At 64.8% G+C, this 50,947-nt stretch carries 49 protein-coding genes and 2 pseudogenes; 26 read left to right on the top strand and 25 right to left on the bottom strand.

The genetic code is table 11. The features are described 5' to 3' along the window. Positions 1 to 270: 270 nt before the first annotated feature. Positions 271 to 1,275, bottom strand: a complete 1,005-nt coding sequence (locus AC07XB_RS14655; protein ID WP_492828179.1) for a tripartite tricarboxylate transporter substrate binding protein — start codon at positions 1,273 to 1,275, stop codon at positions 271 to 273. Between the two features lie 226 nt (positions 1,276 to 1,501). On the opposite strand from AC07XB_RS14655, the gene AC07XB_RS14650 reads away from it, so the two are divergent. The 5 genes from AC07XB_RS14650 to metC are packed head-to-tail and all read left to right on the top strand — an operon-like array spanning position 1,502 to position 5,973. Then, positions 1,502 to 2,350, top strand: a complete 849-nt coding sequence (locus tag AC07XB_RS14650) for a transporter substrate-binding domain-containing protein (RefSeq protein ID WP_492373176.1) — start codon at positions 1,502 to 1,504, stop codon at positions 2,348 to 2,350. After that, a complete protein-coding gene (locus AC07XB_RS14645) occupies positions 2,350 to 3,096 on the top strand; it encodes an amino acid ABC transporter permease (RefSeq protein WP_492373175.1) in 747 nt (248 codons plus the stop codon). The genes AC07XB_RS14650 and AC07XB_RS14645 overlap by 1 nt, the downstream gene beginning before the upstream one ends. After that, entirely contained in the window at positions 3,083 to 3,886 is an 804-nt protein-coding gene (locus AC07XB_RS14640; protein WP_492810747.1) for an amino acid ABC transporter permease, read from the top strand. Before AC07XB_RS14645 ends, AC07XB_RS14640 begins: the two co-directional genes overlap by 14 nt. Then, positions 3,873 to 4,730 carry an amino acid ABC transporter ATP-binding protein gene (locus AC07XB_RS14635; protein WP_416052955.1) on the top strand — a complete coding sequence of 286 codons (858 nt, stop codon included), beginning with the start codon at positions 3,873 to 3,875 and terminating at the stop codon, positions 4,728 to 4,730. The genes AC07XB_RS14640 and AC07XB_RS14635 overlap by 14 nt, the downstream gene beginning before the upstream one ends. A gap of 34 nt (positions 4,731 to 4,764) precedes the next feature. Then, positions 4,765 to 5,973 (top strand): cystathionine beta-lyase, encoded by a 1,209-nt coding sequence (gene metC / locus AC07XB_RS14630; protein ID WP_492828182.1) that lies wholly within the window; start codon positions 4,765 to 4,767, stop codon positions 5,971 to 5,973. 205 nt (positions 5,974 to 6,178) lie between these two features. Here the strand turns inward: metC and AC07XB_RS14625 are convergent, their stop codons facing one another. Continuing rightward, positions 6,179 to 7,597: an NCS2 family permease gene (locus AC07XB_RS14625; RefSeq protein ID WP_492810742.1), complete on the bottom strand. Its 1,419-nt coding sequence runs from the start codon at positions 7,595 to 7,597 to the stop codon at positions 6,179 to 6,181. A 524-nt stretch (positions 7,598 to 8,121) separates the two neighbouring features. On the opposite strand from AC07XB_RS14625, the gene AC07XB_RS14620 reads away from it, so the two are divergent. Then, positions 8,122 to 8,835: a hypothetical protein gene (locus AC07XB_RS14620; RefSeq protein ID WP_492828184.1), complete on the top strand. Its 714-nt coding sequence runs from the start codon at positions 8,122 to 8,124 to the stop codon at positions 8,833 to 8,835. On the opposite strand, the gene AC07XB_RS14615 is transcribed toward AC07XB_RS14620, so the two are convergent. The 4 genes from AC07XB_RS14615 to AC07XB_RS14600 all read right to left on the bottom strand — a co-directional run bounded on the left by AC07XB_RS14615 (position 8,826) and on the right by AC07XB_RS14600 (position 13,089). Further along, positions 8,826 to 9,923 (bottom strand): tetratricopeptide repeat protein, encoded by a 1,098-nt coding sequence (locus tag AC07XB_RS14615; protein WP_492828186.1) that lies wholly within the window; start codon positions 9,921 to 9,923, stop codon positions 8,826 to 8,828. The genes AC07XB_RS14620 and AC07XB_RS14615 overlap by 10 nt on opposite strands. 110 nt (positions 9,924 to 10,033) lie before the next feature. After that, the gene (locus AC07XB_RS14610) at positions 10,034 to 11,209 is read right to left on the bottom strand and encodes a CaiB/BaiF CoA transferase family protein (protein WP_492828188.1); all 1,176 of its coding nucleotides are present in this window, start codon (positions 11,207 to 11,209) and stop codon (positions 10,034 to 10,036) included. Positions 11,210 to 11,271: 62 nt separating this feature from the next. Further along, on the bottom strand, positions 11,272 to 12,249 hold the full coding sequence (locus AC07XB_RS14605) for a Bug family tripartite tricarboxylate transporter substrate binding protein (protein WP_492828190.1): 978 nt from the start codon (positions 12,247 to 12,249) through the stop codon (positions 11,272 to 11,274). Positions 12,250 to 12,324: 75 nt separating this feature from the next. Beyond that, positions 12,325 to 13,089, bottom strand: coding sequence for an enoyl-CoA hydratase/isomerase family protein (locus AC07XB_RS14600; RefSeq protein ID WP_492373169.1), 765 nt, complete (start codon positions 13,087 to 13,089; stop codon positions 12,325 to 12,327). Positions 13,090 to 13,162: 73 nt separating this feature from the next. On the opposite strand from AC07XB_RS14600, the gene AC07XB_RS14595 reads away from it, so the two are divergent. The 4 genes from AC07XB_RS14595 (at position 13,163) to AC07XB_RS14580 (ending at position 16,041) form a co-directional block, all read left to right on the top strand. Beyond that, complete coding sequence (locus tag AC07XB_RS14595; protein ID WP_492373168.1) at positions 13,163 to 13,846, top strand: GntR family transcriptional regulator; 684 nt, start codon at positions 13,163 to 13,165, stop codon at positions 13,844 to 13,846. A 151-nt stretch (positions 13,847 to 13,997) separates the two neighbouring features. Continuing rightward, complete coding sequence (locus AC07XB_RS14590) at positions 13,998 to 14,618, top strand: flavin reductase family protein (RefSeq protein ID WP_492373167.1); 621 nt, start codon at positions 13,998 to 14,000, stop codon at positions 14,616 to 14,618. A 188-nt stretch (positions 14,619 to 14,806) separates the two neighbouring features. After that, positions 14,807 to 15,286, top strand: a complete 480-nt coding sequence (locus tag AC07XB_RS14585) for a nuclear transport factor 2 family protein (RefSeq protein ID WP_174425015.1) — start codon at positions 14,807 to 14,809, stop codon at positions 15,284 to 15,286. A 194-nt stretch (positions 15,287 to 15,480) separates the two neighbouring features. Then, positions 15,481 to 16,041 (top strand): TetR/AcrR family transcriptional regulator, encoded by a 561-nt coding sequence (locus AC07XB_RS14580; RefSeq protein ID WP_492373166.1) that lies wholly within the window; start codon positions 15,481 to 15,483, stop codon positions 16,039 to 16,041. Between the two features lie 33 nt (positions 16,042 to 16,074). Here the strand turns inward: AC07XB_RS14580 and AC07XB_RS14575 are convergent, their stop codons facing one another. From AC07XB_RS14575 to AC07XB_RS14555, 5 genes are all read right to left on the bottom strand, one after another. Beyond that, positions 16,075 to 16,644: a hypothetical protein gene (locus AC07XB_RS14575; protein WP_492373183.1), complete on the bottom strand. Its 570-nt coding sequence runs from the start codon at positions 16,642 to 16,644 to the stop codon at positions 16,075 to 16,077. Between the two features lie 206 nt (positions 16,645 to 16,850). Next, positions 16,851 to 17,168 (bottom strand): DUF4148 domain-containing protein, encoded by a 318-nt coding sequence (locus tag AC07XB_RS14570; protein WP_492828191.1) that lies wholly within the window; start codon positions 17,166 to 17,168, stop codon positions 16,851 to 16,853. Between the two features lie 185 nt (positions 17,169 to 17,353). After that, positions 17,354 to 18,832, bottom strand: coding sequence for an efflux transporter outer membrane subunit (locus AC07XB_RS14565; protein ID WP_492828192.1), 1,479 nt, complete (start codon positions 18,830 to 18,832; stop codon positions 17,354 to 17,356). Positions 18,833 to 18,839: 7 nt separating this feature from the next. Continuing rightward, a complete protein-coding gene (locus AC07XB_RS14560) occupies positions 18,840 to 20,102 on the bottom strand; it encodes an efflux RND transporter periplasmic adaptor subunit (RefSeq protein ID WP_492828194.1) in 1,263 nt (420 codons plus the stop codon). Next, on the bottom strand, positions 20,099 to 23,344 hold the full coding sequence (locus AC07XB_RS14555) for an efflux RND transporter permease subunit (protein ID WP_492373162.1): 3,246 nt from the start codon (positions 23,342 to 23,344) through the stop codon (positions 20,099 to 20,101). Before AC07XB_RS14555 ends, AC07XB_RS14560 begins: the two co-directional genes overlap by 4 nt. Positions 23,345 to 23,561: 217 nt before the next feature. On the opposite strand from AC07XB_RS14555, the gene AC07XB_RS14550 reads away from it, so the two are divergent. Beyond that, positions 23,562 to 24,236 (top strand): heavy metal response regulator transcription factor, encoded by a 675-nt coding sequence (locus AC07XB_RS14550; protein WP_150991420.1) that lies wholly within the window; start codon positions 23,562 to 23,564, stop codon positions 24,234 to 24,236. Continuing rightward, complete coding sequence (locus AC07XB_RS14545) at positions 24,236 to 25,660, top strand: heavy metal sensor histidine kinase (RefSeq protein ID WP_492373161.1); 1,425 nt, start codon at positions 24,236 to 24,238, stop codon at positions 25,658 to 25,660. The genes AC07XB_RS14550 and AC07XB_RS14545 overlap by 1 nt, the downstream gene beginning before the upstream one ends. Before the next feature lie 16 nt (positions 25,661 to 25,676). On the opposite strand, the gene AC07XB_RS14540 is transcribed toward AC07XB_RS14545, so the two are convergent. The 8 genes from AC07XB_RS14540 to AC07XB_RS14505 all read right to left on the bottom strand — a co-directional run bounded on the left by AC07XB_RS14540 (position 25,677) and on the right by AC07XB_RS14505 (position 31,591). Beyond that, complete coding sequence (locus AC07XB_RS14540) at positions 25,677 to 26,318, bottom strand: LysE family translocator (protein ID WP_492810717.1); 642 nt, start codon at positions 26,316 to 26,318, stop codon at positions 25,677 to 25,679. A 112-nt stretch (positions 26,319 to 26,430) separates the two neighbouring features. Further along, the gene (locus AC07XB_RS14535) at positions 26,431 to 27,549 is read right to left on the bottom strand and encodes an NAD(P)H-dependent flavin oxidoreductase (RefSeq protein WP_492810715.1); all 1,119 of its coding nucleotides are present in this window, start codon (positions 27,547 to 27,549) and stop codon (positions 26,431 to 26,433) included. 94 nt (positions 27,550 to 27,643) lie between these two features. Beyond that, entirely contained in the window at positions 27,644 to 28,825 is a 1,182-nt protein-coding gene (locus AC07XB_RS14530) for a YbfB/YjiJ family MFS transporter (protein WP_492828196.1), read from the bottom strand. Further along, a complete protein-coding gene (locus AC07XB_RS14525; protein WP_492373157.1) occupies positions 28,818 to 29,702 on the bottom strand; it encodes a LysR substrate-binding domain-containing protein in 885 nt (294 codons plus the stop codon). Before AC07XB_RS14525 ends, AC07XB_RS14530 begins: the two co-directional genes overlap by 8 nt. A 169-nt stretch (positions 29,703 to 29,871) precedes the next feature. Then, a complete protein-coding gene (locus AC07XB_RS14520) occupies positions 29,872 to 30,201 on the bottom strand; it encodes a CppA family protein (RefSeq protein WP_174425005.1) in 330 nt (109 codons plus the stop codon). Positions 30,202 to 30,313: 112 nt separating this feature from the next. Then, entirely contained in the window at positions 30,314 to 30,568 is a 255-nt protein-coding gene (locus AC07XB_RS14515) for a hypothetical protein (RefSeq protein ID WP_492373156.1), read from the bottom strand. A 184-nt stretch (positions 30,569 to 30,752) separates the two neighbouring features. Further along, positions 30,753 to 30,980 carry a helix-turn-helix domain-containing protein gene (locus tag AC07XB_RS14510; RefSeq protein WP_150991403.1) on the bottom strand — a complete coding sequence of 76 codons (228 nt, stop codon included), beginning with the start codon at positions 30,978 to 30,980 and terminating at the stop codon, positions 30,753 to 30,755. 32 nt (positions 30,981 to 31,012) lie between these two features. Continuing rightward, positions 31,013 to 31,591, bottom strand: coding sequence for a hypothetical protein (locus AC07XB_RS14505; protein ID WP_492373155.1), 579 nt, complete (start codon positions 31,589 to 31,591; stop codon positions 31,013 to 31,015). 149 nt (positions 31,592 to 31,740) lie between these two features. Between AC07XB_RS14505 and AC07XB_RS14500 the strand changes: the two genes are divergently transcribed. Both AC07XB_RS14500 and AC07XB_RS14495 read left to right on the top strand, forming a co-directional pair. Then, positions 31,741 to 32,295 carry a porin family protein gene (locus tag AC07XB_RS14500; protein ID WP_492828199.1) on the top strand — a complete coding sequence of 185 codons (555 nt, stop codon included), beginning with the start codon at positions 31,741 to 31,743 and terminating at the stop codon, positions 32,293 to 32,295. A gap of 67 nt (positions 32,296 to 32,362) precedes the next feature. Next, the gene (locus AC07XB_RS14495) at positions 32,363 to 32,740 is read left to right on the top strand and encodes a DUF4156 domain-containing protein (RefSeq protein ID WP_492373153.1); all 378 of its coding nucleotides are present in this window, start codon (positions 32,363 to 32,365) and stop codon (positions 32,738 to 32,740) included. A gap of 15 nt (positions 32,741 to 32,755) precedes the next feature. On the opposite strand, the gene ppk1 is transcribed toward AC07XB_RS14495, so the two are convergent. Beyond that, entirely contained in the window at positions 32,756 to 34,918 is a 2,163-nt protein-coding gene (gene ppk1, locus AC07XB_RS14490) for a polyphosphate kinase 1 (RefSeq protein WP_492810706.1), read from the bottom strand. A 288-nt stretch (positions 34,919 to 35,206) separates the two neighbouring features. Between ppk1 and AC07XB_RS14485 the strand changes: the two genes are divergently transcribed. Both AC07XB_RS14485 and AC07XB_RS14480 read left to right on the top strand, forming a co-directional pair. After that, complete coding sequence (locus AC07XB_RS14485; RefSeq protein WP_492373151.1) at positions 35,207 to 35,848, top strand: DsbA family oxidoreductase; 642 nt, start codon at positions 35,207 to 35,209, stop codon at positions 35,846 to 35,848. 221 nt (positions 35,849 to 36,069) lie between these two features. After that, positions 36,070 to 36,255: a hypothetical protein gene (locus tag AC07XB_RS14480; protein ID WP_492810766.1), complete on the top strand. Its 186-nt coding sequence runs from the start codon at positions 36,070 to 36,072 to the stop codon at positions 36,253 to 36,255. 192 nt (positions 36,256 to 36,447) lie between these two features. Here the strand turns inward: AC07XB_RS14480 and AC07XB_RS14475 are convergent, their stop codons facing one another. Then, positions 36,448 to 37,488, bottom strand: coding sequence for an AraC family transcriptional regulator (locus AC07XB_RS14475; protein ID WP_492828309.1), 1,041 nt, complete (start codon positions 37,486 to 37,488; stop codon positions 36,448 to 36,450). A gap of 365 nt (positions 37,489 to 37,853) precedes the next feature. On the opposite strand from AC07XB_RS14475, the pseudogene AC07XB_RS14470 reads away from it, so the two are divergent. From AC07XB_RS14470 to AC07XB_RS14430, 9 genes and pseudogenes are all read left to right on the top strand, one after another. After that, a pseudogene (locus AC07XB_RS14470) lies at positions 37,854 to 37,952 on the top strand (quinone oxidoreductase); the annotation flags it as partial. A 12-nt stretch (positions 37,953 to 37,964) separates the two neighbouring features. After that, complete coding sequence (locus tag AC07XB_RS14465) at positions 37,965 to 38,807, top strand: TauD/TfdA dioxygenase family protein (RefSeq protein WP_492828201.1); 843 nt, start codon at positions 37,965 to 37,967, stop codon at positions 38,805 to 38,807. Positions 38,808 to 38,860: 53 nt separating this feature from the next. Then, complete coding sequence (locus AC07XB_RS14460) at positions 38,861 to 39,919, top strand: beta-keto acid cleavage family enzyme (protein ID WP_492828203.1); 1,059 nt, start codon at positions 38,861 to 38,863, stop codon at positions 39,917 to 39,919. A gap of 255 nt (positions 39,920 to 40,174) precedes the next feature. After that, complete coding sequence (locus tag AC07XB_RS14455; protein ID WP_492828311.1) at positions 40,175 to 41,167, top strand: Bug family tripartite tricarboxylate transporter substrate binding protein; 993 nt, start codon at positions 40,175 to 40,177, stop codon at positions 41,165 to 41,167. A 37-nt stretch (positions 41,168 to 41,204) separates the two neighbouring features. Continuing rightward, entirely contained in the window at positions 41,205 to 41,906 is a 702-nt protein-coding gene (locus AC07XB_RS14450; RefSeq protein WP_492810702.1) for a DsbA family oxidoreductase, read from the top strand. Next, complete coding sequence (locus AC07XB_RS14445; RefSeq protein WP_492828205.1) at positions 41,899 to 42,228, top strand: Rieske (2Fe-2S) protein; 330 nt, start codon at positions 41,899 to 41,901, stop codon at positions 42,226 to 42,228. Before AC07XB_RS14450 ends, AC07XB_RS14445 begins: the two co-directional genes overlap by 8 nt. A gap of 45 nt (positions 42,229 to 42,273) precedes the next feature. Then, the gene (locus AC07XB_RS14440; protein ID WP_492828207.1) at positions 42,274 to 43,074 is read left to right on the top strand and encodes an SDR family NAD(P)-dependent oxidoreductase; all 801 of its coding nucleotides are present in this window, start codon (positions 42,274 to 42,276) and stop codon (positions 43,072 to 43,074) included. Positions 43,075 to 43,416: 342 nt separating this feature from the next. Beyond that, positions 43,417 to 44,475 carry a beta-keto acid cleavage family enzyme gene (locus AC07XB_RS14435; RefSeq protein WP_492373145.1) on the top strand — a complete coding sequence of 353 codons (1,059 nt, stop codon included), beginning with the start codon at positions 43,417 to 43,419 and terminating at the stop codon, positions 44,473 to 44,475. A 145-nt stretch (positions 44,476 to 44,620) separates the two neighbouring features. After that, a complete protein-coding gene (locus tag AC07XB_RS14430) occupies positions 44,621 to 45,601 on the top strand; it encodes a quinone oxidoreductase family protein (protein ID WP_006156180.1) in 981 nt (326 codons plus the stop codon). A gap of 29 nt (positions 45,602 to 45,630) precedes the next feature. On the opposite strand, the gene AC07XB_RS14425 is transcribed toward AC07XB_RS14430, so the two are convergent. The 3 genes and pseudogenes from AC07XB_RS14425 to glaH form a co-directional block, all read right to left on the bottom strand. Continuing rightward, complete coding sequence (locus tag AC07XB_RS14425) at positions 45,631 to 45,900, bottom strand: hypothetical protein (RefSeq protein WP_492828209.1); 270 nt, start codon at positions 45,898 to 45,900, stop codon at positions 45,631 to 45,633. Positions 45,901 to 46,112: 212 nt separating this feature from the next. Continuing rightward, positions 46,113 to 47,294 (bottom strand): annotated as a pseudogene (locus AC07XB_RS14420) (alpha-hydroxy acid oxidase); the annotation flags it as partial. A gap of 117 nt (positions 47,295 to 47,411) precedes the next feature. Then, a complete protein-coding gene (glaH, locus tag AC07XB_RS14415) occupies positions 47,412 to 48,341 on the bottom strand; it encodes a glutarate dioxygenase GlaH (RefSeq protein ID WP_493688072.1) in 930 nt (309 codons plus the stop codon). A 51-nt stretch (positions 48,342 to 48,392) separates the two neighbouring features. On the opposite strand from glaH, the gene AC07XB_RS14410 reads away from it, so the two are divergent. Next, positions 48,393 to 49,349, top strand: coding sequence for a LysR family transcriptional regulator (locus tag AC07XB_RS14410; RefSeq protein ID WP_492373143.1), 957 nt, complete (start codon positions 48,393 to 48,395; stop codon positions 49,347 to 49,349). A 14-nt stretch (positions 49,350 to 49,363) separates the two neighbouring features. On the opposite strand, the gene AC07XB_RS14405 is transcribed toward AC07XB_RS14410, so the two are convergent. After that, positions 49,364 to 50,653 (bottom strand): MFS transporter, encoded by a 1,290-nt coding sequence (locus AC07XB_RS14405; protein ID WP_492828313.1) that lies wholly within the window; start codon positions 50,651 to 50,653, stop codon positions 49,364 to 49,366. Positions 50,654 to 50,947: the final 294 nt, after the last annotated feature.

Raw genomic sequence — 50,947 nt, 5'->3', positions numbered from 1 at the left:
GAGGGACCCATGTCTGAGTATCGCCTTAAGGCGATGCGAGTTTGGGTCCCGGCCGCTCTTTTCGTCGAAGCCCGAGGAGGTAGTCGCCCCATCCGGCGCGCCTTCTTTGCCTACTTTCTTGGCAAGACAAGAAAGTAGGTCTGTCGCCGCCCCGCAGGGGTGGTGAAACTGCAGTTGCCTTTGCCGTTGACTTACCTCAACGACACAACGACACAACGACACAACGACACAACGACACAACGACACAACGACACAACGACACAACGACACTTACCGCAACGACATCCCCGAAGCCAAAATCACCGAAGCATACCTAGGCAAATCCCGAGCCAACGTAGCATCCAGCTTCTGCGCCGAAGACCCCACCACAACATACCCCGCATCCTCCAGCTGTCCCCGCGTAGCCGGCACATCAAGCACAGCCGCAACATCGCGGCTAATGCGATCCACCACATCAGCAGGCGTAGCCGCAGGCGCAAGCAGCCCCTGCCAGCTTTCCACCGCGAAACCCGCAGCACCTGCCTCCGCCATGGTCGGCACCTGTGGCAGCGCCTTCGAGCGATAGGGCGTGGTCACCGCCAGCGCAGTCAGCCGGCCGGAGCGCACGTAATCGGTCACCGCCGCGAGCGTGATCAGTGTTGCGTCGATATGCCCGCCAAGCAGGTCCACCGTGGCGGGCGCGCCCCCGGCGTAGGGAATGTAGTTGACCTTGATGCCGGTCTGGCGCGATAGCATTTCATGGGCCACGTGGGCAATGCCGCCATTGCCCGGCAGGCCAAGCGTGACCTCGCCGGGCTTCTTGCGTGCCAGCGCGATGTAGTCCTGCAGGTTGCGCACGCCAAGATCCGGCCTGGCGACCAGGATCTGCGGATTCACCACCGCCTTGCTGACACCGCGAAACGCGCGGCTCGCATCGTACGGCAGCGTCTTGAACAGCGAGGCGTTCAGCGTCACGCCTTCGCCACCCAGCAGCAAGGTGTAGCCGTCTGGCTTGGCCCGCGCCACCTGCGCGGCACCCAGGGTGCCGCTGGCGCCCACCACGTTTTCCACCACCACGGGCTGGCCCCATTTCTCGCTGAGCTTGAGCGCCAGCGTACGCGCGAGCTTGTCGGCGCTGCCGCCGGGCGCCACCGGCACCACGATGCGCACGGGACGCGCGGGGAAGGCCTGCGGGGCCTGCGTGGCATAGCTGTGAAAGGGTACGCCAGCGATGGCCGCCGCCGCAGCGGCGACGGGCAGGCAGAGAAGGGAGCGGAACAGGGTGCGACGTTGCATGACGGTAATGCCTGAGGCGAATCGAGCGCAAAGCTTAGAAAGCGTGGCCCCTGCGGCCAACGAATCTTTCCGCGCATGGATATGCGGCCGCGCTGTGCTGCCACGGGAAACGGAATGCGCATAACGATTGGCTCTTTTATTCGTTCCGTGCCCGGCGGCGCTTGCGTACAGTTTGTCGGCTGCATTGCACTAACCACGACTTAGCCAACAAGAACTCGAACACACCATGACCCGCACTCTTTCGCTGCGCTCCCCGCGTCCTCTCGCCTTCGCTGCCGCCTTGCTGGCCGGCACTTTCTTTGCCGGCGCCGCGCAGGCCGACGCCACGCTCGACAAGATCCGCCAGCGCGGCAAGATCGTGGTCGGCATCATGCTGTCCGGCAGCGCTTTCGGCTCGATCGATCCCGCCACGCAAAAGCCCGTCGGCTTCAATGCGGACCTCGCGCAGGACTTGGCCAGGCAGCTCAATGTGGAGCTGGAAACGGTGCAGGTGCAGCCGTCCAATCGCGTGCAGTTCCTGCAGCAGGGCAAAGTCGACGTGCTGATCGCGGCGATGGAATACAACGCCGAGCGCGGTGAGCAGCTGGGCCACGTGCCTACGCCTTACTACCGTGTGGGCGGTGCGGTGATCGTGCCCAAGCAAAGCGATATCCGCCGCTGGGAAGACTTGAAGGGCAAGACGGTGTGCATCTCGCAGGGCAGCAGCTATACGCGCCCGGTGCAGGTGGAATACGGCGCCATCCCGAAGGGCTTCAAGGGCTCGGCGGAATCGCTGCTGGCGCTGCGCGGTGACAACTGCGCCGGCGCCGTGCACGACAACACGCTGCTGCAGCCTCTGGTGCGGGGCAACCCGGAATGGCAGAACTACCGCATCGTGCTGCCTGAACTTAATCCCGCGCCGACCGTGATCTGGACCCGCAAGGGCGAGCAGGACACCATTTCTGCGGTGGACCGCATCGTGCAGAACTGGCATCGCAGCGGCTGGCTGGTTGCCACCGAAAAGAAGGCCGGCATTCTGCCGCCGTCGCCGGCGCTGACCGAGCTGCATGACAAGTTCAAGGGCGGCCGTTCCTGATGGAAGCAGCGATTGCCTGGTGGATCGATGCGGCGCACCGCATCGGCCTGAACTACGCGTTCCTCGCCGATGCCTATGACCGCGCCTCCTTCGTGCATGGCGCCTGGGTAACCATCCAGCTGGTACTTTGCACCCTTGCCGGCAGCCTGGTCGCCGGAGTGGGAATGGCGGCGGCGCTGACCTCGCGCAACGCGCTGCTGGCCGGTGCCACGCGCGCGTTTGTGGAAATCACCCGCAACACGCCAACCCTGGTACAGCTCTACTGCGCCTTCCTGGTTCTCAACATGCTGATCACCCATGCCTTGCAGGACGCGCAGCGGACCAATCCGCTTACGCCGTTCCTGTGGGTGGTGGTGGTGCTGTCGCTGCACAAGGGCGTGTTTCATGCCGAAGCCTTGCGCGCTGGCATCGAGGCGGTGCCCAAGGTCACGCTGGAGGCGGCGGCGTCGCTCGGCTTTGATCGCCGTACTTTGCTCTGGCGCGTGCAGTTGCCGCTGGCGGTGCGCTTTGCCCTGCCTGCCCTGGTCAACAATTCCGTGGAGCTGGTCAAGGCCACGGCGGTGGCGTCCGCGATTGCGGTGGGCGATATCACCTACGCCTCCATCATGATCTGGACCCAGCGCGACAACGTGCTGGAACTGATGGTGCTGTTGCTGTTGTTCTTCGGCCTGCTGACCTGGGTGGTCAGCCAGGCGGGCAACTGGCTGGAACTTCGACTAAGGATGCCCGGCTATGGCGAGCGCTGATTCCACTTTTCTCTCCGCGCCCGCAACGTCGCGCGCCGGTCGTTATGCGGGGCTGCTGTGGCTCCTGCCGCTGGTGGCGGTGGCGCTCGCGGCGACCCGCCATCCGGACCTGGCCCGCGCGCTGGCCAGCGCCTGGCAATGGTCGCCGGCGCTGGTGCGCGGCTTCCTGGTCAATATCGGCGTGAGCCTGCTGGCGATCTTGCTGGGCACAGCCGGCGGGCTGCTGGTCGGCGCCTTGCGCTTGTCGCCGGTGGCGCTGCTGTCGCGCCCGGCGCATCTATACGTGCAGGTGTTCCGCAATGCGCCCTGGCTGGTGCTGATCTACTTCTCCACCTACGTCTTCCCGTTCGAGGTGAATATCGGCAGCCATATCGTGCCGTTCCCCGACTGGTTCAAGGTGGTGGTGGGGCTGGCGCTGCCGGCCAGCGCCAATGTGGCCGAGGTGCTGCGCGGCGCGGTGCAGTCGATCCCGCTCACGCAGTGGGAGGCGGCCAGCTCAATGGCGTTCTCGCGCTGGCAGATCCTGCGGCTGATCATCGTTGCGCAATGCGTGCGCCGCATGCTGCCGCCGTGGATGAACCTGTACGCCACGCTCACCATGGGCACCGCGCTGGCCTCGCTGGTGGGCGTGCACGATCTGCTCGATACCGCGCAGATCGCCAGCAATACCGTCAACCAGACCGCCTTTACCGTGCTGATCTATTTCACCGTGCTGGCGATGTTCTTTGCCTGGTGCTACCCGATTTCGCGCTTCACCCGTTTCCTGGAACAAAAATATGCTGTTGCCTGAACATAACGGCGGACCCGTGTTGTCCGTGGTCCCCGAGGCTGCCGCGCCGCTGGTTGCGCTCAAGGACGTGCACCTTGCCTTTGGCGGCAACCCGGTGCTCAAGGGCATCGACCTGGAAGTGCGGCGCGGGCAGGCGGTGTCCATCATCGGCCCGTCCGGCTCGGGCAAGTCCACCATCCTGCGGTGCCTTACCGGCCTGCTGGAGCCGCAGCAGGGCACGGTGACGGTCGGCGGCGTTGCAGTGCGCGAGCTGCGCAGCGAGGCCGAGCGCATTGCGCTGCGCAAGCGTGTGGGCTTTGTCTTCCAGCAGTACAACCTGTTTCCGCACCTGACCGTGCTGCAGAACCTCACCATCGCGCCGTTGCGCGTGCTGGGGCGCGGCCGCGCCCAGGCGGAGGCCACGGCCATCGCGTTGCTGCGCAAGGTGCGCCTGGCCGACAAGGCCGGCGCGTATCCGGGCGAACTCTCCGGCGGCCAGCAGCAGCGCGTCGCGATTGCCCGCGCGCTGGCCATGGAGCCCGAGCTGATCCTGTTCGACGAGGTGACCTCCGCGCTGGACCCGGAGACGGTGGGCGAGGTGCTGACCGTGATCGGCGACCTGGTCGAGGAGGGGCTGACCTGCCTGCTGGTGACACATGAGATGCGCTTTGCCGAAGAAATCAGCGACGAGGTCTACTTCACCGAAGGCGGGCGCATTGTCGAGCATGGCCCGGCCAGCCGCATTTTCAGCGCGCCGCGCAGCGAGCGCACGCGCGCCTTTCTCAACCGCTCGCTCGGCGCGGCCCCGCGTGCGCAGGCCGATCCCTTCGTCTTCTCCTTCGACAAGCTGCGCTTCGCTGTCTGAGCGCGGCGCAAGCCACCATCCCAATCCAGGAACCATGAGCCATCATCGCGATACCCAACTGATCCACGCCGGCACGCCGCCCTTTGTCCAGGGCCACGGCCCGGTCAATGTGCCGGTGGTGCGCACCAGCACCGTGCGCTTCGAGAACTCGGACGCCTATGACGATATCCGGGCCCGCCATGCGCGCGGCGAGCGTGTCAGCTCCTATGGCCGGCAGGGCATGGATACGCACCGCGCGCTGGAAGGTGCGATTGCCGCGCTCGAAGGCGGCAACCGCACCTTCCTGGCGCCCTCGGGGCTGGCTGCGATCTCGCTGACGTTCCTCGCGCTGCTGTCGCCGGGTGACCATGCGCTGGTGGTGGACAGCGTCTACGCGCCGGTACGCAGGCTGGAGCAAACGCTGCTGCGCCGCCTGGGCATCGAGGTCAGCTACTTCTCTCCCAGCCAGGACGATCTGGACGCGCTGATCCGCCCCAACACGCGGCTGCTCTACCTGGAGTCGCCCAGCTCTCTGCTCTACGAGGTGCTGGACCTGCCGCGCCTTGCGCAGATCGCGCACCGCCATGGCGTGGTGGTGGCCACCGACAATACGTGGGCTTCCGGCCATGTGCTGCAGCCGCTGGCGCTCGGCGTGGATGTATCGATCCTGGCATCGACCAAGTACATCAGCGGCCATTCCGACCTGATGCAGGGCGCGGTGGTGGTCAAGGACGAGGGGCTGGCGCGCCGCATTGCCGATGCCTACGATGGCTTCGGCCTGGCCATCAGCGCGGACGATGCCTACCTGGCGCTGCGCGGCATCCGCACGCTGGCCGTGCGGCTGGCCCAGCACCAGCGCAATGCCTTGGCGGTGGCACAGTTCCTGCAAGCGCATGAGGCGGTAGGGCGGGTGTTCTATCCGGCCTTGCCCTCGGACCCCGGACACGCGCTGTGGCTGCGGGATTTCTCGGGCGCCAACGGGCTGGTCTCGTTCGCGCTGCCCACCGCCGATGTGGCGGCGGCGCGCAAGCTGGTGGATTCGCTGAGCCTGTTCGGGCTGGGGGCTTCGTGGGGCGGCTATGAAAGCCTGGTGCAGGTGGCAGCGCCGGAGCGCCTGGCGGAACACTCGTACTGGCGTGGCGCCGAGCCGGTGATCCGCCTGCATATCGGCCTGGAAGCGCCGGAGGATCTGATCGCCGACCTGGCGCAGGGACTGGCAGCGACGGTGCAGGCATCCGTGCCGCAACGGCGCGCGGCGGCCTGAGTCTGCGCGATTTGCGGCCATTCGCGAGAGGGCGAGGCCGCTAAAAAAAGAAGCGGGACGGGAATTCGCCCGCTTCGCAAAAAAGCCAGTGTCATCGTTGCGCTGGCTTTCAGTACCCGCTTGCGTGGCAACACCGCATGGCCCGTCGGACCGCGCGGTGTCGCCTCTCGATACCGGCCGCTGGCAGTGCCACGGCCGTCAAGGCTCAGATCGCCCAGCCGCCGCCGTAGAAAACGGCCAGCGCCAGCGCGATGCCCACGGTGCCCACATTCAGCTTGCGGTATTCACCGGCCACGATGCGGCCGATCACCAAGGTGCAGAAGCCCAGCATGATGCCCGTGACGATATTGCAGGTCAGCACGATAAAGACCGCGCAGACCAGGCCGGCCATGGCGTCGACCATATCGTCCATATGCAGCTTGCTGACGCTGCTGAGCATCAGCAGGCCCACATACATCAGGGCAGGTGCCGTCGCGTACGAAGGCACCAGCCCGGCCAGCGGCGAGAAGAAGATCACTGCCAGGAAGAGCAGGCCGACTACCACCGCGGCCAGGCCGGTCTTTGCGCCAGCGGCCACGCCAACGCTCGATTCGATGTAGGCCGCAGCGGGCGCGCCACCGAAGAAGGCCGAGAAGATCGAGCTGAGCGAGTCCGTGGTCAGGGCACGGCCGCCGTTGGGGATCTGGCCCTTCGCATCGAGCTGGCCGGCCTGGCCCGCGACGGCGCGGATGGTGCCGGTGGCGTCGAACACGGCCGTCATCACCAGTGCCAGCACGCTAGGCAGCACCGTCAGCGACAGCGCGCCCTTGATGTCCATCGCACCGATCAAGGAGGCATGGCCCGGCGCGCTCAGCGCGGGTAGCGCGAACACGCCAGTGAACTTGACGGCGGGATCAAAGGCCAGGCCCAGCGCGGAGATGGCGACGATCACCAGCAAGATGCCGCCCGGCACGCGGCGCCGTTCCAGCCCGAAGATGGCGGCCAGGCCGAGGATCGACATGACGACCGGGAAGGCGGTGATCTTGCCCAGTGTGACCGGCAGGCCCGCGCCAGGGTTCTTGATCACCAGCCCCACGTCGTTGGATGCGATCAGCAGCAGGAACAAGCCAATGCCGATGCCCGTGCCGTGCGCCACGCCGGCCGGCAGGTTGCGCAGGATCCAGGAGCGCACGCCGGTCACGGAAATGGCGGTGAAGACCACGCCCATCAGGAAGATCGCGCCAAGCGCAACGGCTGGGGAGAGCCCCTGCCCAAGCACCAGCCCGAAGGCGGTGAAAGCGGTCAGCGAGATCGCGCAGCCGATGGCGATGGGCAGCTTGGCCCACACGCCCATCAACAAGGAGCCGAACGCCGCGGTCAGGCAGGTTGCGACGAACACGGCGCTGCCATCGAAGCCGGCCTTGCCGAGCATGCCCGGCACGACGAACACGGAGTAGACCATGGCCATGAAGGTGGTGGCGCCGGCCAATGCCTCGCGGCGCCCGGTGCTGCCGCGCTCGCTGATCTGGAAGTAGCGGTCGAGGAAGCCCTTGGCTTCCATGGATGCGATGGCGTCGATGGCCTTGGCCTCGATCGCGTCGGTGCCGGGGGCGGTGGCACGGCCGGGGAACGGCTGTTCAAGCATGGCGGAGTGTCTCCTTTGTGGTGCGCTGGGGCGGCGGCTACGTCGCTCATACCCAGGCTGTCTCGCTTTTTCGTTGTCGTTGCCGAGGCCGTCATGCGGGCCGCTGCGCACAAGGTCTGTGTCGCATTCGGCACTGCATGCAGCCCGGTACGCCGCTGTCGGCCGCTTGCTCGCCACTCCGTGCTGGCGCTGCCGGTCCGACATGGCGCAAGACTAAGGGAGGGGCAGCATTCGTTCATAACGGCCGGAACATGGCTGACATTGGGAATTGAATATGAGTGGCCGGTTGCGCTGGCGGCTGGCGGGGCGTTCGGAAAAGCGCGGATTGTGGCTGGACGCGGGCAGGAAGGCAACTACCAATGCGGCGATTGTGCGAATGCCGCCCAAATTGTCATGACTGCCGGGACATTGGGTAAGGGGTGGGGTGGCGGGCGCGGCAACTAGACGTACTCGTCTCTTCGCCCCTACACTGCATGGCCGCTCCGGCACATCGAGCGCCTCCACCTAGCCAAGCCATGCACGCCATGCAAGTGACCTTCCGTTGCGATCCGCTGCTGCAGGACAACCTCCCGCGCCCGCAGCCTGCCCAGCAGGCGCTGCCGGACTGGGTGCGGGCGATGCGTCCCAAGGCGTTCTCGCCCCTGCACGGCAGGGACATCCGCACCATCAAGCAATGCCCGCCGTTCATCGATGCCATGACCCATGGCTTTGTGATTCTGCTGCCATGCGACGTGCGCGTGGAGCGGGGCGTGTTCTCGTGGGATTGGGACTTGCCTGAGCCGGGCATCGACGGCCATCCGCGCGCGCCGCTGAGCTTTCACGTGCCGGAGCAACTGGGCGGCACGCCACTGCACTCGGATGCCGTCGCCCTGAAATTCAACAGTTTCTGGATCATCGAGCTGCCGCCCGGGTGGTCGCTGCTGGCGATGCATCCGGCCAACCGCTGGGATCTGCCGTTCCGCACGCTGAGCGGCCTGGTCGATGCGGACCGCTTCCACGACGTGGGCATCAATTTCCCGGCGCTCTGGACCGACGCGGAGTTCGACGGCGTCCTGCCCAAAGGCACGCCTGTCGCGCAGTGCTGCCCAGTGCCGCGCGCGGAGCTTGAGCTGTCTTTCGGCACGATCGACGCCGAGGGCGCCGGGCGCTACGAGAAGCTGGCGGCGGAGGTGCTGACCACGCCCGGCGTGTACCGCAAGCGCTTTCGCGCGCCGCGCGAGCGGGGCGGTCAGTCCTGAGTGCTGCCCGGGCTGCCGAGGCTGGCCAGCAAGGCACGCAAGGCGCCGAGGTCGGCCCATAGACGGCCTTGCGGTCCCGAGCACAGCGCCTGCGCAATGCGGCCGAAGGTCTCCGGCGCAACGAGGTAGGCGTGGGCATAGGCGGCCAGGGCCGCATCCGGCTGGCCGTCTGCCTGCAGCACGATGCCAAGGTTGACCGCCGCCGGCGCAGCGTCCGGCTGGCAGGCCAGGGCGCTGCGCAAGGCGGCCTGCGCGCCGCGCAGGTCACGCCGGTCTTGCCGCACCAGCCCAAGCTGGATCCAGCCGTCGTAGTCATGCGGATGCGCGCCGACGAGGGCTTCCAGCGTGGCTTGCGCGGCGCTCAGGTCGCCGAGTTCTTGCTGCGCGATGGCCAGGTTCAGGCGCGCCTCCCGGCTGCGCGGCTCCAGCGCGACGGCACTGGCAAAGGCGCTGGCGGCCTCGGCCTTGCGCCCGAGCGCATGCAGCACTTTGCCCCGCTGGAACTGCGCGCGCGCGATATTGCCGTCCAGCGCCAGGGCGCGGTCCAGCGCCGCCAGCGCGGCTTGCAGCTCGCCGCCTCTGCGCATCGCTTCCGCCAGTTCGATCCACGCCGGCGCAAAACCCGGTGCCCGCTGGATCAGCAGGCCCAGTTCCGCCACGGCGTCCGCCGCTCCGCTCTGCAACTTGGCGACGCAGGCGAGATAGCTCGGCTCCAGGGCATTGCCGCTGAGTGCGCAGGCGCGCAGCAGGGGCGGCAGCGCCTCTGCCGGCGCGCCATCGGCCAGCGCCGCCCGGCCGGCGATCAGCAGCGAGGGCAGGTGATCCGGCCGCAGCGAGAGTCCCTGCGCGATATGGCGCCGCGCCAGCGTGGCATCGCCACGCTGCAGGGCAATCTGCGCGCTCAACTGGCACACGGCGGGATGCGCCGGATAGCGGCCGATGAGCGCGGCCGCATAGCTGGCGGCGGCATCGATGTTGCCCTGGTTCAGATACGTGATGGCCGCCGTCAGCCCGGCCTCCAGCTCAATGGCCAACTCAACTGCCAGCGCGGCTTCGGGCGCGCTCGGGTCCGTACTCGGCTTGGTCATGGCAAGCGGCGTGGTTGCGGTGGCGCAAGCTTAACCGGTCTGGCCGGCACGCGGCGTGCTTATGCCTGCTTCATTCGCCGCTATCCAGCGCTATCCAACGCCATCCAACGTCAGTCAATGTTGGCATGCTGGCCAAACTCCTCCAGCAGGCTTGCGCGATGCTCGTCCAGCCTGGGCGAGCGCCGGAAGCGGCTCGCGCCTGCCTGGCTGCCGATCTTGATCGGGTTGCCGGCCAGGGTGATCGGGCGGTCCTCGCCGATGCTGGCTTGCAGCAGCATGCCGCGCGCTTGCACATGTGGGTCCTGCACGATGTCGGCCACGCTTTGCAGCGGGCCGTGCGGCACGCCGGCGCCTTCCAGCGCGGCCGACCAGGTGGCGCTGTCCGCATCAGCCAGGCGCGCTTCCATGCAAGTCTTGAGTTCGGCGTGGTGCTGGTTGCGCGCCACCACGGTGGCAAAGCGCGGGTCGGCAGCTAGCTCCGGCAGGCCGAGCGCGGCGCAGAGTTTCTGGAACAGGGTGTCGTTGCCCGCTGCAATCACGATGAAGCCGTCAGCGGTCTTGAACATGTCGAACGGGGTGATGGAGGGATGGCGCGTGCCCAGCGGCGCGGGCACGGCGCCGGTGGCGGAGTGGCGCGCGATGGCGTTTTCCAGCAGCGCGACCTGGCAATCGAGCATGCCGATATCGACGCGTTCGCCAAGCCCTGTGCGGCTGCGCTTGAGCAGCGCGGACTGAATGCCAATGGCGGCATACAGTCCCGCGCCAAGGTCGCCGATGGACACGCCGACCCGCACCGGGTCGCCGCCGGTCTGGCCGGTCACACTCATCAGGCCGCCCATTGCCTGCACCACCATGTCGTAGGCGGGCCGGTCGCGGTAGGGGCCGGTCTGGCCGAAGCCCGAGATCGAGGCATAGACCAGGCGAGGGTTGGCGGCGTGCAAGGCTTCCCATGTAAAGCCGAGCTTTTCCATGACGCCGGCGCGGAAGTTTTCCACCAGCACATCGGCGCCGGCGATCATCGCCGCCAGGACTTCACGGTCGCGCGGGGATTTCAGGTCGAGCGCGATGGATTCCTTATTGCGGTTGACCGAGGCGAAGTACGCCGACTCGCCATCCACGAACGGGCCTACATGCCGGGAGTCGTCACCGCCTGCGGGGTTCTCAATCTTGATCACGCGCGCGCCGAGGTCGGCCAGCATCATGGTGCAGTAGGGACCAGCCAGCACACGGGTCAGGTCCACCACGGTAAAGCCCGCGAGCGGGAGGTTTGCGGCATTGCGAATCATGGAAATCCTTTTGGGCCGGGAGGCCCGGGGTACATCGAACGAGTGCGGGAATGGCGTGCGGCTCAGTCGATCCTGGCGCCGCTGCTCAAAGTCAGGTCTGCCACGGTCTTGCCTTCGCGCTGCGCGAACTGCCGGAACTCCGCGGGCGATGCGGACGGCGAGACTTCCTCGCCGCGGCTGGCCAGCCTGGCCCGCAATTCCGGTTTGGCCAGTGCCTTGGTGGAAGCGGCGAAGAGTTTCTCGATCACGGCGGGCGGTGTTTGCGCCGGGGCAAACAGGCCGTACCAGTTGGTCACGTCGTAGCCTTTGATGCCGGCTTCGGCAATGGTTGGATAGTTCGGCAGCACGGAAGAGCGCTTGGCGGAGGTGACGGCTATGCCGACCACCTTGCCGGTATCGATCATGGCCTGCACGGAAGCCGGCGTGGCAAAGGTGAACTGCGCATCGCCGGCGGCCACCGCCTGCGCGGACGGCGCGCCGCCCTTGTAGGGCACGTGGGTAAGCTGGACGTCGGCCAGCTTGGTGAACTGCACGCCGGCCAGGTGCGTGATCACGCCGTTGCCGGAGGACGAGTAATTGAGCGCGCCGGGGTGCTGGCGGGCTTTCGCCAGCAGGTTGGCCACGCTGGTGATGCCGGATTCCTTGTTGGCCGCCAGCAGCAGCGGCGAGACGGTCAGCCGCGTGATGGGCGCAAAGTCCGTGGGCTCGTAGTGGATGTTCTTGTAGAGCACCTTGTCGCCGCCCATCAGACTGGCCGAGGCGATATACAGGGTGTAGCCATCGGCCGGCGCCTTGGCCACGGTCTCGGCGGCAATGGTGGTGCCCGCGCCAGGCTTGTTGTCGACGATAACCGGCTGCCCGAGTTCCTTGGAGAGCGCGTCGCCATACAGCCGCGCCACGTTGTCGGCGCCGCCGCCAGCGGGAAAGCCGATCACCACGCGGATCGGCTTGATTGGGAAAGCGTCCGCCGCCAGCGCGGGGCCGGCCAGAGCGGATGTGGACGCTAGCAGGAACAGCAGGGTTGGGTGCCGCTTGATCATCGTTGTCTCCGGGTTTTGTTTTTTGCTTTCTGTGTTCTGTGTTCTGTGTTCTGTGTTCTGCTTTCCGCGGCGCGCCTACCTGCCGGTGAATACCGCGGCGCGTTTCTCGCGCCAGGCGGCCGCGCCCTCGCACAAATCCGCCGACGCCCCGGCCCGCGCGATCTCGCGTTCCAGCGCGGCCGTGTCCAGCGCGCCGCGCGCGATCTGGTTCAGTGCCTGCTTCATGCCCAGCAGGGCAATGGGCGCCATGCCGGCGAGCGTGGCGCTGAGCGCGTCGACGCGATGCGCCAGGGTGTCGGCCGCGACGATCTCGGTCAGGAAGCCCACCTTGAGCATTTCATCCGCATCGAGCCGGTCAGCCGTCAGGAAGAGGCGCTTGGCGGTGTCCACGCCCAGCCGGCTGACATAGCGCTCCAGCCCGCCCCGGTAGAAATGCAGGCCGAGCCTGGCCGCTGGCATGAACATGTCGCAGTGGGGCACGCCCACGCGGAAGTCGCAGGCCAGGCACAGATCCGTGGCGCCGCCATAGACGCCGCCGTTGACCGCGGCGATGGTGACCGGGCGAGCGGCTTCGATCAGGTCGATCATCTCGCCGAAGGCCGGCGCCCCCGCCTCGTCGGCATTGGCCAGCGCGCCGATGTCGTAGCCGCTGCAGAAATACTTGCCGGTACCGGTGAAGCGCAGAACCAAAACACTCTCCATCGCATTGATGGAGTTGATATGCTCGCGAAGTACCAGCAAATCACGCGGACTAAGCCGATTCGCCACTTCGGGACGTTCAAAGGTGATGGTTGCAACGCTTCCGTCGATGCTGAGCCGGGGTTCGCCGTGTATTTGCATATAAGATTGATGTTTAGATATATTGAGGTCGATTCTAGATATGCCAAAGGAAGCATCAAATCGAGGTTTACCCGTGCAGTCACTCCAGGACCGGATCCGGGAGGCGATTGAGGAAGAGATTCACGCCGGCAAGCTCAAGCCCGGATCGCAGCTGGACGAGCGCGCGCTGGCCGAGCAATTCGACAGTTCGCGCACGCCAGTGCGGGAGGCATTGCTGATGCTGGCGGCGCAAGGCCTGGTGACGATCGTGCCGCGCGCGGGGATCTTCGTGCACAAGCCAACCGTGGCCGAACTGGTGGCAATGTTCGAGACGCTGGCTGAGATGGAGGGCGTGGTGGCCCGGCTGGCAACGCAGCGCATCAGCGAGGCGGGCAGGGCGGCGCTGTCGTCGGCGTTCGAGCATGGCCGGGCCTTTGTGGAGGCGGCCGATACGCCGGGCTATGTGGATGCCAACCGTGATTTCCACGACGTGCTGTATCAGGCTACAGCCAACCCTTATCTGGCTGAGCAGATTCGCATGCTGCGGCGGCGGCTGGCGATCTACTGGCGCCATCGCGGACTCATCAACCCCGCTCGCGTGCCGAGTTCCTTCCAGGAGCATGGCGTGATCGTGGCGGCGGTACTGGCGGGCGATGCGGACGCAGCGGCTGACGCGATGCGCGCGCATCTTTCGGCGGGTGGCAAGGCCGTCGCCGATCTGGTGTTGCTGGCGCAGGACGCTTATGACGAGCCGGCCGCCACCGCGGGAGGGCGCTGAGCCAACCGCGCCGCGCCGAACGCGCTGGCGCGGCAACTGGTAGCATCGCAGACGGCTTGTCTGGCACCTGCGGGCGCCCGGCAACATCTGGTCAAGGAGGCGGCGGCGCTGCCTCCGCTTCTCAACGCTGTTTTCCCGAGTCTCCCGCTTCGTGTCCGCCGAACCCTATTTCTACGAGCCCGCCAACGGGCATGGCCTGCCGCATGATCCCTTCAACGCCATCGTCGGGCCGCGCCCGATCGGCTGGATTTCGTCGCGCGGTGGCGATGGGATCATCAACCTCGCGCCCTATAGCTTCTTCAACGCCTTCAACTACACGCCGCCCATCGTGGGTTTTTCCAGCATTGGCTACAAGGACAGCGTGCGCAATATCGAGCAGACCCGCGAGTTCTGCTGGAACCTGGCCACGCGGCCGCTGGCCGACGCCATGAACGCGAGCTGCGCGGCCGTGCCGCCGGAGGTCGACGAGTTCGAGCTGGCAGGGCTCACGCCGGTAGCGTCGCGCCTGGTCGCGGTGCCGCGGGTGGCGCAAAGCCCGGTCTCGTTCGAATGCAAGCTCACCCAGCTGATCCAGCTCGAAGGTTTCGACGGCAATAAGGTGCCGACCTGGCTGGTGTTGGGCGAGGTGGTTGGCGTGCACGTGGACAAGGCGCTGTTGAAGGACGGCATCTATGACACTGCCGCAGCCCGGCCGATCCTGCGCGGCGGCGGCCCGGCCGACTACTTCGAGATCGGGCCCGAGGCGCTGTTCCGCATGCGGCGCCCGCGCTGAGCACTTCCTCGGCGCTGATGGCGGATTCCAGGCCGGCTGATCGCCGGCTTTTTCACGCCTGCAGATTCGCCTTGACAGACAGACCTGTCTACCAAAATAATGTAGACAGGTCTGTATCATTTTGGGTTCGCCGAATAGGCTACAGGCCGCCTTTTTCAATTCACTGCTGTCGCAGCCAGGAGAAGTCGATGTCGTCCAACCCCGAAATCCGTCCGCCCGTGCCCCCGTTCACCCGTGAAACCGCCATCCAGAAAGTTCGCGGCGCCGAAGACGGCTGGAACAGCCGCGACCCTGAGCGTGTGGCCCTCGCCTACACCGTCGACAGCGCGTGGCGCAACCGCGCGGAGTTCGTAAACGGGCGCGAGGCCATCGTCGGCTTCCTGGCGCGAAAGTGGCAGAAGGAACTGGACTACCGCCTGATCAAGGAACTGTGGGCTTTCGACGGCAACCGCATCGCGGTACGGTTTGCGTACGAGTGGCATGACGATTCGGGCAACTGGTATCGCTCCTACGGCAACGAGAACTGGGAGTTCAACGAAGCTGGCCTGATGCAGCGGCGTTTTGCGTGCATCAACGATGCGCCGATCAAGGCGTCCGAGCGCAAATTCTTCTGGCCCCTGGGGCGCCGGCCGGACGACCACGCCAGCCTGAGCGATCTCGGCCTTTAAAGGCCATTTAAAAAAGCCAAAAAGACTCTGGCGTCGTTGCGCGGCCTTGGCCGATCCACTTGTACGGTCTGCGGCCGCGCGCCTGGCCAGAGCCGCTTCGCTTCATGTTGAAACAACCCCTTAGTCCGCATAGGCCGATCAGGGATAATCGCCTCACTTTCGTGCCACTTTTCGCAGCAAGGAACACTTCAGCCATGGCCACGCCTTCCGCCCGCGAGCGCATCCTGGATGCCGCCGCCCGCCTGTTCTACCAGGACGGGCTGCGCGCGACCGGCATCGACAAGATCATTGCCGAGTCCGGCGTGGCCAAGATGTCCCTGTACCGGCATTTCGCCTCAAAGAACGAGTTGATCGCGGCCTTCCTCGACCGGCGCCACGAGAGCTGGATGCGCTGGTTCGAGCAGGACGTGGAAGCGCGCTTTGCCGCCAGCCCCGGCCTGGAGGTCATCGCGCACGCGCTGGCCGACTGGTTTTCCGACGAGGATTTTCGCGGTTGCGCGTTTATCAATGCGGTGGCGGAGGCGGGCGCCTCCGGCGAGGGCACTCAGGTGGCGCAATCCGTGGCGCACAAGGCGGAACTGGCGGCCTTTATCGGTTCGCTGGCCAGGCGCCTTGGCCTGCCGGAGCCCGATGCCATTGCCGAAGAGGCGATGCTCTGCGTGGAGGGCATGATCGTGCGGTACCAGATGACGGCCGATCCGGGCGTGGTCGACGCAGGACGGCGGTTGCTGCGCCGGTTGCAGCAAGTGCGTTGAAGGCGGGGCGTAAAGCCCATTTCGGGGCGGCAGTTACAGCGGCGCGGGCTGTGTCTGGGGTGCCTGCGCTGGCTGCGTTGACTGCGCTGGCGCGGCGGGCTTCTTGTCGTTCGTGCCGCTGTAGGCGAAATACTTGGCCTTGGCGCCCTTGGCCCAATACGCCAGGGTGAACTGCTTGCTGTCGCGCGCGTAGAGCATCTCGAGGCTGCCGTTGGCTGCTTCCCACTCGGCGTAGCCGTTCTCGGCACTGGGCTCGGTCTTGCGTTTGGACTCGTAGCGGGCGTCGAGCTTCTTGCTGACGTCATCCAGCGCGGACCGATCGAACGTCAGTGTGACGAGCGCCACCGTGTCGCCCGCGTCGCAGTTCACGATCGCGCGGGTCAGGCCCGGCAGATTGAAACGGTCAAGGTGCTTGAGCTCCACCGTGTCCCCGCCGGCCCACGGCGTGGTGCCTGTCTTGACGCGATTCGGGCCGGGTGTCATCCGCGCGCACTTGGTTTTGCCAAGTTCAAGGCCGAGGGGGGCCGCATCCTTGCCGGGCGGTTGTGCGTGGGCGGCGATCGACGCCAACAGGAGGGCGGCGAGGAGGGGGCGCTTCTTCATCATGGTTTTGGCGAGATTCGAGATCTCGAAACGAACATGAGCGCGATTTTAAGGCCTGCCGCCGCGAGGATAGGTACTTCCGTAGTTTGGCCCAGTGTGTTGAGCAAGCTTTGACGCCGCCGCCGTTTGTGTTTCGCATGGCGCATAGCGCGTTCCGGGCGCGCGATTCGCGGCCGGAACGCGTAGTGTGCAGCGGCGTTGACGCGTCATGCGCCGTAGTAGAAGGCGCTGCGCACGGCGTCGATCTGCGGTTGCAGGCTGGCCTGAGCCTGCGGTGGCATGCTTGCCGCGTCCCCCTTGGCTGCGGCGGCATCTTGCGCGGCCACCTTGGCTTCGGCCGCTTGAATGTCCTGGGGATAGGTCGCGTCGTCGCCGTGGCCCGGCTGGTAGCCGGCTTGCTCCAGCCGGATCAGGTCGGCGCGGACTTCGGCACGGGTGAGTGGCACCTGCTCGCCTTGGGCGAAGGACAGAGCCGGCGCTGCCAGGGCGCAGGACAGCAAGACTGTGCGAACGATTGCTTTCATGGTGCGTTACCTCTTTCAGTTGGAAGGGCCCGGTGTGGCTGGGGCCGCTGCGCTTTCATCGAGATGATGAAAGGCTGTGACCAGTATTGGTTTGGCACGGTGACCTCGGCCTTACCATCTCATTACAATCCCGTCATGCACCGCTGATGCTGCCAATGCCGCTATGCCGCTATGCCGCTATGCCGCTATGGCGCCACGGCAGTCCGTTGCCAGCCGCCGCCCAGTGCCTTGACCAGCATCACACTCGCGATCAACTGGCGTCGGTGCACCAGCTCGGCAGCCCGTTCGCTGCCAAGCGCGGTGCTCTCCAGCACGCTGACATCCAGGTAGGCCACCGCGCCCTTGCGGTAGCGGTCCAGCCCCAGCGCCAGAGCGCGCTCGGACGCTTCGGTGGCGGCTTGCTGGCTGGTGGCCTCTTCCTGCAGCGCATGCAGCGCGGCAAAGTTGTCTTCTACCTCCTGGAAGCCGCGCAGCACGCTTGCGCGATAGTCGGCGGCACTGGCGTCGAACTGGGCGCGCGCGCTGTCGGCCACCGCCTGGCGGCGGCCACCGTCGAACAGCGTGGCGGCCAGTGCGGGGCCGATCGCCCAGAAGCGGCTCGGCGCGGTCAGCCAGCTGGCCAGGCTGGTGCTCTCCAGGCCGCCACCGACGGCGAGCAGCAGGCTCGGGAAAAACGCGGCGCGGGCTACGCCGATCTGCGCATTGGCGGCTGCCACGCGGCGTTCGGCGGCGGCAATGTCGGGGCGGCGCTCCAGGAGCTGCGAGGGCAAGGCGGCCGGCATGGCCGGCAGGGTGGGCAGCACGGCAGTATCGGCCAGTGGCGGCAGCGAGAAGCGCGCTACGGGCTCGCCCAGGAGCGTGGCGATGGCATGCTCCAGCTGAGTGCGGTTCAGGCGCAGGTCGGCTAGCTGCGCCTTGGTGCTTTCGAGCTGCGCCTTGGCTTGCGCCACATCGCCTTCGGTGGCGATGCCGCCACGGTAGCGGTTGTCGGCCAGTTGCAGGACCGTGCCGTAGGCGTCGACGGTGCGCCTGAGCAGATCGATCTCCCGGTCGGCCGAACGCAGGCCGAAGTAGTCGGCGGCCAGTTCGGCCTGCAGGCCGAGGCGCACCGCCGCCACGTCGTCCGCACTGGCCTGGGCGCGCGCCTCGGCGGCATCCACGCCATTGCCGATGCGTCCCCACAGGTCGGGTTCCCAGGAGGCGGTGAGCCCTAGCAGGTGGTCGGGCTCGGTCTTGCCGGCCAGCGAGCGGCCAACCACATTGGCCGAGGTATGGCTGCTGCTGGTGCTCAGCCCGGCGTTGATGGTGGGAAAGTAAGCCGCATGCGCGGCCCGGGCCTGGGCACGGGCGTCTTCCAGCGGGGCCACGGCCTTGCGCAGCGTCTGGCTGGAAACGTCGATGCGGGCTTCGAGCGCGTTGAGCGGCGCGTCGGCATACACGTGCCACCAGTCCGGCGCGATGCCCGCCGGGCCGCCCGGATGCGCCGCGCTGGCGCCGGCTTCCTTGTACGCGGCGGGCGTGTCGACAGTGGGTGGCTGGTAGGCCGGCGCGGTGGCGCAGCCTGTGAGCAGCGCTGCCAGCGCCAACGAGGCGAGCGACGCCGCCAGGCGGCGTGGCCGGGCTGCAGGCACGCGGGTTTGATGAGAACGCTTGGGAGTTTGCATGGCGGGCCTACTTAGCCTGGCTGGCCGTGGTTGCCGGCTGGATGGCCGGCGTATTGGGCGTATCGGGCGCATCCGCCGCCACCCGGACCCGATCGCCCGCCAGCAGGCCGTCTCCGGGGTTGACCACCACCTGTTCGCCGCCCTGCAAGCCCTCCGTGATCTCCACATGCGAGCCAAAGTCTCGGCCCAGCGTCACCAGCCGGATCGCCAGCATGCCGTTCGCGCCCACCACAGCCACGCAGGTGCCTTGCGGGCGGAACATCAACGTGTTGGCCGGCAGGGTCAGGCCGGCCCTTGCTTGCGGCGCGCTCAGGTGGACCTCGGCATAGGCGCCGGGCAGGATCCGTCCACCCGCGTTGTCCACGTCCAGCTCCACGCGCAGGCTGCGCGTGACGTTGTCGATGGCGCCGGCATTGCGCGCCACGGCAGCGGCAAAGTGCTGGCCGGGGAACTGCGGCAGTGTGAGCCACGCCTGCATCTGCGGGCCGACCATGCCGCTTGCATCCTGCGGCACCTGCACATACACACGCAGCCGCGTGCCGGCGGAGAGATGGAACAATTCCCGGCCGGGTCCGCCGGCGCTGCCGGCATCGATCAGCGCGCCGGTGTCCACGTTGCGCGCGGTCACCACGCCGTCAAAGGGCGCGCGGATCTGCGTGTATGAGGCGAGTTGCGCCAGCCGTGCCGTGTTGGAGCGGGCGGAGGCCAGCGTGGCGGCCTTGGCCTGCATGTCGGCCACCTTCTGGTCGGTGTCCTGCTGCGCCACCGAGCGGGATTTGAGCAGGTCTTGCCAGCGCTCGGCGGTGCTTTTGGCCAGCGCGTAGTTGGCCGCGGCGATGGCTTCGTCGGCGTGCGCTTGCCGCAGCTGGTCGCTGACCTCGGGCGCGTCGATCTCTGCCAGCAACTGGCCTTGCTTGACCGGGGTGCCGATGTCGGCGTACCAACGGCGCAGGTAGCCGTTGACGCGCGCATAGACCGGTGCGTCCTGGAAGGCGCGCACGTCGCCCGGCAAGGTCAGTTCCTGCAGCGCTGGCGCGCTGGCAGGCCGCACCGTCGAGACGGTGGTGGCCAGGGCTTCGGCGGTGCGCGCGGCCAGCGTGGCATGGGCATGCAGCCTGGGGAGGATGCCGGTGGCCAGCGCGCCGCCAAGCACTGCCAATACCAGCAAGCTCAGCAAGCTGGCTCGCAGGCGGCGCGTGCGCGCGGGTGCCATGCCTGGGGCGGCGGCGACGTCGCCGGATGGGGACATGGGGGGAGCAGGGAGAGTCATGCCGGGCCTTTCTGGTCGAGACCGAGAGCGGGATGCAAATCAGGGACAGGGATAGGGGCCGGCGCACGAGCGGCAAGCCACCGGTGCAGCAGCGCGAACAGGGTGGGCACCAGCACCAGCGTGGCGACGGTGCCGCAGGCTAGCCCGCCGATCACGGCGCGGCCGAGCGGGGCGTTCTGCGCGCCGGCATCGCCCGCGCCAAGCGCCATCGGGATCATGCCGATCAGCATGGCCAGCGCGGTCATCACCACCGGACGGAAGCGCCCGATGCCGGCCTGCAGCGCCGCCTCGAGGGGCGCCACGCCCGCCGCGCGCAGTTCGCGCGCCAGGCTGACCACCAGGATGCTGTTGGCGGTGGCGATGCCGATGCACATGATGGCGCCGGTCAGTGCCGGCACGCTGATGGTGGTGCGCGTGACAAACAGCATCCACGCCATGCCCGCCAGCGCGCCTGGCAGGCCGCCGATGATGGCCAGCGGGTCAAGCCAGGACTGGAAGTTCACCACCATCAGCAGATACACCAGCACCACCGCAATCGCCAGGCCGCCAAGCAGCCCGGCGAAAGAGGCGTGCATGGTCTGCACCTGCCCACGCACCACCAGCTCGGAGCCGGGCGGCAGCGTCTTGCGCGCGGCATCGACGATGCGGCCGATGTCGCCCGCCACCGCGCCAAGATCGCGCCCGCGCACCGAGCCGAAGATGTCGATCACCGGCTGCACGTTGTAGTGCGACACCACGCCTTGCTGGCTGGACCGCACCACGTTGCCGAGCGACCCGAGCAGGTCGCCGCCGCTGGCGGAGTCTAGCGAGGCGGCGCCAAGTCCCATCGGAATGTTGGACAGCGACTGCAGCGAGCCCATGGCGGACTGCGGCACCGACACCATCAGCGGATAGCTCACGCCGTTGCGCGGATTGAGCCAGAAGTTGGGTGAGGTCTGGCCGCTGCCGGAGAGTGAGATCAGCAGGTTCTGCGCCACCTCGCGTTGCGACAGCCCGGCCTGCAGCGCGCGGGTGCGGTCCACATTCACCGTCAGCGCGGGCTGGTCGTCCGGTTGCTGGATATGCACATCGGCCAGCCCCGGCACCGCGCGCAACTGGCCAACCAGTTTCTGCGCCACCGCGCGATTGGCTGCCAGCTGATTGCCCACCACCTGGATATCGATTGGCGCCGGCAGCCCGAAATTCAGGATCTGGCTGACGATGTCGGCCGGCAGGAAGGAGAAGCTCACGCCCGGGAATGCCTTGGGCAGCAGGGCGCCCAGCTGGTCGACATAGCCCGCCGTGGCGCCATGGCCCGGCTTCAGCGACACCAGGATCTCGGCGTCGGCGGTGCCGATCGGCAGCGCGGAGTCATAGGTCAGGTTGATGCCGCTGACAGGCAGGCCGATGTTGTCGATGATGCCGGCCACCTGGTCCGGGCCGATGGCCGCGCGGATACGGTTCTCCACCGCATCGGCGATGCGCGCCGTTTCCTCGATGCGGGTCCCCGTGCGCGCGCGCATGTGCAGGCGGATCTCGCCACTGTCCACGCTGGGGAAGAAGTCCTGCCCCAGGAAGGGCACCAGCGCCATCGAGGCGGCACAGCAGGCCAGGAAGGCGGCGGCCAGCCGCCTGGGGTGGCGCAGTGCTGCAGCGAGGGTCGCGGCGTAGCGCGTGCGCACGCCTTCGAACCCGTGTTCAAAGCGCGCCTGCAGCCGCGCGCAGGCGCGACGCAGGCGGCCGGTTCCGTGCGTCTGCGCCGCGTCGTTGTGCTCGTCGTTGCGTTCGCCACGCAGCAGGTAATGCGCCAGCGTGGGAATCAGCGTGCGCGAGAAGAAGTAGGACGCCGCCATGGCGAACACCACGGCCTCGGCCATCGGCACGAACAGGTAGCGCGCCACGCCGGTGAGCAGGAACATCGGCAGGAACACGATGCAGATCGACAGCGTGGATACCAGCGTGGGCACGGCGATCTGCGCCGAGCCTTCCAGGATCGCATGCTCCAGCGGCTTGCCCAGCTCGCGGTGGTGGGTGATGTTCTCGATGGCCACGGTGGCGTCGTCCACCAGCACGCCCACCGCCAGCGCCAGCCCGCCCAGCGTCATGATATTGAGCGTCTCGCCGAGCGCGCTGAGCGCCATCAGCGCGGCCAGCACCGAGAGCGGGATCGAGATCGCGATGATCAGCGTGGCGCGCCAGCTGCCCAGGAACAGCAAGATCATCGCGGCGGTCAGGCAGGCGGCGATCAGCGCTTCGTGCAACACGCCGTGGATGGCGGAGGTAACAAAGACCGACTGGTCCGACACCGGCTGCACCCGCAGCGAAGACGGCAGCCCGGCCATGATGCGCGGCAGCATGGCCTTGACCTGGGCGATGATGGACAGCGTGGAGGTGTTGCCGCTCTTCTCGATCTCCAGCAGCGCGGCGCGCTTGCCGTCGCGGCGCACCACGTTGGTCTGCGGCGCGTAGCCGTCGCGCACCTGGGCCACGTCGCGCACATAGACCGTGCCGCCGGGGCCGCTCTTGACCGGCAGGTTGTTGAGGCCGGCCACAGTGGCGGTGCTGCCGTTCAGGTCGACCCGGTATTCGAGCGCGCCGATCTTGGCGGTGCCACCGGGCAGCACCAGGTTTTGCGCATTGATGGCGTTGACCACGTCCAGTGGCGCCAGGCCGCGTGCCTGCAGCGCGCGCGTATCGAGATCCACCATCACCTGGCGCACCTTGCCGCCGTAAGGCAGCGGCACCGACGCGCCCTGCACGGTAGCTAGCTGCGTGCGGATGAAATTATTGCCCAGGTCGTAAAGCTGCTGCTCCGGCAGTTGGTCGCTGGCCAGCGCCAGCCGTAGGATCGGCACGGTGGAGGCACTGTAGCTCAGGATCAGCGGCGGCGTGGTGCCCGGCGGCATGTTGCGCAGCATCGATTGCGCGCCCGACGAGGTCTCGGCAATCGCGCGGTTGATGTCGGCGCCGGGGTGGAAGAAGATCTTGATCACCGCCACGCCGGCGAGCGATTGCGACTCGATATGCTCGATATCGTCCACGCTGTTGGTCAGCGAGCGCTCGTAGCCGGTGACGATGCGCCGCGCCATATCCTCGGCGGACAGGCCGTTGTAGGTCCACACCACGCTGACCACCGGGATGTCGATGGCCGGAAAAATGTCGGTAGGCGTGCGCAGCAGCACCAGCGGGGCAGCAAGCAGCAAGCACAACGCCAGCACCACAAAGGTGTAGGGGCGGCTCAGCGCGAGCCTGACAATCCACATGGTGTGCACTCCGGGATGAGGGGTGGGGGCCGCGACGACCGCTTTGTTGCGGCGTCAGCGGTGTGCGATGGCCGCATTCTAGGAAGCCAGGGGAGCCGGTAATGCTGTCGAATCGATTACAGATTTGTCATTCAGGAGCGCCACGCCAACGGCTATCATCCGAGCATGCAAGGCGCCCGAAGCGCGCCCTGCCGGTACAGGCCAGGCGAGGACGGACATGAGAATTCTGGTGGTGGAGGATGAGCCCAAGACGGGCGAGTACCTGCGCAAGGGGCTGACCGAATCGTCCTTCGTGGTCGACCTGGCGGTGACCGGCGCCGATGGCCTGCACCAGGCGCTGGAGGTGGTGTACGACCTGGTCATCCTTGATGTGATGCTGCCTGGCATGAACGGCTGGGACGTGCTCAAGCAACTGCGCGAGCACAAGGACACGCCGGTGCTGTTCCTGACCGCGCGCGATGAAGTGGAGGACCGCGTGCGCGGGCTGGAGCTGGGCGGCGACGACTATCTGGCCAAGCCCTTCGCCTTTGTCGAGCTGCTGGCGCGGGTGCGCACCTTGCTGCGGCGCGGCCCGGTGCGCGAGGCCGACCGCATCGAGATCGAAGACCTGGAGATCGACCTGATCCGCCACCGCGTGACGCGCGCCGGCCGGCGCATCGAGCTGACGCCGCGTGAATTCTCCCTGCTGCATTTCCTGGCGCGCCGTCACACCGAGGTGCTGAGCCGTACCCAGATCGCCTCCCATGTCTGGGACATGAACTTCGATAGCGATACCAATGTGGTGGATGTGGCGGTGCGTCGCCTGCGCGCCAAGATGGACGACGATTTCCAGCCCAAGCTGATCCACACCGTGCGTGGCATGGGCTATGTGCTGGAGCGCCGGGAACCCTGATGCGCAGGCTCTCGCTCACTGCCCGCCTGGCGCTAGCCTTTGGCCTGGTGGCCGCGATCGTGTTCGGCGGCGCGGGCGCCTACCTCTACCGCGCGCTGGCCATGCAGGTGATAGAGCGCGACGACGCGGAACTGCTGCGCAAGGTGGCGCGCGCGCGGGCCGAGCTGATGGAGCAGGGCGCCCGGCCCGACAGCGACTGGCGGGAAGTGGCCGGCGTGGTGTCGGGCAACGATGAGTTTGCGCTGGTGGTGCGCGCCGCTGGTGGCGCCGTGTTGCTTGCGGCCAATGCCGGCGAAGGGCCGCCCGCCTTGCAGCCGGTGGCGCCGGATGCGCAGCTCGGGCCCGAAGCGATCCGTGCCTGGACCACGCGGCAGGGCTACCCGGTGCACGGCGTGCAGGCGCAGGTCCCAGTCGGTCCAGGTACTGCTGGCACTGGCGCCGTCACGCAGACGCTGGCCTTCACGCTCTACCAGACCGCCATCTCCCGCACCACGTTGCTGCGCGCATACCGCGCGAAACTGCTGTTGACGGGCCTGCTGGGCACGCTGGCCGTGGCCGGGCTTGGCTACCTGGTGCTGCGCGCCGGCATGGCGCCGCTGCGGCGCATTGCCGCCGGGGCATCGTCGGTCACGGTGCGCCGGCTCGAGCTGCCGATCGACCCGGCGCGGCTGCCGCCCGAACTGGCGGAACTGGCTGCGGCCCTGCAACAGATGATGGACCGGTTGCGGGATGGGTTCGAACGCTTGTCCCAGTTTTCCGCGGACCTGGCGCACGACTTCCGCACACCCATCGGCAACCTGCTCGGGCAGAGCCAGGTCGCGCTGTCTAGCGAGCGCAGCGCCGACGAATACCAGGCGCTGCTGGCGTCCAATATCGAGGAATATGAACGCCTGGCCCGCATGATCGAGAACATGCTGTTCCTTGCGCGGGCCGAGAACGCCCGCGTGGCGGTCAACCCGGTGCGCCTGGACCTGGCGCGCGAACTGGGCGCGCTGTCCGACTATTTCGAGGGGCTGGCGGAGGCGAGCGGCGTGGCGATCGCGGTGGATGGCGGGGGCGCCGTGCTGGCCGATCCGCTACTGCTGCGGCGCGCGGTCAGCAACCTGGTGGCCAATGCCATCCGCTACACACCCGCCGGGCAGACGGTGGTGATGGCGGCGCGCACGGGCCCCGCAGGTAGCCGTATCGAAGTGCGCAATCCTGGGGCCGGCATCGCGCCGGAACACCTGCCAAAGCTGTTCGATCGCTTCTTTCGCGGCGATCCTGCCCGCGCCAACTCGGGAGAGTCGGCGGGCATCGGCCTAGCCATCGTGAAGTCCATCATGGACTTGCACCATGGGCACGTTGAGGTGGAGTCCGAAGTCGGGGGAACCACAGTCTTCAGGTTGCTGTTTCCGCCGAGCTTGGCGGATCCCGCGTCTTAGGGGGCCGCTGCCGGCGTTACTGACGCAGCGACGTGAGCAGCCGGATGCCGAGCAGCGCCATCACCCCGCCGGCCGCGCGATCCAGCCACAGCTTGAAGCGCAGGTAGAAGGCACGCGGCCTGGCGGAGGAGAGCGCGATCGCCACGATCGCGTACCAGCCAGTCTCGATGGCAAAGACCATCAGCGGCAGCGCCAGCAGCAGCGAAGGCGGCACCTGGGCGGGCAACAGCGCGGCAAACACGCTGGCGTAGACCACCGCCGTCTTGGGGTTGCTCAGCTGCGTGGCGAAGCCGCTCAGCAGGACACGGCCGCGCCCCGTGGCGGGCGTTCCACCGCCTTCTGCTTTGCCGGCCGCCATCGCCAGGGGCGCGCTGGCGCCGCGCCAGATGCGCACGCCCAGATACACCAGGTAGATGCCGCCGCCCACCTTCATCGCCATGTACAGCCAGGGCACTGCCGTCAGCAAGAGCTTGAGCCCGAGCAGCGCGGCCGCCGCAAACACCACGCCGCCCAGCCCCATGCCCAGCGCCATGTAGAGCGCATCGGCGCGGGAGCGGGCAATGGCGGCGCGGGCCACCATGACAAAGCTCGGGCCGGGGCTGACCGCGCCGAGCGCCAGCGCGCCGCCAATGGCCAATGTGGATGTGAGTGCGTCCATGGGATTGTCTCGTCAGGAAGGAGGGGATCCGCTGCGGGCCAGCATGAGGCCGTTGCGCGTGGCGAAATGGTAGCAGCAAGACGCACGCGCCGCCGGCTTCGGCAGGCCCCGCTCAGTTCGCCCCGAATCCCGCCCCGCTCAGTGCCGCAATCGTCTGCGCCAGCTCCTCGCGCAGTGTCGCCACGAGTTGCGCTGCCGGCAGGGCGCGCGCCAGCGGCGCGGCTTGCCCGGCCCATTGCGCGGCGTAGTCCGCGTTGCCGCGCGCCTTGGCCGCCGCATGCAGGGCCTTGCCGGCGTCGTAGGTGATGGGGTAATCGGGGATCGCCGGGCGGTCCGCTGCCTCGCCCAGTTCCGTCAGCCGGTTGACGAAGCCGCGCGCGGCCCGGCCGGAAATGGAGCGGGTCAGCGTGGTGCTGGCAGGCCGGTCCGCCAGCAGGGCGGCGCGGTAGGGCGCGTCGGCCACGGTCTCCGGGCAGGCCACGAAGGCGGTGCCGAGCTGCGCGGCCTGCGCGCCCAGCGCCAGGGCCGCCGCAATGCCGGCGCCGTCCATGATGCCGCCGGTGGCGATCACGGGCAGGGCGGTATGGCGGACCAGCAGCCGTACCAGCGCCAGGGTGCCGAGGCCTTCGTCATGCCCTTCGGGCTTGAACGTGCCGCGGTGGCCGCCGGCTTCCACGCCTTGGGCAACGATGGCATCGACGCCGGCAGCGGCGATCTGCCGCGCTTCGTCCAGGCTGGTGGCCGTGGCCATCAGGAAGATGCCGGCGGCGTGCAGCGCGTCGATCCAGGCCTGCGCCGGCAAGCCGAAATGGAAGCTCACTACCGCGGGCCGCTCCTCCAGCAGCATCGCGAACATGGCGTCGTCGGCGACAAAGCTGGTGTAGATCTCGCGCAGGCTGGCGGGCGGCGTGGCGCCGAATTCGGCGAAGCTCGGCGCCAGGTAGGCCAGCCATTGCGCCTCGCGCGCGGGGTTGGCGACGGCGGGCGCATGGCAGAACAGGTTGATGTTGAAGGGCTTTTCCGTCAGCGCACGGGTTTCGCGGATGGTCTTGCGGGCGCCCTCGGCGTCCATGGCGCCGACGCCGAGCGAGCCCAGGCCGCCGGCATTCGACACTGCCGCGGCAAGCGCCGGTGTGCTGACGCCTGCCATTGGTGCCTGGATGATCGGGGTGGCAAGGCCGAGCCGGGAGAGCAGCGTGCGTGGTTGCGTGGCGTGGATGGGGTCGGTCATGACGGGCTCCTCGTTTCTTCGGTAATGGGTGGATCTTGTGGGGGTGGATTCTGTGGGGTGGGTTCCGTGCCGCGCGCCGGGCATGCGCTGGCCTTCACAGGAAGCAGAAGACGGCAGATGCCAGCAGCGCGGCAGCGGCGGCGGCAAGCGGCCCGCTGAAGCTATGGCTGTGCGCCATCAGCGCATCGGATACCAGCGGGCCGGCGATCTGGCCTACGCCATAGGCGGCGGTCATGATGGCAAGCAGGTTGAATGTCACGCGGTGGGCCGCGCGTTTCGCGGCGGGCATGGCGATGGTCACGGTGCCAACGAAGGTGCCGCCCACCAGCAGCGCGCTAGCCAGGTAGGCCACGGCCGAGTGGCTGAGCGCGGGCAGGATCACGCCCACTGCCTGCACCAGCAGGTTGAGCGCGAGCGCACGCCGCGTGCCAAGGCGCTCGTGCAGCGCATGCCAGAGAAAACACGAAGGTGCCGCGCCAAGCCCGAACGCGGCCCAGATATGGATCGGGTCGATGTGGCCGAGCGCGTCGCGCACAAAGAGCGGCAGGTAAGTTGCCGTGACAATGTAGCCGAACCCCGCCAGCCCGTAGCTGGCCACCAGCGGCCACGGACCAGGGCCGTTGGCATTGGCCTCGTCCGTGGCACTGGCACTGGTAGCGGCATGCGGCTGGGGTGCCGGCACGCGGCCCGCAAGATAAGGCCATGCGAGCAAGCTCAGCACGGCGGCGCCACCGCCGATGGCCAGCCACAGCAAAGGACTGTGCCAACCGGCCAGGTTGCCGGCGGCAATGAGCTCGGCGGACAGCAGGATGCCGGCACCGACGCCCGAGAACAACAGCGGCGCGCCATGCGGATGCCCTACCACCTGGAACAGCCACACGGACGCGCAGATCAGCGCGATGGCGCTGAGCACGCCCGCCAGGAAGCGCACGCCGATAAAGAACCAGGGCGCGGCCGGCACGGCCAGCGCCAGCAGGCACAGGGCCGTGCCGAAGAGCGCGATGCGGCAAAAGCGCGGCGCAACGCGCTGCGGCATGCGGCTGACCGCGAGGGCGCCCACGAGATAGCCTGCATAGTTGGCGGATGCGGCCAGCGAGCCGGCACTGACGCTCAGCAGGCCGTCGCGCACCATCAGCGGATACATGCCGGTAAATGCAAAGCGCCCGAAGCCCATGCCCACCGCCAGCACCAGCGCGGCGGCCAGTGAGGGCATCCATGGCGCCATGGTCTTGCCGAAGGATTGCGGCGCGGCTGTGACGGTCCGGATCCTAGCCATGCTGCAGCTCCTGGAGAAACGCCGCATATGCCGACGTGGCAAAACCCGAACGGCGCACCAGCAAGGTGTGCGCGACTCGCACGGGCACGGTTTGCAGGCTTGCGGCATCGGGGTGCAGCGCCAGCAGCGACCTCGGCAGGATGGCCACGGCCGAGCCCGCCGTCACGCAGGCGAGGATCGCGTGGTAAGACGCCAGTTCCAGCACGTTCAGCGCCAGCCGTGGGCCTTCGCCGCTGGCGAGCCAGTCCTCGGCACACAGGCGGTACGTGCAGCCGCGCGAGAACGTGGCCAGGCTGCGCAGCTTGATGTCCTGCGGCGTGCGCACTGGCGGATGGCTGTGCGGCAGCACCAGCAGCAGTTCTTCAGAGAACAGGAACGTGCCTTCCAGGCCGGGGCCGAGTACGTCCATGTCTAGCGTGTCCGGCGCGCCCTCGGAGGGATGGGCCACCACGGCGCAGTCGATGCGATGCGCCAGCAGTGCGTCGATCAAGGCTTGCGTGGTGCCGGTCTGGATCTCGATCCGCACGTCCGGCCATTTGCCGTGATAGCGCGCCAGCGGGCGGGGCAGCCGGCTGGCGGCCGAGCTTTCCATGCTGCCCACGCGCAGCGTGCCCGAGGGCGCATCGCTGCGCATGGATTGGCGGGCCTCTTCGGCCAGCGCCAGCAGCCGCTCGGTATAGCCCAGGAAGCGCTGTCCTTGCGGCGTCAGGGTCATGCGCTTGCTGTCGCGCAGGAACAGGGCGACGCCGAGCTCCTCTTCGAGCTGCTTGACGCGCGTGGTGACATTCGACTGCACGCGGTCCAGGGTCTTGGCCGCCCGCGTGATGCTTTCTTCAAGCGCAACGGCTCGGAAAATCTCAAGTTCGGCCAGGTCCACGGCAATCCTTTGATTGAAATAGGTTCTTAAAAAGAGAACAAATTTCAATTAACTATCATAGATAGGGAATGATAAGTCAAGAAAGCCATGATGGCAGCGGGGTGAGGCGAAGCGGGAAGCATATTCCGGCGAGCAATGCCCCGGCCCTCCGTGTACCCAAGGCGCGGGACTAATGCGGATCCTGGTATTGCGAGGGTTGGGGTTGCGCGGGTTGCTGCTGCGAATGCCGTTGCGCCGGTGCTGGCCGCGCCAGGAGCGCACGGATCGACGCAAGGTAGCGGTCGCCAACCTCCCGGCTGGCCCGGTTCGACTGGGCGCGCAGGGTGCGGCGGGCCGGTGGCGTGATGTTCAGGCTGCGGCAGATCGTTGACAGGTAGGGCTTGCGGTCTCCCGCCAGCCGCTGTGCCGCGGCTTGTACCGCCGCGTCGCCTACGCGTTCGCGCAACCAGGCCAGGACCTGCCTGTCGTATTCGTTCTGTACCCGGACCAAGTGTTCCATGATCGGCTCCCGTAGATACTGTTCATCCATACAGTTACTGTGAATATATACAGTAATCTGGTTTTTTCAAGGATGAATGCCGAGGACCAGATACGGGCCACCGTCCAGGGGGCTACAGGACCATGCAGGCGGCAGCGCTGGCGCCGGCGCGTTGCGCCAGGCAGGCGGGCCCGGCGGGCGGCATTTCCAGGTGGCAGCGCTGGCTCACAGGCAGGTTATCTTCCGGGGGCTTGCCGGCTGGGGGCGCGTCATGCCGCGGCGGGTGGTTGTCGCGCAGGGCCGGATGGTGCTTTTCCACCCAGCGCGCCGCTCTCCAGAGCGCGAAGATGCAGGCAACCGCATAACTGCAGTAGATGAGGATCAGCATAAGCACCTTGCTTCGCGCCCGCTTGGGGGCGAGTAGTTCAAGAAAGTGCGAGTATGCGCAAGATCACTCTCGATGCGGTATCACTCGATTGGGGGGAGCCCGGTGGTTGCGCGGGCCGTAAGGCCAGGCGGGTGGCCGATCTGGCGGAAATGCCGCAGTGGGAAGAGAGACAATTGTTTGCAGTTCAGGCCTGATCTTCGCCTGGCGTATCGGCGCGGTACTCAAGCAGGTCGCCCGGTTGGCATTTCAGCGCCTCGCAGATTTTCTCCAGCGTATCGAAACGGATGCCCTTGACCTTGCCGGATTTCAGCAAGGAGAGATTGGGCTCGGTGATGCCGATGTACTGGGCGAGCTCGCGCGATTTCATCTTGCGCTCAGCAAGCAGGACGTCAAGCCGGACGAGGATAGTCATAGGGTCAGGGTGCCTCAAACGCAAACGCAAACTCAAACAAAGCTCTCATTCTCCAGCGCGACGCGCGCGGCCTCGACCATCGCCCAGGCGATGGCCAGCAGCAAGCCGCCCAGCAAGCCCAGCATCACGTCGCCGAAGGTGATGATCACCACCATGTAGGGGCCGTTGGCAACCGTGCTGGCCAGGGTCATGGCCAGCAGTGTCTTGGTGAGCGGAACCACCAAGCTGAACGCCGTCACCACCAGCGCCACGCGGCGCAGGCGCACGCCCGTCTCCAGGGTAAGGACCGCGCCGCCCGCCAGGGCCGCGAATAGCCTGTGCGCTTGCATCAGTCCACTGACCAGCAAAGCCGTGGCCACGCTCGTGATGGCCAACCCGAGCAGCCGGTACGGCATCGACACCAGCAACTGCCCGCCTGGCGCAGGCCCGGCCAGGAACGCGCGCAGGTTCCGGTCCAGCTCCGCATCGGGGAGCAAGAACCAGAAGGCGAACAGGGCCGCCGTCACCACGACGGCGCAGCACAGTGTCAGCCACTGCATGCGGCGCGCGATGACGCTAACGCGCGTTAGCGCGCCATCAGCGGGCAAGGGAAGGGAAAGGGGGGTCGGCATGCCGGTCTCCTGAAGGGATTGCGCATGGCAAAAATTACTGTAAAACAGCAATGTGTTATCGTTTTACAGTAATTTATATTCGTCGGAGATTAAATTATATGCGTTTTATAGCCTTCCCTGGCCGCCTCTTTCCCATCGCGCCTGCTGCCATGTTGGTGCTTTTGTCGGTTGTGCCTGCGCATGCCGCAGCCGAGGAACTTGCCGCCAACTATTGGTACGTCGGCGGCGACCTCAATATTGCCCGCGACAAAGTCAGTACGAGCACGCCCGGCTGGGCGGGCGGATCGTCCAACAACGTTGGACTTGGCTTGCGGGGCGGCTATCAGTTTTCGCCCTATGTGTCGGTCGAAGGCTCGCTAGCCAGCCTTGGCCGTGTCGTGGCCAAAAATGGCAACGCCAACGACAAATTCGACGTGAACGCCTTGTCCGTCAACGTAGTGGGCCACCTGCCCCTGACCGAGCGTTTTTCGCTGCTGGGCATTGCCGGGGTCAACTATATGCATGGCCGGCGCTCGGGCGATCTCGAATCGGGCAACAAGTCGCAGGGGCTCATCAGCCTGGGGGTGGGCGCGTCCTATGCGGTCACGCAGAACTGGCGCTTGCGGATGCAGTACATGAATTACGGCAAGCTCAGTTGGAAGGGCAACGATGCTTCGGTCAAGAGCCAGGCCGTATCACTTGGCGTGGACTACCTGTTCCGCTGAGGCAGGCGCACGGGCCCGCGGCGCTACCAATACTTCAACACTTCAATACTTCAATACTTCAATGGCTATGACCATCAGGACAATCGCAGGCGTTGCATGGACCGCCGCAAGCTGCGCGCTGGCCGGCTGTGCGCCAACGCAGCTTTCCAGCCCGGCCGCATCGGCGGTCAGGATCACCCACAACGAGCCTGCCGCGGGATGCACCTATCTTGGCGACGTGACCGGCAGCCAGGGCGATTTTGTGCGGGGCGCCATCACGGCCAATGCGGATCTGGAAACCGGTGCACGCAACGACATCAAGAACAAGGCGGCGGCAATGGGCGGCAATCTGGTGTACCTGCTCACCCAGCGCGCAGGGCAGACCGGCGGCAAGGATCGCCTGGAGCAAACCAATGTGACCCTGTCGGGCAACGTGTATCGCTGCGCGTCCCCAGGCGCGCGCTAGCGCGCCGAACAGGGATCAGGCCAGCTTCTGCTTGAGGATGTCCTGCGCGGATACCGGCTGGCGGCCCCGCTTGCGCCGGTAGTTGCCGTCCGCGTCCATTTCCCAGGTGTCGCGGTTGTCCTTCAGGTAGACCTTCAGCCCCTCATCGATCACGCGATCCTTGAGGGCTTTGTCCAGCACGGGGAAGCACACCTCGATGCGCCGGAAGAAGTCGCGGTCCATCCAGTCGGCGCTCGATAGCCGCACGTCTTCGGCCTTGTCGTTGTAGAAGTAGAAGATCCGCGCATGCTCCAGGAACTGGCCAAGCACGGAGCGCACCCGGATATTCTCGGACAGGCCCGCAATGCCAGGGCGCAATGCGCAGGCCCCGCGCACGATCAGCTCGATCCGCGCGCCATCGCAGGATGCCTGGTACAGGGCCTGGATAAGCTTGGGCTCCAGCAAGGCGTTCATCTTGGCGATGATCAATCCCTTGCGGCCAGCCTTGGCGTGCTTGCCTTCGCGGCGGATGGCATCGAGCAGCGCCGCGTGCATGGTGAACGGCGATTGCCAGAAGTGCGCCAGCGTGCCGGGGTGGCCGAGTCCGGTCAACTGTGAGAACACGTTGGCCACATCGTCGACGAGCGCTTCCTTGCAGGTAAACAGGCCGAAGTCCGTGAAGCTCCTGGCCGTCTGCGAGTGATAGTTGCCGGTGCCGATATGGGCGTAGCGCCTGAGCTTTTTCCCTTCGCGCCGCACCACCAAGGCCATCTTGGCGTGGGCCTTGTAGCCAACCACGCCGTACACCACGTGCGCGCCCGCTTCTTCAAGCTGGGCTGCCCAGTTGATATTGGCCTGCTCATCGAAGCGGGCGAGCAACTCCACCACCACGCTGACTTCCTTGCCTCTGCGCGCGGCGCCGATCAGCGCCTCCAGCAGGGCCGAGTCGTTGCCGGCGCGGTACACCGTCTGCTTGATGGCCATCACATCCGGATCTTCCGCGGCCTGGCGGATGAAATCCACCACGGGCGAAAACGACTGGTACGGATGGTGCAGCAGGATATCGCCGTCGCGGATGGCGCGGAACATGTCGGGCTGGTCCTGCAGCGCCTTGGGCAGGCCGGGGCGGCATGGCGGGTACTTCAGGTCATCGCGGTCCACGCTGTCAGGAACCGGCAGCAAGCGCACCAGGTTGACCGGGCCATTCACCGAAAACACCTCGGCATCTTCCAGGCCGAACTGGTTTTGCAGGAAGCGGGTCATCTCCTCGGAGCAGTTGTCCGCGACCTCGAGCCGCACCGCATCGCCAAAATGCCGCTGCGGCAGCTCGCCCTGCAGCGCATCGCGCAGGTTCTTGATTTCTTCCTCGTCGACGAACAGTTCGCTGTTGCGGGTGACGCGGAACTGATAGCAGCCGCGCACGCGCATGCCGGGAAACAGCTCGCAGACGTGGGCATGCAGGATAGACGACAGGAACACGAAGCCGTGTTCGCAGCCGGAAATCTCCTTGGGCAGCAGGATCACGCGGGGCAGGGCCCGGGGCGCCTGCACGATGGCTGCGTTCGCCTCCCGGCCAAAGGCATCCTTGCCTTCGAGCTCCACGGCGAAGTTCAGGCTCTTGTTGAGCACACGTGGAAACGGGTGCGCCGGGTCCAGGCCGATGGGGGTGAGCACCGGCATCAGCTCGCGGAAGAAATAGCTGCGGATCCACTCGCCTTGTTCCTGCGTCCAGTGCGGACGGCGCAGGAAGCGGATTCCCTCTCGGTCCAGTTCCGGAACCAGCACTTCGTTGAACAGGCGGTACTGTTCCGCGACCAGCTTGTGCGTGCGGGCGCTGACAAGCGCGTAGATCTGCCGCACGTCCAGTCCATCCGGGCCGGTGGTCGCCGGCGCCTGCAGCTTGATCTTCTCCTTCAGGCCGGCAACGCGGATCTCGAAGAACTCGTCCAGGTTGCTGCTGAAGATGCAGAGGAAGCGCAATCGCTCCAACAACGGAATGTCGTGGTTCTCGGCCTGGGCAAGCACGCGCCGGTGGAACTCCAGCTGGCTGGCCTCACGGTTCAGGAAGAGCTGCCGTGCGTTGGCGCCGAGGTTTGTGCTGGCACTGGCGAGGAAGTCCGACGGGGCGCCGTGAACGTCACTCGGTGCCAGGGGGAGGGAAGGGGCGATCTCAAGTGGAGCTGCCGAGCCTTCTTCCATGATTCGCTTCAATCCTTCTCTGGGAATGGATCATCGTGCACCGATGACCTGTTGGAAAGATAGTACCGCGCGCCGCGCCGCTTGAGGAGTGGGCGCGGTGCACGTTTCCCGATCTGAGGCAGGGCCGTGTGGCTGGCGGGCCACGGACAGATGCCGGGGAGGGGCGTCCGGTCGTGGCTGCCTTGCGGGAAAACCCTGCTGTGAGTGAGGCACTGCCCCCGGCCCTGCAGTCAATGGGAATTGCAGCTACCCTGTCGCGCAGTGATGGACTGACACCGAGAAAACACAATGCAAAAGACGCTGAAAATCGATTTTGTCTCCGACGTCGCGTGCCCGTGGTGCGCCGTAGGCCTGAGTTCGCTGCAGCAGGCGCTGGCGCGGCTTGGCGATGCCGTTTCGGCAGACATCACGCTTCGCCCATTTGAACTCAATCCGGACATGGGGCCAGGAGGCGAGTCGATCCAGGATTACATGGCACGCAAGTATGGCCGCACCGAGGAGGAAATCGTGCAGAGCCAGGCCATGATCCGCCAGCGTGGCGCCGACGTCGGATTTGAGTTTGGCTCTCGGACCCGCGTATACAACACGTTCGACGCGCATCGGCTATTGCATTGGGCAAACCTGGAAGGGCGCCAACTGCCGTTGAAGATGGCGCTGTTCCGTGCGTATTTCACGGAGTCCAAGGATTCCAGCAATCATGAGGTCCTCGTCGAGGCCGCGGCTGCAGCCGGCCTGGACGCCGACAAGGCACGCAAGGTGCTATCGGGCGACGCGTATGCGGCGGAAGTCCGTGAGATGGAGAAGCACTATCAGGACATGGGCATCCGTTCCGTGCCTTCGATCATCTTCAATGACCAATACCTGGTGAGCGGCGGGCAGCCGGTGGAGGCGTTCGAGAATGCCATTCGGGAGGTGCTGGCAAAAGGCTGAAGGGGCGCATGACTATCCTGGCGCCTGCGCTAAGCACCGCAGCCATGGACGCCCCGCGCACGGGGTATCGGCGCGTCGCGCGGGCTGAGGAGATCGAGGCTTGCTTCCTGCAAAGCGTTGCCTTTCTGCATACGTACTATCACCTAATGCTGCGTTGCGTCATTTCCTTTGCTATGATTAGGGAAAACCCGATAAGGGTTATCCCTGAAAGGAAGAAAGCCATGGACACGCAAAGCGACATCAAGATGACCGACCAAATGGAACGCGATCTGATCGAGCGCGAACTTGGTCCCCGCAGCCCCAGCCTGGTGGCAGACGTGAAGCGCGCCATCTTCGCCGTCCAGCATATGCTGAGCCGCCTGCAGAACCAGGCGCGCAAGGCAAAGATCGTCTACGCGAACGGCTGATCGTTCAGGTAGCGGCATCGCATCGCGGGAGGTGTCTCCCGCACAGCAAGACCGGCCTATACGCCGCTCCGCCGGAGCGCAGCGTGGGCCGGTTTTTTTTATGGGTGTCTCGCGGGCCGGAACCGCGGCATATTCGCCGCGGGACGTTGCGCCCGCGCATTGCATTTGCGGCGCATCCGATAGCTCCGGTGCTCATCCCCCCGTTGGGCGATTGACGTCTTCCAGCGAGACGATTCCCCTTCCCTCCATCACCCAGCGCGTCGGCGGTTTCCCAAACTGCACCCCAAACCACCGCGTGAACGCGCTCACCTCTGAGAATCCAAGCAGATCCGCCGTACGCGATATGGACTGCTGCTGGCTCCGCAGATAGCGCTCGGCCAGTTCGCGCCGCACCTGATTGACCAGGCCCGAGAATGTTTCCCCACGCTGCTCCAATTGGCGCTGCAGAGTCCTCGGGCTGACACCTAGGTTCTGCGCAACCTGTTCCACCGCACTGCGGCCGCGCGGCAGTAGCAGGTGAATTGCCCGTCGTACGTCAGCCGCTAGGGAGTGCTCCTTCGAGGGCGATTGAAGGTCAAGTAATTCCCTGGCGTATCTGGCCAGGCTGGCATCCGCCAGGGGGTTCACGCGATCCAGATCCTGGCTCGACAGGACCAGGCCATCGAATTCGCAGCCAAATTCGACCTGCTGGCCGAACAGGCGACGATGCACCCGCAGGTCTGCAGGGGCCGCATGCGAAAAGTGCACGCAGCGGGGTTTCCATTGGGCGCCAAGTATGGCGCGGATCAGGCAAAGCACCGCGCCTACGGTCAGCTCCATGGCCTGCCGGCCGGGTTGCTGCCTGCCGGTCAGCAACGTCACTCGCAAGACCGCGATATTCGCATGCTCGGTGAACTGCGTCGCGACAGAGTCGCTGAGCAGGTGGCGATAACGCTCGACCTCTGCCAGTGCATCCCGCAGTGTGGGCTGATGCTGCAGCGTCAGGCTGACCGGGCCGAAGTCGGAGAGCCGCCACGATTCGCCCATGAGCAGCCCGAGCGAATGGCAGGCAGTGATCCGCGCGGATGTCTCCAGAACCTCCGCAAGCCGGAATTCGGGGATGCGCAGGTCGGGCGTGTGCAGGCATTCCCGGTCCAGGCCGACATGGGAAACCATCTGCACCGGGTCGATACCCGCGGCGCGAGCGATCCCGGAGTACTTCGTGAGGGAGGCGCTGCGAACCAGGACGGTCATAGGGGGCTCTTTCTGAAGAGGGATAGTCAGGTTGATCGAAGGCCTGCGCAATCTACTGATGAAGCCACCGTCGCCTTGCTGCCAGTGTTGGACATGCATTGCATACGCCGCTGGCGCCGCGTCTGCTTGCAGTGAATCAAGCCGGGAATCGACTGTCATGGATGGTCAACTTCTGGCGTGGCCTGTCAAAGCTCCTGCGCATGCGAGAGCCGACAATCAACCCAGGCTACCGAATGATAGTGGCGGCAGCAATAGACGACAACAGGAGACGGAATTGGCAAAAGCCGCTCGCATGTACGAGGTGGGGGGGGGCAGAGGTCCTCCGATACCCCAATGGCACTGACCCTGTGCCGCAGCCCAACGGCATCGGGATCCATCAGCGCCATGCGCTGCAGGATGCGGTCCAGGCGCATCGGGACCTGGAGCCGCGCAAGACCACCGGCTCGTCAATCTTTGTAGTGTAAAGGGAGCTTTCCATGCACGTAGAACCTATTACCTGCACCATTGGTGCCGAAATCGGCGGCGTCAACCTGGCCGATGCAGCGCGCGATAGCGCGTTGCTTGCCGAGATCAAGGCGCTGCTGCTCAAGCACAAGGTGCTGTTTCTGCGGGACCAGGATATCAGCCGGGCCGATCACGTGGCCTTCGCACGCCGTTTTGGCGAACTGGAGGACCACCCCGTCGCTGGCAGCGACCCGGATCATCCCGGCCTGGTACAGATCTATCGCAGCGACAAGCGCGAGAACTACGAGAACAGCTACCACACCGACGGCAGCTGGCGCGAAACCCCGCCGATGGGCTGTGTCCTGCGTTGCATCGAATGCCCGCCGGTCGGCGGCGACACCATCTGGGTGAACATGGCCGCGGCCTACGAGAACCTGCCCGAGGAAATCAAGGAGCGCATTGCCGGCCTGCGCGCCAAGCATGGCATCGAACATTCATTCGGGGCGGCGATGAGCCCGGAAAATCGCGCCAAGCTTGCCGGGCAGTACCCCATGGTCGAACATCCCGTGGTGCGCACGCATCCGGAGACCGGCGAGAAGCTGCTCTACGTCTGCGGCTTCTCCACGCATTTCGCAAACTTCCATACGCCAGAGAACGTGCGCTACGGACAGGACAAGACCCCGGGCGCGAGCCATCTGCTGAACTACTTGATCAGCCAGGCGGCGATCCCCGAATACCAGGTGCGATTCCGCTGGCAGCCTAATAGCGTGGCCATTTGGGACAACCGCTGCACCCAGCACTACGCGGTACAGGACTACTGGCCGGCCCCACGCAAGATGGAGCGTGCAGCCATCATCGGAGACAAGCCGTTCTGAGGCGCGCCAGCCGCCGCCAAGCCTTGCCCCACCTTTATCAATGGAGACATGCCGTGAACTACCTCGATGGATCCCTGTTCCCCGAAAACCAGCAGCCGTTGATCATCACTGCGGCGCCCTACGCACCGGGGTGGCTGCCGTCCGATTTCCCGGAAGACATCCCCGTGACGATGGAAGACCAGATCCAGAAGGCCGTGGATTGCTACAACGCCGGCGCGACTGTGCTGCACCTGCATGTGCGCGAGCTTGACGGCAAAGGCTCGAAACGTCTGTCCAAGTTCAACGAGCTGATCGCCGGGGTGCGCAACGCTGTGCCGGAGATGATCATCCAGGTGGGCGGGTCGATCAGCTTCGCACCCGAAAACGAGGGGGCCGCCGCCAAGTGGCTGTCCGACGACACCCGCCACATGCTGGCCGAACTTGATCCCGTTCCGGACCAGGTGACCGTCACGGTGAACACGTCTCAGATGAACGTGACGGAGCATGCGGAACTTGCGGATTTCAAGGGTACCTCGCGTGAGAACCCTGCGATCTTCGACGCGTACAAGGAAATGACGGTTCCCGCCCAGCCCGGCTGGGTCGAAGAGCACATCCGCCGCCTTACCGCAGCCGGCATCCAGAGTGCCTTCCAGTGTTACAACATCAATAGCTTCGAGTCCGTGGAGCGGTTGATTCGACGTGGCGTCTACAAGGGCCCGCTGGTCATGAACTGGGTGGCAATCAGCGGCGGTATGGATGCACCCAGCATCTTTAATTTCGCCAATATTGTTCGTGCCGTCCCGGATGGTGCGGTGCTTACCGTTGAAAGCTCTGTGCGCAACGTGCTTCCTGTCAACATGATGGGCGTTGCCTTGGGCTTGCATGTGCGCTGCGGGACCGAGGACTGCCTCTGGAACCAGTCGCGCACGGCCAAGATGAGCACGGTGAAGCAGATTGAGCAGCTGGTGCGCATCTCTGGCGAATTCGGCCGCAAAGTGGCAACGGCCCAGGAAGCGCGCGAAATCCAGAAGATCGGCGTGTTCTATGACACGGTCGAGGAGACGCTGGCTGCCAATGGTTTCGCGCCGAACCGCAATGGCGGCAATCAAGGCTTCCTGCGCAAGGCCGCCTGACTCAGGCCGGTTGGAACTGACCGGCAGGTGAGGGAGTCCGCCGCTTGCGCGGCGCGGTGCCAAGGGGCACGCCTGCATGTCAAGACAGACAATCTCATTGCGGTTATTTTGTTTATGTCGACAATAAAAAACATGACTGCTATGATCGTGCCGAAGATAGCCTGGGCAGGTAGAGATGGCTCGTCGCGCAGCTGGCCTCGGTGAGGCCGACAGCACTTGGCAGGCTGGATAGTAGTCAAAAAAATGGGGGAGACGATGTCATTACTAAAAAAGCTGCTAGCAGCTGCGTTGTGCGCCGAGACAATCATTGCCCTATGCGCGCCAGGCCCGGTCCAGGCACAGGAAGCCTGGCCGGCGCGCCCGATTCAAATGATCGTGCCGTCGTCTGCCGGATCGGGAACCGATGCGCTGGCGCGGGTCATGGCGCAGCGCCTTTCCGAATCGCTGAAGCAGGCCGTGGTCGTGGAGAACCGGCCGGGTGGCAGCGGGGTGATCGGGACCAACGCCGTCCTCAAGGCGGCGCCGGATGGCTACACGATTCTCTACACAACGGCGTCCAACATGGTGGTTGCGCCGGCAGTCATCAAGTCCATTTCCCAGGAGGCACGAATGAGCCTCATGCCGATCGCACAGACAGCGGTGGGTGGGGTGTTGCTGCTGGTGAGCCCGGATCTGCCGGTCTACGACTTGCCTGGGCTTATCGAGTTCGTGAAGGCGAATCCGGATAAGTACAGCTATGGCAGCTGGGGCACCGGCTCGTCCGCGCACTTGACGATGGAGTGGTTGAAGAAGCAGACCGGCATGAAGACCGAACACGTTGCATATCGGACCTCCAGTCAACTGCTTACCGAGCTTTCCTCGGGTGTGCTAAAGATCGGCTGGACCGATCCCAGCGTGGCGGTTCCGTTCCTGCGTTCGGGGAAGGTGCGCGGCATTGCCATTGTGGGCAACGTGCGGTCTCCCCAGCTTGCCAACGTCAAGACAATGGGTGAACAGGGCTACAAGTTTGGCACGGTGGGATGGTTCGGCATGTTCGCGCCGGCGGGAACTAGTCCGGTGATCGTGAAGCGGCTGGCGGATGAGGTCAACAAGGTACAGGCGTTGCCGGAGATCGCGGCCCTGATGAAGAGGCAGAACTTCGAGCCGCCGCCGGTAAAGTCCTCCGCGCAGTTGGGCGAAATTGTCCGGGACGATCTGCAAGTCTGGACGAAAATCGCCAACGACGCAGGGATCAAGCTTGAAGAATAGGATATGGCTCCCGCCCGGGGGGCTAAGGAATGATTGCGTGAATTGCTCTGAACGCTCGGGTGCGGTCCCTGCCTCTACATCGTCGCAAACTCTGCGCGTTGACTTCTACCTTGACCTGATATGCCCCTGGTGCTGGATCGGGTTGCGTAATCTGCGTTCAGCATGGGCAAGCTTTCGACAGCAGCATCCCGGATTGGCGCTGGAGACGATATGGCATGCCAATGCTCTGCTGCCGCAGATTCCTGCGCAAGGCATTCCGTACCAGGCATTCTATGAGGCACGGCTCGGCGGCCAACGGGCTGTGGCGATGCGCCGCGCACAGATCTGCGCTGTGGCTGAATCGGTCGACTTATCATTGAACTTCGAGAGCATTGAGACCTTTCCGAATTCGGCGCTGGCATGTGCCTTGGTCAATGCGGCCCAGTCCAATTTGGTGCCGGAGGCCATGTACCAGTTGGTAGAGTCCATCTATCGCGCATTCTTCTCTCAAGGGCAAGACATCGGTTCAACGCAGACCCTGCAGGCCCTGGCTCAAGCGTCTGGGTTCAACTGGGATGCCAGGGCATCCTCCGCGCCCCAGTCCTCAATGGGGGCCGAGCATACAGGAGGGGTTCCTCATCTCGTCTTCAATGCACAGTGGCCGGTTACTGGCGCGGTTCCAGCAAGCGAGTTGGTTCGCATCATGAAGCAAGCCGTGGTGGCCAAGCGTTTGAACAGCGAGTGCGAATCCAATGCCTGATCCCGAATGGATTCTGGTCGGGCCTGCGGAGTCACTGGCTCCAGGCGCACGCAAATTGGTCTTCTTGCAAGACGGTCAATCGGCAATCGTGTTCAACCTTGGCGGCCAGTTCTTTGCCATGGAGAACAGTTGCCCGCATGCGGGAGCTTCCATGGCGGGAGGCTCGTGTGTTGAGCACGTCATCAGTTGCCCTTCACACGGCTTGCGATTTGACATTCGCAACGGCCAGTGCATTTCGTCTTCGAGCTTGCGTATCCGCACCTATGAGGTCGTTGCGGCGGACAAGCAACTCTGGCTACGTACGCCAGAACTCAATCAATGAGATTTCCCTAAAGCAGGCGGACATTAACCTGCGTCAAGAGAAGGAATGAAGATGACCAATGGGTTCGATACGGAGTTCTTCGCCGAGCGCTTCGGCCTGCGCGGCCTGACGGCAATCGTCACCGGCGCTGGCTCGGGACTTGGGCGGCAAGCGGCAAGGACGCTGGCAGCAACCGGCGCGCATATCGCCCTGCTGGGCAGGCGCCCGGAGCCTCTGCAGGAAACTGCGAATCTGATCGCACAAGCCGGCGGTACAGCGCGGGCTTTTCCCGTCGATGTCGCCGATCAGGAAGGCGTGCGCCTTGCCTTGGATGACATCCTGCAATGCATGCCGCCGCTATGGGCACTTGTGAACAATGCGGGCGTCGGCGGGCGCGCGGCGCTGCTCGATGTGGACGAGACGATGTTCGACCGGGTATTCGACGTGAACACGAAGGCCGCGTTGCTGATGTCCACCGCCTTCGCACGCCGGCTCATCGACCGGCAACTGCCAGGCCGCATCATCAATATATGCTCTGTCGCCGCGCTGACGCACCCGCGGCACCTCGGCATCTACGGCGCCAGCAAGGCCGCGCTGGAGCATCTGACCCGCACGATGGCGCATGAATGGGCGAGCCACGGTATCAACGTCAACGCCATCAATCCCGGCTACATCGAGACTGACATCAACCGCGCCATGTTCCAGAGCCCCGCAGGCAGGAAGATCGTTGAGGGCCTGCCTCGCCAGCGCCTCGGCACGCCCGAGGCGCTCGATGGCGCGCTGCTGATGCTTGCTTCGCCGGCCGGCTCATTCATGAGTGGCTCGACGCTGGTCGTGGATGATGGGCAGCGCTTCAGCATGGGCTAAGTCCAGCCTCTCCTGCCATTTCGTGGCGCTGCAACCGAAACGGTCGCTGAACCCATCTGGAGAAGGCGCTGAGCGAGGTCTGCGCGGCCGCCGCCTCGTCCGGTGCTCCTGCGTCAGCCTATTGTCATAAAAAGGCAAGTTCAAGGCGTGCAAGGTAAAGCGGGAAGTGGCGCCAGGCCAGATGATTCACTCGTCGCGAAGGACACTCTGACATCACCGGTTAAAGGAGATGCTCGCCTGCGCACCGCCGTGGCGAAGATGGCGCTGTAAATAGGGTTCTAAAGCTCTCTCATCTAGTTCGACATACTCAATATTCACATTTCAACTTGGATATCCATCATCATGAACTTCCTTGACGGCCACCTGTATCCCGAGAACCAGCAGCCCCTGATCATCACGGCCGCTCCCTATGCGCCGGGCTGGATTCCCTCCGACTTCCCGGAAGATATCCCTGTCACGATGGAGGAGCAGATCCAGAAGGCGGTGGATTGCTACGAAGCTGGTGCCACCGTGCTGCACCTGCATGTGCGCGAACCCGATGGCAGGGGCAGCAAGCGCCTTTCCATGTTCAATGAGCTGATCGCCGGGGTGCGCAAGGCCGTGCCCGAGATGGTCATCCAGGTGGGTGGCTCGATCAGCTTTGCGCCCGAGGACGATGGCTCGGCGGCCAAATGGCTCTCCGACGACACGCGGCATATGCTGGCCGAACTCGATCCGAAGCCCGACCAGGTGACGGTGACTGTCAACACCACGCAGATGAATGTGACAGAGCATGCTGGCCTGGATGACTTCAAAGGGGTTTCGCGGGGATTCCCGCACCTCTATTCAACCTACAAGGACATGATCGTGCCCTCGAACCCCAGCTGGGTCGAGGAGCACATCCGACGCCTGACAGCCGCTGGAATCCAAAGTGAGTTTCAGTGCTACAACATCAACAGCTTTGAAACGATTGAGCGCATGATTCGCCGCGGCGTCTACAAGGGGCCACTGGTGATGAACTGGGTGGCTATCAGCGGCGGCATGGATCAAGCAAACATCTACAACCTGGCCAACTTCCTGCGTGCAGCGCCCGACGGCGCGGTGATCACGGTGGAGAGTTCGGTGCTCAATGTGCTGCCCGTGAATATGATCGGCATTGCCTTGGGCCTGCATGTGCGGTGCGGCATCGAGGATGTACTCTGGAACCAGACCCGCACGGGAAAGGCCACCTCTGTCGAGCAGATCAAGCAACTGGTGCGTATCGCCGGCGAATTTGGTCGCCCCATCGCGACGGCGAAACAGGCACGAGAGATCATGCAGATCGGGGTCTTCTACGACACGGCGGAAGAGACGCTCCAGGCCAATGGCTTCGCACCCAATCGCAACGGTGGCAACCAGGGATTCCTGCGCAAGCCGGCCTAAGGCCTCTGGGGGAGTTGACATCATATGCTGTATGAGTCGTCCGGCATTTCCTGGGGGGCGGACTAAGGCTGAAGGTGCAGTTTCCCCCATCGATCGGACGGCTTTGATATTCATCTAGCCTATTTGATACAGAACAGGAGACAACATGGCGAAAGTCGTTAAATTCTACGAAACGGGCGGCCCCGAGGTCCTTCGTTTTGAAGACGCTGAGGTTGGCGAACCTGGACCGGGAGAGGTCCGCGTTCGCCACGTGGCCGTGGGCCTGAATTTTGCCGACACCTACTTCCGCGGTGGCACCTACCAGGTTCCGCTGCCCAGCGGCCTCGGCAACGAGGCGGCCGGCGTGGTCGAGGCAGTCGGTGCCGGTGTGACCCAGCTGGCGGTCGGCGACCGTGTGACCTACACGGGCTTTGTCAACACGCTGGGCGCCTACAGCACTGAGCGATTGATTTCTGCCGCACTCCTGATCAAGCTGCCGGATGCCATCAGTTGCGAAGCCGCGGCGGCCATGACCATGCGGGGCTTGTCCGCCTCCTACCTGGTGCGCAGGATCTACCCCTTCGTGGCGGGCGAGGCCGTGCTGCTGCATGCCGCTGCAGGTGGTGTTGGCCTGATCGTTTCGCAATGGGCCAAATTGCTCGGGCTGACGGTGATCGGCACGGTGTCGACCGATGCCAAGGCTGAGGTCGCGCGCGCTCACGGCTGTGATCACACGATCAACTACAGCCATGAGGATGTCGCCAAGCGCGTGCGGGAACTGACGGGCGGAGTGGGGGTGTCCGTGGTCTTCGACAGCGTCGGCAAGGCCACCTTCATGTCCTCGCTGGATTCACTCAAGCGCCGCGGCCTGATGGTCTGCGTTGGTACCGCCTCCGGCACAATTCCGCCATTCGATCCGCAAATCCTGGCCCGCAAGGGCTCGCTCTACCTGACCCGCCCGGGCCTGGCCGACTACATCGCCGATCCGGCCGAAAAGGCGGAGCTGGTCGACGAGCTATTTGGCCACGTGGCAGCAGGGCGCATCCGCATCGAGATCAATCAGCGCTATGCCTTGGAGGACGCCGTGCAGGCACATCGGGACCTGGAGGCTCGAAAGACCACGGGCTCGTCCATTTTCGTGATTTGAGGCTTTCCCCTCCTGGGGAGCTCGAGCCGTCAGGCTGCCTTGGCCTGCAGAACGTGATCTAGTGATCTAGTGATCAATTGAGCTGGCAGTTGGGTCAGGGTGTTCAGGACCCGCTGCCGGTAGCGCTCCTCGTTGTACGCGATGTCGGGATCCGCATATTCCACGCCGTAGCGCAGTGCGTCGCACAAGAGAGCCGCCATCTCGCGAACGGTGGCGGCAGCGGTGTTGGTGATTGCCTCGGCGTCGCCCACGATGTGAATCCCGCCACCACCCAGAATGCAGGCACGGTTTCCGCTCATCCGCCTGCGACCTCCCCCCTTCCGATCCGAATGACTCCGCCTGGCTTGAGCCTGCCGGTTTGGGCACGCATGCTTATGCCCGGGCACATGACGCCATGCAGCCATGCATGGTCTGCATTGCTGCATGGCCACGAGGACCATGCGTTTGGCGATGCGGGCTACATGGAAGTGGGGAAACGCGACACAAACCGGTCGGCTTTGTGGCCCTGGACGATGACGGTATTGTTCACGTCTGCGATGGTCTTCGCGCCAAGCATGGCCATGTTTCGATCGACCTCATCGCGCAACAGCGTGATAGCGTGGCGTACGCCCTCGGCTCCCCCAACGGCTGCAGCGTAAATAAAAGGTCGCCCCAGGAAGACAAAGCGGGCTCCTAGCGCCAACGCTTTCAGAACATCACCACCGCGCCGGATACCGCTGTCCATCATGACGGTTGTCTTGTGCGCGACTGCCTCACAAATCTCCGGCAATACAGCAAACGGTTCCACGGCACCGTCCAGTTGGCGCCCACCGTGATTCGAGACAATGATGCCGTCTGCGCCCAAGGCGACAGCGCGTTCGGCGTCGGACGTATGCAAAATGCCCTTTATGATCAGGTTGCCGCGCCATCTTTGCCGGATTCGCTCGATATCCGTCCAACTCAGGTGATCGCGCCCCGTCGTATCGCGAATGGCGGAGGCCGACAAGATCGGTGCGCCGCGAGACGCAAAGGAATTCTCAAAATGAGGCATCCCGCTCGAAATGAGCGTTCTGGCGAACGTCCCGGCCAGCCAATGCGGCCGAGATATCCCATCGAACGCCAAGCGCAGAGATGGTCGCAAAGGCAAGGAGAAGCCAGTACGGACGTTATTCTCCCGGTTGGCCCAAACGGGAATATCAACCGTGAGGACAAGCGTAGCGAACCCGGCCGCTTCAATCCGCTCAATCAGGGCGTCCCTGCGTGCGGCGTCACCCGGCAGGTATGCCTGAAACCACGTGCCTGGCGCGGCTGCGTGAACGTCTTCCATCGGAATCAGGGACGTGCCGCTCATGATTGCCGGTATCCGCTCTTCCCACGCTGTTTGCGCGAGAACCACATCGCCGCGGTAAGCGGCAATCGCACTGATACCAACGGGCGCCACGCCAAAGGGAGACGCGTAACTTTGCCCAAAGATCTCAGTCGCCTGCGATCTTGCCGACACGTCGACAAGGACTTTGGGACGAAACTTGACCTCGTCGAATGCCGTCCTGTTCGCGGCAAGCGACTTTCCATCCTCCGCGGCGCCGGCAATATAGCCAAAGATCGGGCGCGGAAGCTCCCTCTTTGCCGCGACTTCAAAATCGGCCAGCGAGAGAATCGGTCGCAGTCGTCGATGAATTTGACTATTGGCTCCATATGCCGGCTTGGCGGGCATTCCAGCGCTCGCAACGGCCTGGCTATCTGCAAATTCTGTTTGATGTGTCATGTTGATTTGAAGCGTCTATCAGGCCCAACCGCTGTCACTATCAGCCACGCCGGATCACATTGATGATTAGGCGAACGTGCCTCGCTGGCGCATCAGCTCACGGAACAGCGCCGAATTCTTCTCGAACGGCGCACGGCCGTGGAGGTAGAAGTAGTTGTTCAGGACAACCAGGTCGCCGACGGGCAGTGAAACTTCCTTTGTTCCCGGCGAAGCTTCCATGGACGTCGACAGGTCGTTGAGAAATGCGGCCTCCTCGCGATTGCGAGGCTGTACAAACTGATCGATGAAGGACATCGACAGCCCAAACGCGTTCTGGAAGAAGAGCGGCCGTTCGACCCTATCGCTGACATTCTTGGACCCCGGCGCCTTGTAGAGGAAAGGCTGCGTCCCGAGGCGGTGACTGACAAACCGGTCACGCTCTTTCCAATCGTCCAGATGCAAGAATCGGGACTCGCCGCCACTTGCATTCTGTTCTGCGAATTTCATCATCAACAGCCAGTCCGTCGCTTCGGTAACGAAGGTGCCATCGGTGTGCATCGTGAAGAGTCGATAGGCCTGGCGCAGATAGGAGTCGCTATCGTCCGTGTGCTTGACCACGAAGCGAGCATAGTAAGTGCCCGACATTGCATCGTGGTTGCCGGGCCCCAAGAGGTGCCCAATCGCAGTGCCGAAGCGAACGAAATCGTCGGCGTCCGTCGTCAGTCCCTGGAGGCCTACCGTAAAGCCACCGTGCTGCCGGTCCTTCACAATGCTGTTGATGGTTGTCGCGAAGTCTTCGCCGACATGCTTCGCGAGTACATCCGCGAGCCCGTAGCGCATGAAGGGAACATACTCGAGATTCTGAACATCGATCTTGCGTACGTCATGCAGGAACCCAAGAAGGGCATTGCGCTCAACGGTCACATGCAGGAGGCGATGGTGAGCTGGGTGGGCAGAAAACTGGAAGCGGGACTCGTCATTGCTGGCAAGCACGGCAGCAGGAAGCGGGGCATTCATCGATGGTTCTCCGGGGTGTTGTATGGCGCTATTTCATCTGGATTCTTTGATATGATCCAGATAGGAGACAGTAATCTTTGTTCCGAAATTGAGATTAAAACGATGATTGACGTTCGCCAGTTGCAGAGCTTCCTTGCCGTGGCAGAAGAGCTTCACTTTGCGAAGGCGGCAGATCGCCTGGGTGTCGCACAATCAGGGCTTAGCACCCAGATCCAACGCCTTGAACAGGATTTGGGGGTCACGCTCTTGAACCGCAACAAAAGGAAGCCAGTGTCACTTACCGACGCGGGGCGCCTGTTCCATGCCGAGGCGGTCGCTGCGCTGCGGCACATTGAGCGAGCCGACCAGGTGGGACGCCTGGCTGCCCGAGGGCTGGCTGGCGTCATCCGGCTCGGCTATGTGGCATCTGGCGTAAGCAGCGGCCTTTTGTCCACGATGCTGAGCGAGTTCCGGAAATCACACGAGATGGTCCGGATTGAAGTCGTGCCAATGGAAACGCCAAGGCAGCTCGAAGCGCTCAGCGATGGCCAGATTGATGTGGGAATTGTCAGGCCCAGACGACTCTATCCGGCTGGCGTGATCACGAAAGTCGTGCAGACTGAACGTCTACTGGCTGCAATGACAGGAAGCCATCCACTTGCAAGGCGAGGGACCGTTTCAGCGCGCGCGCTAGCAGATCAATCCTTCATCGTCCCGCAGTTTGCAGACGAGGAAGGATTCGGGGATGCGCTATCCGCCCTGGGCAAAGCCGGAGGGTTCACGCCTCATCTGGAATATCGCGTCCAGGATTTCATCTCCGCAATCTGCCTCGCGTCCGCGGGATACGGAGTGGCCATCGTGCCTGAGTCAATGCAGAATTTCTCCCAGCCAGGCATCTTCTACGCACAGATCGCCGACTTCAAGTTCTCAGTGCACCTGGCGCTAGCGTATAGGCGTCGGGAAATATCCCCCGCGGTACGAGCCTTTGTGCAACTTGGAACTGAGGCTCTCAATGGCCGTGCATCGTAGACTCGGCAGCGCGCTCAGCCGCGTCGCGCTTCCGCGACGTAGCACCATCTGCCAATGAGGAACACGGTGAAGGGCAGAATTGCCGCGAACGGTAGCCAGCGCAAGGCAACTTGAAGACCAACCGCATCCGCTACCATGCCGGTGATAAAGGGGCCTGCTGCGAGGCCCAGTATGTTGTTGAACAGCGTCAGAGTGGCAAATGCCGAGCCGTGAATGGCTGGCGGCGTGGCCCCGGCAATGATCGCGCTACATGTGCCGAACGAGCTGGCAAGGAAGAACACCCCGGGCGCAAGGAGCGCGAGTTGCAGATTGCCCTGTGGCAAACGGAACGCGATCGCCAGCAGAACGCCTAACACGAGGCAATAGCCAATGGCCATGTTCCACCTTTTGAGCGACGAACCCCCGCTGATCCGATCGGTCATCACACCGCATATGAGTTGGCCCAGGCCGCTGACAAGGACCAGGCCTGCCGCCAATGTGGCTGCTTCGCTGACAGGCATGCCCCAGTAGCGATTCAGGTAGCTGGGCAGCCACACGAACAGAGTGCCTTGAACGAAGATCTGCAGGGCGCAACCGAGGTAGGCACAAAAGACGGAACGGGACGGAAACAGGCCAGAGAAAAACGCGCGCGGTGTTAGTTTCACATGCCCGAGGACCGGAGTTCCGTTTGCATTGTCCGGTTGCGTACTCGCGAGTTTTTTCTCGGTGACCACGAAGTAATAAATGATCACCAGCACAAAACCAACGATCGCCATCAGACCCATTGACCATCGCCATCCAAAGTGCGTCGCAATGATCCCGGAAAGCGAAACACCGAGCACGGACCCAAAGGCAGCGGCAGACGTGAAGCCGCCGGCAATGGTAGACCGCATATGCCTTGGGAAGACGCTCACGAGCATAGCGAATCCGACACTTCCATAGGCAGCCTCGCCGACGCCAACGAACAAGCGCGCAACGAACATCTCGTGATAGGTGCTGGCAATGGCGCACCCGAGCGTGGCAACACTCCACACCGCCACCATCAGTGCAATGCTTTTGACGCGCCCCCAGCGGTCCGCGATGATGGAGAACGGGATGGTCAGCACGCCGACCATCAACGGCACCACGCTGCTAATCGAGCCGAGCTGTGTATCGGAAATCTGCCACTGCGCTTTCAATAGTGGAAACAAGGCATTGATCGCCTGCCGCGACATGTAGTCAGACAGTAACAAGCAAAACATCAATGCAAAGACCACCCACGCGTAGGGTCGGGCACCAGTGGTAGCCGCAGCCGGCCCAGCCGGCATCGCGTTACTCGTAGACATGTTCAATTTCTGTCTCCTTATGACTTCTTGCATCGGATCATCTAGCCTGGCGCTACTTCCCGCTTTACCTTGCACGCCTTGAACTTGGCTATTTATGACAGTCATCCGCAGGCGCAGGGGAGCCGTGGCCGGGGCCAGCCTGCACGCTCTGGAGATCTGAGCAGGGTTTTCCCTTTGCTTGCGCGAGTTGGTAATAACTTGTCGTGAATGGTCAAGCCGGTTGGCCCGGTGCGATCCGAGAATAGACGAACAAGCCTTTCTAAACACGCAAAGCACCGCAATCGAAATCAAAAG

The organism is Cupriavidus sp. GW821-FHT02F09 (assembly GCF_059421605.1).
This window is presented reverse-complemented; position numbering and strand designations above follow the sequence as displayed.

What these genes read in the sequence shown, in the direction of transcription:
- AC07XB_RS14655 (WP_492828179.1), bottom strand. Translation starts at nt 1,275, where the DNA reads ATGCAACGTCGCACCCTGTTCCGCTCCCTTCTCTGCCTGCCCGTCGCC.
- AC07XB_RS14650 (WP_492373176.1), top strand. Translation starts at nt 1,502, where the DNA reads ATGACCCGCACTCTTTCGCTGCGCTCCCCGCGTCCTCTCGCCTTCGCT.
- AC07XB_RS14645 (WP_492373175.1), top strand. Translation starts at nt 2,350, where the DNA reads ATGGAAGCAGCGATTGCCTGGTGGATCGATGCGGCGCACCGCATCGGC.
- AC07XB_RS14640 (WP_492810747.1), top strand. Translation starts at nt 3,083, where the DNA reads ATGGCGAGCGCTGATTCCACTTTTCTCTCCGCGCCCGCAACGTCGCGC.
- AC07XB_RS14635 (WP_416052955.1), top strand. Translation starts at nt 3,873, where the DNA reads ATGCTGTTGCCTGAACATAACGGCGGACCCGTGTTGTCCGTGGTCCCC.
- metC (WP_492828182.1), top strand. Translation starts at nt 4,765, where the DNA reads ATGAGCCATCATCGCGATACCCAACTGATCCACGCCGGCACGCCGCCC.
- AC07XB_RS14625 (WP_492810742.1), bottom strand. Translation starts at nt 7,597, where the DNA reads ATGCTTGAACAGCCGTTCCCCGGCCGTGCCACCGCCCCCGGCACCGAC.
- AC07XB_RS14620 (WP_492828184.1), top strand. Translation starts at nt 8,122, where the DNA reads ATGCAAGTGACCTTCCGTTGCGATCCGCTGCTGCAGGACAACCTCCCG.
- AC07XB_RS14615 (WP_492828186.1), bottom strand. Translation starts at nt 9,923, where the DNA reads ATGACCAAGCCGAGTACGGACCCGAGCGCGCCCGAAGCCGCGCTGGCA.
- AC07XB_RS14610 (WP_492828188.1), bottom strand. Translation starts at nt 11,209, where the DNA reads ATGATTCGCAATGCCGCAAACCTCCCGCTCGCGGGCTTTACCGTGGTG.
- AC07XB_RS14605 (WP_492828190.1), bottom strand. Translation starts at nt 12,249, where the DNA reads ATGATCAAGCGGCACCCAACCCTGCTGTTCCTGCTAGCGTCCACATCC.
- AC07XB_RS14600 (WP_492373169.1), bottom strand. Translation starts at nt 13,089, where the DNA reads ATGCAAATACACGGCGAACCCCGGCTCAGCATCGACGGAAGCGTTGCA.
- AC07XB_RS14585 (WP_174425015.1), top strand. Translation starts at nt 14,807, where the DNA reads ATGTCGTCCAACCCCGAAATCCGTCCGCCCGTGCCCCCGTTCACCCGT.
- AC07XB_RS14580 (WP_492373166.1), top strand. Translation starts at nt 15,481, where the DNA reads ATGGCCACGCCTTCCGCCCGCGAGCGCATCCTGGATGCCGCCGCCCGC.
- AC07XB_RS14575 (WP_492373183.1), bottom strand. Translation starts at nt 16,644, where the DNA reads ATGAAGAAGCGCCCCCTCCTCGCCGCCCTCCTGTTGGCGTCGATCGCC.
- AC07XB_RS14570 (WP_492828191.1), bottom strand. Translation starts at nt 17,168, where the DNA reads ATGAAAGCAATCGTTCGCACAGTCTTGCTGTCCTGCGCCCTGGCAGCG.
- AC07XB_RS14565 (WP_492828192.1), bottom strand. Translation starts at nt 18,832, where the DNA reads ATGCAAACTCCCAAGCGTTCTCATCAAACCCGCGTGCCTGCAGCCCGG.
- AC07XB_RS14560 (WP_492828194.1), bottom strand. Translation starts at nt 20,102, where the DNA reads ATGACTCTCCCTGCTCCCCCCATGTCCCCATCCGGCGACGTCGCCGCC.
- AC07XB_RS14555 (WP_492373162.1), bottom strand. Translation starts at nt 23,344, where the DNA reads ATGTGGATTGTCAGGCTCGCGCTGAGCCGCCCCTACACCTTTGTGGTG.
- AC07XB_RS14550 (WP_150991420.1), top strand. Translation starts at nt 23,562, where the DNA reads ATGAGAATTCTGGTGGTGGAGGATGAGCCCAAGACGGGCGAGTACCTG.
- AC07XB_RS14545 (WP_492373161.1), top strand. Translation starts at nt 24,236, where the DNA reads ATGCGCAGGCTCTCGCTCACTGCCCGCCTGGCGCTAGCCTTTGGCCTG.
- AC07XB_RS14540 (WP_492810717.1), bottom strand. Translation starts at nt 26,318, where the DNA reads ATGGACGCACTCACATCCACATTGGCCATTGGCGGCGCGCTGGCGCTC.
- AC07XB_RS14535 (WP_492810715.1), bottom strand. Translation starts at nt 27,549, where the DNA reads ATGACCGACCCCATCCACGCCACGCAACCACGCACGCTGCTCTCCCGG.
- AC07XB_RS14530 (WP_492828196.1), bottom strand. Translation starts at nt 28,825, where the DNA reads ATGGCTAGGATCCGGACCGTCACAGCCGCGCCGCAATCCTTCGGCAAG.
- AC07XB_RS14520 (WP_174425005.1), bottom strand. Translation starts at nt 30,201, where the DNA reads ATGGAACACTTGGTCCGGGTACAGAACGAATACGACAGGCAGGTCCTG.
- AC07XB_RS14515 (WP_492373156.1), bottom strand. Translation starts at nt 30,568, where the DNA reads ATGCTGATCCTCATCTACTGCAGTTATGCGGTTGCCTGCATCTTCGCG.
- AC07XB_RS14510 (WP_150991403.1), bottom strand. Translation starts at nt 30,980, where the DNA reads ATGACTATCCTCGTCCGGCTTGACGTCCTGCTTGCTGAGCGCAAGATG.
- AC07XB_RS14505 (WP_492373155.1), bottom strand. Translation starts at nt 31,591, where the DNA reads ATGCCGACCCCCCTTTCCCTTCCCTTGCCCGCTGATGGCGCGCTAACG.
- AC07XB_RS14500 (WP_492828199.1), top strand. Translation starts at nt 31,741, where the DNA reads ATGTTGGTGCTTTTGTCGGTTGTGCCTGCGCATGCCGCAGCCGAGGAA.
- AC07XB_RS14495 (WP_492373153.1), top strand. Translation starts at nt 32,363, where the DNA reads ATGACCATCAGGACAATCGCAGGCGTTGCATGGACCGCCGCAAGCTGC.
- ppk1 (WP_492810706.1), bottom strand. Translation starts at nt 34,918, where the DNA reads ATGGAAGAAGGCTCGGCAGCTCCACTTGAGATCGCCCCTTCCCTCCCC.
- AC07XB_RS14485 (WP_492373151.1), top strand. Translation starts at nt 35,207, where the DNA reads ATGCAAAAGACGCTGAAAATCGATTTTGTCTCCGACGTCGCGTGCCCG.
- AC07XB_RS14480 (WP_492810766.1), top strand. Translation starts at nt 36,070, where the DNA reads ATGGACACGCAAAGCGACATCAAGATGACCGACCAAATGGAACGCGAT.
- AC07XB_RS14475 (WP_492828309.1), bottom strand. Translation starts at nt 37,488, where the DNA reads ATGACCGTCCTGGTTCGCAGCGCCTCCCTCACGAAGTACTCCGGGATC.
- AC07XB_RS14465 (WP_492828201.1), top strand. Translation starts at nt 37,965, where the DNA reads ATGCACGTAGAACCTATTACCTGCACCATTGGTGCCGAAATCGGCGGC.
- AC07XB_RS14455 (WP_492828311.1), top strand. Translation starts at nt 40,175, where the DNA reads ATGTCATTACTAAAAAAGCTGCTAGCAGCTGCGTTGTGCGCCGAGACA.
- AC07XB_RS14445 (WP_492828205.1), top strand. Translation starts at nt 41,899, where the DNA reads ATGCCTGATCCCGAATGGATTCTGGTCGGGCCTGCGGAGTCACTGGCT.
- AC07XB_RS14440 (WP_492828207.1), top strand. Translation starts at nt 42,274, where the DNA reads ATGAAGATGACCAATGGGTTCGATACGGAGTTCTTCGCCGAGCGCTTC.
- AC07XB_RS14435 (WP_492373145.1), top strand. Translation starts at nt 43,417, where the DNA reads ATGAACTTCCTTGACGGCCACCTGTATCCCGAGAACCAGCAGCCCCTG.
- AC07XB_RS14430 (WP_006156180.1), top strand. Translation starts at nt 44,621, where the DNA reads ATGGCGAAAGTCGTTAAATTCTACGAAACGGGCGGCCCCGAGGTCCTT.
- AC07XB_RS14425 (WP_492828209.1), bottom strand. Translation starts at nt 45,900, where the DNA reads ATGAGCGGAAACCGTGCCTGCATTCTGGGTGGTGGCGGGATTCACATC.
- glaH (WP_493688072.1), bottom strand. Translation starts at nt 48,341, where the DNA reads ATGAATGCCCCGCTTCCTGCTGCCGTGCTTGCCAGCAATGACGAGTCC.
- AC07XB_RS14410 (WP_492373143.1), top strand. Translation starts at nt 48,393, where the DNA reads ATGATCCAGATAGGAGACAGTAATCTTTGTTCCGAAATTGAGATTAAA.
- AC07XB_RS14405 (WP_492828313.1), bottom strand. Translation starts at nt 50,653, where the DNA reads ATGTCTACGAGTAACGCGATGCCGGCTGGGCCGGCTGCGGCTACCACT.